We start from the raw sequence: 57671 nt of genomic DNA, 5'->3' as shown, positions 1-57671 counted from the left end.
TGGGAGTAATCATGAAAGCACTTAAAGTCATGGCAACGATTAACGATCAGGGACAACTAACTTTAGATCATCCGCTTTTAACTGATAAAAATAGCCGAGTAGAAGTCATTGTGCTAATCCCTGAAGAAGAAGTTCTGGATGATCAATCTCAAGCAGAAGTCTTAGCAGATTTCCAGCAAGCTTGGCACGAAGCCATGACTGGGCAAACTATCCCAGTGGCTCAACTTTGGGAAGGTCTTGAAAGTGACTGATCAGCCTTTTATTCAAGTTGAAGCTTCGCCAACTTTTAAACGAAATCTACGCACTCTTGCTAAGAAATATCGCAGTATTCGGAATGACATACAACCTGTTATCGAACAACTTGAGCAGGGAGAGTTACCAGGAGATCAAGTACCTGGAGTTGGTTATACAGTCTTCAAGTTGAGAGTCCGAAATAGCGACACTCAAAAAGGCAAAAGTGGTGGCTATCGTTTAATTTACTATGTCAAAACAGCAACAGGAATCATTTTACTGACCGTTTACACAAAATCTGAACAAGTCGATATTGCCGCAGATGACATTCGGAGCATCATTACAGACTATGAGCAACGGACGCTTACCGAGTAAGACAATATCTTAGATAATGGCTGGAACCTGCTAAAACAGGAGTATAACGGGCGATTGAGACTGATGAAGCGACAGCCACAATTTGGATAAACCAGCAACTTGAAGCCTTGGGAGTAGAACTGACATGATTATACAGGCTGAAATCAAGAAAACCTATACACCCGAAGAGTATCTCGATTTTGAGGTGAATTCAGATATTCGACATGAGTATATGAATGGAGAAATCATCCCTATGACTGGCGGCACTCCCGAAAATAATGAAATTGCCAGTATTCTCAATGCCGCCTTAAGAGTCAGTTTGAAAGGGAAACCGTACAGTATTTTTGTAGCGGATCAACGACTTTGGATTCCAGATCGCACACTTTACACCTACCCAGATGTCATGGTTGTCCCCCGCCCACTTGAACGTCAACAGGGACGATCTGATACAATTACTAACCCGGTGATGATTGCTGAAGTGCTTTCAAAATCAACTAAAAGCTACGATAGGGATGAAAAGTTTTCAGCGTATCGTACCATTCCAACATTTCAAGAATATTTATTGATCGATCAATATACTGTTCATGTTGAGCAATACTCCAAAACAGACTCCCACAAATGGATTTTTACTGAATATGACGATCCAGAATCGTATATTTCACTTTCATCAATTCCTTTTGAAATTCGTTTAGCAGATATCTATGAAAGTGTTGAATTTGAGTCATAGTGGAAATTTCTCAACCCGGAGTAGAACAGGCAATTGAGACAGATGAAGCGACAGCTACAAGTTGGATAAACCAGCAACTAAAAGCCTTGGAGGTAGAACTAACATGATTGCTCAACCTGAGACAAAACACTACACCGTTGAAGAGTACCTGGAACTTGAAGTCGCTTCAGAAACACGCAGCGAATATTGCAACGGAGAAATCATTCCAATGACTGGTGGCACACCCAACCACAACGATATTGCAGGAAACTTGTATATTCTTCTTAAATCAGCCCTAAAAGGGAAAGACTACCGGACTTTCTATGTCGATCAACGACTTTGGATTCCCGGTGTAAATCTCTATACTTACCCTGATGTGATGGTTTTGCCCAAACCCTTAGAACTTCAAACTGGACGCAAAGATACTGTGGTGAACCCCTGCTTTATCGCTGAGGTACTGTCTAAGTCCACCCAAAACTATGACCGCGGTGAGAAATTTGTTGCGTATCGTACAATTCCCGCTTTCCGAGAATATTTGCTGATCGATCAATACCGTATACACGTTGAGCATCATGTCAAAACAGCGGCTCATCAGTGGCTATTTTCAGAATACGACGACCCAACTGTCACGCTTTCTTTGAGTACATTTGAGGTGCAAATTCAAATTGCAGCACTTTACGAAAATATCGACTTTTCAACCGTTTGAGTTGAATTGCTAAAACAGCAGTAGAACGGGCTATTGAGACGGATGACGCGACAGCCACAACTTGGATAAACCAGCAACTAAAAGTCTTGGAGGTAAACCTGTTATGACGATTACCGCAATAGACATACCAATGGATCAGATTCAAGAGTTTTGTCAAAAGTGGCAGGTGACAGAATTTGCTCTATTTGGTTCTGTATTGCGCGATGATTTCCGCACAGACAGCGATATTGATATTCTGATTACCTTTTCCCCAACCGCTAAACGAGGTTTAGCTGAAACCATACAAATGCGCGATGAACTGCAAGCAATTTTCAATCGAAAAGTAGACTTAATTGTTAAAGCTGCGATCAAACGTAGTGAAAACTGGCTAAGACGCAAGAATATTTTGGAATCAGCAAAAGTTATTTATGCCACGTGATCAAGAATCTCTGATCGATATTGCAAATGCTATCAGACGTATTTTGCGCTATGCAAATGGAATCAGTAAACCAGAATTAGAAGTCAATGATGAAAAATTGGCGTTGCTGATTAATGGGATGTTTTTTATTTCGCGCAAAGGCGCAAAGGCGCGAAAAATCAATAGTTCAATTTGCTAAAAGGCTTAATTCATCCCGCATTTATGCAACGCCGAAAAATTATCTGCAATTCTCTACCAAATTACAATTATTGGCGAAGCCACCAAACGTCTTTCCCAGCCATTCCGTCAGCAACATCCAGAAATTCCCTGGCGAGAAATGGCAGGAATGCGAGATGTGATTGTCCATGAATACGATCAGCTTGATTTAGATGTGGTGTGGGACGTGATTGAAAATAAATTATCAGAACTGTTGAATTTAATTAATCCTCTGCTTTAAAAACAAATTTTCTATAGTGAATAACTCCTGCTAGAAATTGCTAAAACATGAGGAGAACGGGCGATGGAGACTGCTGAAGCGATCGCAATCTCATAACCATCATCGTAAATGATACAATATGATGCCTCTAGAACTGTATTCTTACAGTTGTCTATTTAAAAAAAATTACTTCTCACACTTTGGAGCAGTTATGACAAAGAAACATCTGTCAGCGTTTGCACATCGCACACTTGTTATCTTTGTCAGTATGTTGATGTCATCTGAGTTCATGATGGCATCAGCAAGGGCGAATAGTATTTACCTTACTCAAAAACCGCAGACTACTCAGCAAAATACCAGTCCCGAAAAGCAAAAAGCCGCAGCCCAAGGACAGCAACTGCTAAAAGAAGCACAAAAATTATATGAACAAGGTACAGCAACATCTCGACAAGCTGCGATCGCAAAATATGAAGAAGCATTAAAAATTTGGCGAAAAATTGGCGATCGTAATTATGAAGCTACCACACTTTTAGCGATCGGTACACTTTACTATACTCAAAATGACAACCAAAAAGCTTTGGGATATTTTCAGCAAGGACTAGTAATTCGTCGGGAACTCAAAGACCGTTTTGGCGAAGCTGTCATGCTCAATTCTGTTGCTAATGCCTATTCTAGCTTGAGTCAGCCACAAAAAGCCCTGGAATTTTACAACCAAGCATTGCCATTATTTCGTGCTGAGAAAAAACCTTTTTATATCGTTAATACCTTAATTGGTATTGGTGGAGTTTATTTTAATTCAGGACAGACAAAAAAAGCCCTAGATGCTTACAATCAAGCGCTGGTAATTCAACGTGAACAAAAAAATTTAGATGGACAAGCCGACATTTTGCAAACTATCGGCATTACCTATACTAATTTGGGAGAACCACAAAAAGCCTTAGCAGCTTTTCAACAGGCGCTAGAAATTCAACGTGCGAGAAAAAATTTGAGTGAACAAGCCGATACACTCAACACTATCGGGTTAGTTTACTTGTCAACTGGTGATGAAAACAAAGCTCTTGAATATCTTAATCAAGCATTGAAACTCCAACAACAAATCCAAGGTAATCTATCTGGAGTCGCTTTAGCATTTAATCTCAGCAAACAAGCTACCACTCTCGCCATCATTGCAGGCAGCTATTCTTATAGAGAACCACAAAAAGCTTTAGAATATTATGACCAAGCGCGATCGCTTTTACAAAAAGCAGGTAATCCCCACGCCGAAGCAGAATTACTGGGACAAGTAGGTTTATTGTACGATACATTGGGTGAAAAACAAAAAGCACTGGAAGCTTTAAATCAAGCATTGGCATTGCAAGGTATAACGAAAAATCGGGCGCGGCAAGCCTTCACTCTTGATAGTATCGCTAGTGTTTATGCTTCAATAGGAGATTACCAAAAAGCAATTAACTTTTACAACCAAGCACTAAATATCGAACGCGAGGTGAAAGATGTTAAAGGAGAAGGCGATACCCTCAAGAATATTGCTGTAGTTTATAGTCTATTAGGTGATCATAAAGCAAGTATTGAAACTTATAATCAAGCTCTAGAAAAATTTAAAAGTACAGGCGATCGCGATAAACTAGCTCAAACTTTAGATAATATTGGGACTGACTATCGCATTTTAGAAGATTATCCCAAAGCCTTAGAATATTACAACCAAGCATTGCAAGTACGCCGTGAACAAAATAATATAATTGGTCAAGTCAGCGCCATCAGCGGTATCGTCCGAGTACACGAAGCTTTAAAAGATTATCCCAAAGCATTGGATGCTGCTAACCAAATTTTGGCATTAGCAAAGCAAACAAAAAATAGCTTTGCCGAAACTAGTGCTTATGCGTTCTTCGGGAGAGTTTATTTAGCTGCTGGTGAATATCAAAAAGCCCTAGACCTTTCCCAAAAAGCCGCTGCTGGTTGGCAGAAATTGGGACAGAGAATTGCCGAAGCCAATGTGGTGGGTAATGTAGGCAGAACTTACAATGCTTTAAAACAACCAGAACAAGCGATCGCCACATACAATCAAGAATTAAAATTGCGGCAGATGATAGGCGATCGCACCGGGGAAGCCGAGACATTGTATTATATAGCTCAGACAGAACGCGATCGGGGCAATCTCAACGCCGCCCGCACCCAAATAGAAAACACAATTAAAATTGTTGAAGATATCCGCACCAACGTTACCAGCCAAGATTTGCGGACAGCCTACTTTGCATCTGTTCAGAAATATTACCAGTTCTACATCGACTTGTTGATGCGGCTACATAAACAGGAACTATCCAAAGGTTATGATGCTTTGGCATTGCAAGTTAGCGAACGTGCCAGGGCGCGGAGTCTCTTAGACTTACTCACAGAAGCCAACGCAGACATCCGCCAAGGCGTAAACCCCAAGCTACTGCAAACAGAACGCAACTTGCAGCAACAACTTGATGCCAGAGAAAAACTCCGCATTCAACTTTTAAGTAGTAATTATACTGAACCCCAAGTTCAAAATTTAAACAAAGACACTGAAGAACTGTTGCAACAGTATCAGCAAGTCCAGGCAGAAATTAGAAATAGCAGTCCACGTTACGCTGCCTTGACCCAACCACAACCCTTATCCTTAAAGCAAATTCAGCAACAGGTATTAGATGATAATACCTTGCTTTTAGAATATTCCTTGGGCGAAGAACGCAGCTATCTCTGGGCTGTCAGCAAAAACAGCATCACTAGTTACGAACTACCCAAACGTGCTGATATTGCCACAGCCGTCCAAAAATTCCGCGATGCTTTAACTGCCCCATCTCAAAGAACTAGTATCACCAAAACCAGCACAGCAGCTAAAGAATTATCACAAATCATACTTGCACCAGTCGCCCAACAATTGGGGAACAAACGCTTAGTCGTCGTCAGTGATGGTGCTTTGCAGTATGTACCCATAACAGCATTAGCAGTACCAAACAGTCAAAACTATCAACCACTAATTACAGCGCACGAAATTATCACTCTTCCCTCAGCCTCAACTATCCCCCTGCTGCGCCAGGAAGTCAAAGGACGAAAAATAGCCCCCAAAACCGTAGCTGTACTTGCAGATCCCGTATTTTCTGCCGAAGATGAACGCCTCAAAGGTCAAGCATCAAATCGGCTATCCATTACCGAAGACTTGGATACCTTTGACCAAAAACAATTAGCACGTTCCGCCAGAGAAGCAGACATTGACTTTGAACGACTGCGTTTTACCCGTGAAGAAGCCAAGCAAATTCTCTCTTTGGTATCAAATAAAGAACGTATGCAAGCCTTCGACTTTACCGCTAGTCGTGATGTAGCCACAAGCCCAGAGTTAAGTCAATACCAAATCATTCATTTTGCTACACACGGCATTCTCAATAGTCAAAATCCAGAATTATCTGGCGTAGTGCTGTCGCTGTTTGATAGCAAAGGAATACCACAAAATGGTTTTTTGCGCCTCCATGATATTTTTAACCTGAATTTGCCAGCAGAGTTAGTAGTTCTCAGTGCTTGCCAAACAGGTTTAGGAGAAGAAGTCAAAGGAGAAGGATTAGTTGGATTAACTAGAGGATTTATGTATGCGGGAAGTCCGCGTGTTGTGGTGAGTTTATGGAGCGTTGATGACCAAGCCACATCAGAATTGATGAAGTTATTTTATGCCAATATGTTACGCAAGAATTTAAAACCTGCGGCAGCGTTAAGGGCAGCACAAATAGAAATGTCTCGTAATGAAAATTATGCTGCACCTTATTATTGGGCTGCATTTACATTACAGGGCGAATGGAAATGATGGAAGGACGTTAAGAGGATGTTTGAAAAGTATTATTGTTAACATCAAAATCTTAAAAACCTAACTCCCCTAGCCCCCATTCCCTTGTAGTAAATGCGGGTTTCAAAGCCTCTCTCCGCTTCGGTGAGAGGTTTGGAGAGGGGTTTTTAGTATCTTTTACGACTTTCCAAACATCCTCTAATAGGGATTATTTAATGTTGCAACCCCAGATAGTGGATCTGGGTATGCTTCTAAATAAAGTTTCAATCCCTAATAGGGATTATTTAATGTTGCAACAACTAAGTCATCTTCTAGAGCCATCAAGTTAATACTTTTCAATCCCTAATAGGGATTATTTAATGTTGCAACCACACCTCCGGTTATCCGTATTTTACTAGGTCGGGTTTTTCAATCCCTAATAGGGATTATTTAATGTTGCAACTCTTCAGCTGTAGACTGTTGGTAAAAAGTCTAAACTTTTCAATCCCTAATAGGGATTATTTAATGTTGCAACAAATAAGCCAAAAGAGTTAGCAGTTGCTTGAAGCTTTTTCAATCCCTAATAGGGATTATTTAATGTTGCAACTAAAATGCTTATGATACCTGCTAATAAATTATTATTTTCAATCCCTAATAGGGATTATTTAATGTTGCAACTGCAACAAGCACTATGATAGCTTTATCTCCCGGAGCGGAGATCCCTAATAGGGATTATTTAATGTTGCAACTGCAACCTTTGAGTGGATCACCTTGCGAATGCGACGACGACGCAGAAGATCCCTAATAGGGATTATTTAATGTTGCAACTGCAACTTTAGAAGCCTTCCTAGTGGCAATTAGAAGGAGATCCCTAATAGGGATTATTTAATGTTGCAACTGCAACGTGACAAAATACAAATTTTGATTTATGCAGGATTTTGATCCCTAATAGGGATTATTTAATGTTGCAACTGCAACTAAATCCGCCGCAGTTTTGGGCATCAATTTATTTCGCATCCCTAATAGGGATTATTTAATGTTGCAACTGCAACCGAAGAATCAGCCAAGGCTTTTGAGAAGGCAGGGGGTGGAGATCCCTAATAGGGATTATTTAATGTTGCAACTGCAACCCGCACTGCGAATCATGAACACTGAGCTAGAGCAGATCCCTAATAGGGATTATTTAATGTTGCAACTGCAACCTCATCATCTTGCACTTTATTTTTAGACTTGCTCGATCCCTAATAGGGATTATTTAATGTTGCAACTGCAACATAAATAAGGTTAACTATCCAGCCATTGTAATCTTATCCCTAATAGGGATTATTTAATGTTGCAACTGCAACATCAAACCCAGTAAGATGAGTGCATTGCGGGATGCTTGGGCATCCCTAATAGGGATTATTTAATGTTGCAACTGCAACATGCCACTGCATGAACCGTTCACAACCTGAATAGGTAGCATATCCCTAATAGGGATTATTTAATGTTGCAACTGCAACTGCGGGAGCCACAAAGCCTTTTATTATGGAGTTTTCAAGGTTCGGTTTCGCGGATGGGCTGATTATAACACCAAATAATGTCAATTGATTAATACAAAATTTCTGAAACCCAGATAGAGTAAGGTGCGCGGAGACTTTTAATTCAATTTGTTCACAAAACCTTTCACTGAAAGGAAAACAGCCATGTTTGATGAAAGCTAATTTTCTACACCTACCCATCCGCGCATTTGGTAAAGATAAACAACAAACTAACTTATTAAATTCTCCAAGGCTACCTGCAAATCTTTCGTCAAGGTACTCGCTGCTTGTCTAGCTGCATGACGGTTATTTTGTGATTTTTGCCAGCGTTCAGTTACAGAAATTGGCTCACCTACAGTAATTTGTACTTGGCGCAAACCTAAGCGCGGTCTTCCGGGTAATGTAGAGTCTTTAATGCGAGTCAACATATCATACATAAGTAATGCTATTTCAGCAAACCTTTCACTGGTAGGTTGTTCTTTCAAATATGTTTCGGTGACAGCGACAAAACTTTCTACTATCCGCATGTGCTGCATTCGCAAGTCTGCTTCTTCCGCAATCCAATCTGCCAGCCCGCGTTTCAAAGGTGGTAATGTATTGATATCTGGAATGTCTTCTCTGTAAATATAATTCCAACCTGCATCTTCTAAACGCCGACAGCGGTCAATAAAGTTTCCTTGTGCTTGAATGCCAAAATATTGTTCAGCAACTTTTAAGCCTGTATCTAATAAACGATGTAGTCGGGGAATGATTGCTTGATTAGGTATTTCTGGTAAATCTTGATGATAAAAGCGGCGATAAAATTCTTCCATCTCGGTAATGAGATGTTCACCCAAACGACAAATGCGTTGATGATAAGTTTCTACTGAATCGTCACTTGTAGACTGAGAAATTGCTTGTACGGCTAAACCGCTATCAGCTTCTAATTTACTTAGCAACCAATCTAGTTTTGCCCAAGGTGGCTGAATGTAACGATACTGAATGGCAACTGGTACTATTAATACTGTTTCAGTGCGATCGCTTTTTTGCAAGTCTTCTACACACCAAAAACCTAATTGCGCTACACCCGGTTCTAAAGGACTAACTATACCACTATGGCCATTAGTACCACCTTCTGGTGCAACTGCGATCGGCATTTTACCATTGGCAAATAAATCTCGCGCTGTTTGAATAGCCAGTCTGTCAACTCGTCTACCACGCCGCACTGGCACACCACCAACACGCGAAAATAACCAACCCAGCCAGTTTCCCGCCCATAAAGTCATCCCTCGCTCATAAATAAAGTAACTATGGAGTGGTTGCTGTAACTTAATACCGTGCTGACGTGCTGCTTTGGGAACAAGGCGCGAAAGCAGATACAGCATACAAAGCGGATCTTCTACCTCTGGGTGGCGAAATGCTATCAAAAAGCGGATTTTGCCTGCTTGGAATTTTTGATAAAGTTCAGCTAATATCTCTGCGTTCTCGGCTTCAATTTTGACCACACCGGCCGTTAACCAAGGTCGAGTCCGAAAACGTAAAATAAATGGCAACAACCACCGCATCATCTGGAGTGCCAGCGGGTTAAACTTTTGTGGGATAAATTTTAATGGTGGTTGAGTAGAGTGTATCGATTTAGGCAAGCTGCTCTCCAGATAATGTTTCTTGCGATTGTACAATATGAATTTTAGGTTGTGCCTTGGGCGACCAATCTTTCAAATGACAAACCTAACTGTAATACCCAAGCCCACAGCCTATCAACCACCTTCAAATGCAGTGAAGAAAGCTTATGTCTAAAAAGCAGTCTCCCAATTTTCCGTTTAATTCCCAAAATCCTCACTCAGATAAATGGCAGGAAAGAACAACACAAGTAGCTTATCGTTTCAACCGCCAGTATCAAAATCAAACTTTTGAACTACCACCAGAAGTACAGTCTATGCCAATATATCAAGAATGGAAGTCTGGGATATTGTCTGGGAGGATTGTTTCGCCTTTTTGGGAAATTGCTCAACCTCAAAAAAATCAACATTGTTTAGATATTGGTTGCGGTGTCAGCTTTTTGATTTATCCTTGGCGTGATTGGCAAGCATTCTTTTATGGGCAAGAAATCAGTAATATAGCGCGAGATACGCTCAATTCTCGTGGTTCTCAACTCAACTCCAAGTTATTCAAAGGTGTAGAGTTAGGTGCGGCGCATCATTTAAATTATTCTTTAAATCAGTTTGATTTGGCGATCGCAACCGGATTTAGCTGTTACTATCCTTTGGAATACTGGAATACTGTTTTAGGAGAAGTCCAACGAATCTTAAAACCTGGGGGACATTTTGTCTTTGACATTCTCAACCCAGAACAACCTCTAGCAGAAGATTGGGCAGTATTAGAAACTTATTTAGGTGCAGAAGTATTTTTAGAACCTCTGGCTGAGTGGGAAAAAATGATCAAAGCTGCTGGTGCTAAAGTTGTTGCAAAGCAATCAGGCGAATTATTTGAGTTATATAAGGTACGGTTTTAAAATAATTTGTGACTATACAAGATAGGTTGAGTCTATCTACATTACTGTTATGGTTAGCAACAGTTAAATTTCTCATCAAAACTTCCATAAGTGTGAAGAAATTCGGTATTTTAAAATCTTACTCTCTGCGCCCACCGAAGTTTGCTCAACGGGGGGAACCCCCGCACCGCAACTTCTCTCTGCGTGAGACAAATTCACACCCGTATCCATCAACACTAATATTTTTTAACAATAAGGTGGGCATCGCCCACCACAAGTTTCTACACCTTAAATTTCTCAGTAATTCGCTTCATAGCTTCTTCGACATTCTCACGGCTGTTAAATGCGGAAATGCGGAAGTAGCCTTCACCCGCCGCACCAAAGCCAGAACCAGGCGTGCCAACAACATTGCAAGTATGCAGCAATTTATCGAAGAAATCCCAACTGGACAGTCCATTGGGAGTTTTTACCCAAACGTAAGGTGCATTTACGCCACCATACACAGCTAGTCCAGCGGCTGTGAGTTTTTCTCGAATAATTGTGGCATTTTCTAAATAAAAACTGACCAATGCCTTAATTTGTGCTTGTCCATCTTCAAAATAAACTGCTTCCGCACCTCTTTGAACAATGTAAGACACACCATTAAACTTGGTAGACTGGCGACGGTTCCAGAGTTTCCACAGTTCCACATCGGAACCGTCTGCGGCTTTGGCTTTCAAGGTTTTGGGTACAACAGTTAAAGCGCAACGAGTTCCGGTAAAGCCTGCATTCTTAGAAAAAGAACGAAATTCAATTGCACAATCTCTCGCACCTTCAATTTCGTAAATAGAATGAGGTAAGCTCGGATCTGTAATATACGCTTCGTAAGCTGCATCAAAGAAAATAATTGAACCATTAGCTTTGGCGTAGTCTACCCAAGCTTTGAGATGTTCTTTGGTAGCAGTTGCACCAGTTGGGTTATTGGGGAAACAGAGATAAATTAAATCGACTTTTTCCCTCGGAATTTCGGCGGTGAAGTTATTTTCTGCGGTAATTGGCAGATATACTAAACCTTCAAATTCACCTTTATCGTTAGCTGCACCTGTATGACCTGCCATTACATTAGTATCTACGTATACAGGATACACAGGGTCTGTCACTGCGATGACGTTGTTATCACCAAAGATGTCGAGAATATTACCTGTGTCGCACTTAGAACCATCGGAAATAAAGATTTCCGAAGCATCTACTTCTGCGCCGCGTGCTTGAAAGTCATGAGCTGCAATTTTCTCCCTTAACCAAGCATAACCTTGTTCTGGCCCGTAACCTTTAAAAGTTGTGCGATCGCCCATTTCTTCCACAGCTTTAATCATCGCTGTGCGGCAAGCTTCTGGTAAAGGTTCGGTAACGTCGCCAATTCCCAAACGAATGATTTTGGCATCAGGGTTAGCTTCAGCAAAGGCATTTACCCGTCGTGCAATTTCCGGGAACAGATAACCAGCTTTCAGCTTCAGGTAGTTGTCGTTAATCGTTGCCATAGTAGATAGTGAAATACGCACTACAACAGCTTACAGCTAATTGCTCTTGACGATAGCAGAGTTACTTCTAGCAAATAGATGCATACTCATACTTTTATACCCACGCATAAATATTTAACAAAAATTTCTGTTTTTAACTACAGAATTTGTAACAAAAAAGCGATCGCTCCTTCTTAAAAAAAACAAGATGCGATCGCTTTACAAAAATTTAGATAACAGACATATACAGCAGCAATTGAAATACAGATTGACAAGCCTAAAATCAAGAGTTTATTTACTTAAATTTTAGACTTACTGCCATCTGTCTTTTAAACATCCTGCTCGCTCAACTCGCGGGTGATGTGGTCAAAAGGTTCATCCACAAAAGCAGCATTCACCACGCCTGCTGCTGCTACTTGTTCCTTGACCATATCCTTCATAATTTGGACACCACGAACTGTTGGCCCAATGGGTACACCTAGAGAATTGTAAGTTTCTCTCAGCCCTTGTAATACACGCTCATCCAACACGTTTGTATTACCAGCAACTAGCGCATAAGTAGCGTAGCGTAGGTAATAATCCATATCGCGCAGACAAGCCGCATAACGACGAGTTGTATAGGCATTTCCACCGGGACGAATCAATTCTGGTAGTTCTTCAAATAATTTAGAACCAGCCTGCTTGACAATTGCAGCAGCATTGGAATTGATAGCAGCCGCAGCTTGTACCCGTGCTGTACCACTTTCAAAATAAGATTTCAGACTGTCGATCGCATTCCGATCAAAATAACGTCCAGCTACGTCATAATTCTTAATTAAACTTGTGACTGCATCGCGCATTCCTTTTTCTCCCAATCGTTGCTATCTATGGTTTGATATTTATTTGGCTGCACTTACGCACCAGTAAATTTTTGTGCTATTTAAAATAAGTTCGGCACAAAAACAATCTATCCGCTACTTAAGGATTCTATGCCAAAGTTGCCCCCGATGAAATGAACTTTCCAGTTTTGTACAGATGACGTGCGAAAGGTTAATATAACCTGTAATCCAGAGAATCTGTAACAAAAACTACATAATTATGTAATCTCAAATCTTTACGATAATCCAGGTGTGTCACAACTTGGTTCGGATCAGTAGGGTTAGGATGCTTTGGCAGATTCTGGTTTTACAATAGGAAATTGGCAGAGAAGGAGTAACAATGACAACCCCACAAGAAGTCTTGAAATTGATCCAAGACCAAAACATTCAGATGATTGATCTGAAATTCATCGATACACCAGGAACATGGCAGCACTTAACTGTGTACCATAATCAAATCGATGAAAGTTCATTCACTGATGGCGTACCTTTCGACGGTTCCAGCATTCGGGGTTGGAAAGGTATCGAAGAATCAGACATGACAATGGTGTTAGATCCCAACACAGCTTGGATCGACCCATTCATGGCAGAGCCAACCCTAAGCATAATCTGTAGCATTAAGGAACCCCGCACAGGGGAATGGTACAGCCGTTGTCCCCGCGTGATTGCCCAAAAAGCTGTTGATTATCTAGTTTCTACTGGTATTGGTGATACCACTTTCTTTGGGCCTGAAGCTGAATTCTTCATTTTTGATGATGTCCGCTTTGATCAAACTGCCAATTCCGGTTACTACTACGTAGACTCTGTAGAAGGTCGTTGGAATTCTGGTAGAGAAGAAGGCCCCAACCTGGGTTACAAACCACGCTTCAAAGAAGGTTACTTCCCAGTTTCGCCAACTGACAGTTTCCAAGACATTCGTACAGAAATGTTGCTGACAATGGCGAAGTGCGGTGTTCCCATTGAAAAGCAACACCACGAAGTTGCAACTGGTGGTCAGTGTGAACTCGGCTTCCGTTTTGGTAAGTTAATTGAAGCGGCTGACTGGCTGATGACTTACAAATATGTCATTAAGAACGTAGCCAAGAAATACGGAAAAACCGTTACCTTCATGCCAAAACCAATTTTTGGCGATAACGGTTCCGGTATGCACTGTCACCAATCTATTTGGAAGGATGGCAAGCCTCTATTTGCAGGTGACAAGTATGCTGGTCTAAGTGAAATGGCATTACATTACATTGGTGGCATTCTTAAACACGCACCAGCACTATTAGCTATCACCAACCCCACCACCAATTCCTACAAGCGTCTAGTACCAGGTTATGAAGCACCTGTTAACTTGGCTTACTCCCAAGGTAACCGTTCTGCTTCTGTACGTATTCCTCTTTCTGGCACTAACCCCAAAGCCAAACGTCTAGAGTTCCGTTGTCCAGATGCGACTTCTAACCCTTACTTGGCATTTGCGGCGATGCTGTGTGCTGGTTTAGATGGAATTAAAAACAAAATCGATCCTGGTGAACCTCTAGATAAAAATATCTATGAACTTTCTCCAGAAGAATTGGCGAAGGTTCCTTCTACTCCAGGTTCTCTCGATAAAGCATTAGCAGCCCTAGAGAATGATCACGCTTTCTTAACCGAAACAGGCGTGTTCACAGAAGACTTCATCCAAAATTGGATTGACTACAAACTGGCTAATGAAGTTGAGCAGTTGCAGTTGCGTCCTCATCCTTATGAGTTTTATCTCTATTACGACTGCTAATTGCAAACCACAGTGATTTTTAAGCCACCCTTCAGGGGTGGCTTTTTTTTATGAGTTAAAACTGTTAACAACTCTTTTCACCTAGCTCATCGCAACGTGACTGCTTCCATAAATCGTGCGTGTGGTTTGGTCTATCTTGCCTTGAATGGGATTCCAATAATGGGACACTTCTTCAGGAAGACCGAGTTCTTGTGCAGAACGCATCAGCATTGATTGTTGACGGTTTTTAACTTGCTGATATTGACGCGCCATTAATGCACGAGATTTTTCTTGAATAGACATACTTCAGTCCCCCTAAGGTTTTAGTTATATATTTTTAGCTGTTAGTCCTTTCATTTATTAATATAGCAAAAATTCTGTAGCTTAAGTTACAGTTTTGATTTTTCATACCAAAATGAAATGAATCTTAATATTTTAGGGGCTGTAATGAGTATTATTGCGTGAGTAATTTTTGGAAAAGTCACGAATTTCTGATATTTTGGCTCAGATTCACCTTTGTAAAAAACAATCATTCCAGTTTCCGGCAAGTAACGAAAAACTGAGATAGTATCAAAAATGACGCTTAATAAAACTTCATACTATGACAGTTACTTACCCACGGAAATTCCAGAATAATTTAGGTGCGAGAGATATCTTAAAACGGGTAGTCAGCGATCGCGAACTGCATCTGATGACCCTCAATCGCTATCGCTACAACGAACAGCGCAGTTGCAAAGACCTAACAGAAGTAATTGAAAAACTCAACGGACAGCCACGAGAACTAATCAAAGATTTATCCCACCACATTGCAGATGAAGCGCGTCATGCTATGTGGCTAACTGATTTATTAATAGAACTGGGATCTGATGTCGGAAATCCGCCTGGAATGCCTTATATTGATGAATTCGAGCGCTTGCTTGACAAAGATAGTTACGAAGCCAGCGATAAATTAGAAGACGGTATCATTGCCGCCTTGGCCGCAATTAACGTTACCGAAAAACGCGGCTGTGAATATTTCTCCGCCCACATTTATGCTTTAAAGCAAGCACCACAAACAGAAGAAAACATCAAAATCCGGGAAACCATAGAAAAAATCTTGCCAGAAGAAGCCGGACACGTTCGCTGGGGAAATCGTTGGTTAGCACAAATAGCCGATAAAAGTCCAGAACATCGGCAAAAAGTAGAGCAAGCCAAGCGTAAATATGCTGCCATTGAACAAGCAGCCTATGAATCAGGCATGGACATTACCCTAGGTGCAGAACTGCGACGAGTTACCAGGTTGGTAGAAGTGGCAAATACGATGCCATTGTGGGAACGTCCCCAATACTTGATGGAACGCTTACCACAAACTTTACTAGCACCCCAGTTGCAGTTTACAAGAATTCAAGCAGCACAAAAAGCTTGGCAGCGTAACCCACAAGAATTTATGGAGAAGTTTGTACCAATGTTCATCAACGGCCTTAAAAAGTCGGAGGACGAGAAAAAGAACACTAGTGTTTAAAAATGTTTAGTAGGGGCAAACAGATATTCGCCCCTACTGGCTACTCAAAGGTCGGCAAATTATTCGGGTCGATACCCTGAGATGCTAAATAAGCCATCAATCTTTCTTTTTGCTGGCGTTCTTGTTCAGCACGTTGACGTTCTTGTTCAATTTGCTCTACAGCCCAAGGTAACAAATTACCATTCGTATCCCACCAGCGCAACCAATAACCAGTTCGAGCTTCTTTAGTACCTTGCCAAGTTCCCAAGAATAAATTCATTGACTCTACCCAAGGACGACCATTTTCGTCAGGTAGCTGGAACTCATAGCGTTGATTTTGCAGTTGATAAAATTCCAATAAACCACTGTTTGGTTCAAAAATTATATAGATGGGAACTTGCAAAATTTGCTCGTAGAAGAACCATCTTCCTGGTGGATAAGTGCGCTTGACAGAATATTCCCCGCCTTCGGTATCAGATAAAAACTCCATCACGATCGCAGGTACTTCACCTTCTAAATTAGGAGTATAACTTTTGCGATCGCTCAAAATTTGATTAACTGCTGGAACATAAACCCAATCAGGTGCTTTCACAATCAATTGTCCATTGATAGTCGCACAAAGACCAAAATTCGAGGCTATTAACATCTGCGGTTGGATGAACCCAATAATTTCCAGGCTTTCACGCAAAGCACCAGCCAAAATGGGCTGATTGGTATTCTCCACAGGTTCATCCTCTAATTGATAATCGTTGGGCAATGCTTCCCAAGTGATTACCATTTCAGTTAGCGATTTAGCTACATCCACTTGAGTTGCCATAACACAGCATCAATATTAGTTTCTTCTTATGTTATCGCTCTGTGTGCAGGTATGATGCGATCGCGCTTAGATATACCTAAATGCAGATTTTTCCGCCAATTAAAAAAATATCTGAATGAGAAGCCCTGAATTTTAAAGTGAAAGGCTTTAACAAAAATCTGAAAAAAGAAAAAAGTATCTGATTAAAGGAATAGGTGATGTTAAAGACAAGTAAGTTTGCTTGGGGTTACCAATGCAAAAAGGCAAGGAAGTTCTAGAAAAAGAGATTAAAGATGCAATACCGAGAGAATATTAAATTTCTTTGAGGATAAAGTGTGATTTGGATGCCAGAAAATCTGGATAACGCTTTAATTGTTATTAGCATTAAACAATTTTTAACCAACAGGAAAAGCATTGTTGAGAGATTCAATTAAATCTCTGCGTCCGCTACCACGATGGGGTGTAGGATTTTCTGGCTCATTTGGTTTAGGTTTGGGTTTGGGCTTTGCCGAAAACAACATTTGTACTCCTGTATTGTTAATAAGTGTATGTGAGCGATTTAACGTTGCTGAACCGTTAAAAACGAAAGAACCCAACAAAAAACTGGAAACTAAAAGAGAAAATGTAACACGCATAGCAGATATTTCTTGTGGAACTCTAATATCTACTGCTACTTAGTTTCTGAATGTGTGTCCGGAAAGTTTGGCAAAAAGTATTCTGTTTGACAGAAAGAAATTAAGTTTAACGTTAGGTCTCCATTCTACAGATAGAACAACAGCATTCGGACACAGCAATGTTTGCAACCATAATTGCTGAGTTTCCACTAAAGGCAGTGGTAATAACCTTCAAAATGCTGTTTATTTAAAACAACGGTTAAGATTTCGGCGAACAGTCAAAAAATCGGAAAAAATTACTGTAACGTTTTTTTATGATATTCAGTGTTTAAGCAACTTTATTAGCGCTTTTGCCAAATACTGATACTGTTCTAAAGTATTGTAAATCTGTGCTGAAATCCTGATGAGTATTCCAGGTGATTCCGTCCAAGGAACTACTTGTACTTGAATGCCAAATTGATCAAACAATTCATCATGTAGCCAGATATGACTAAGATTTTCCCAGCTTACAGGCATAGGTAAAACAGCCATTGAACCAATCATTTCTTCTGGACAAGGTGGCTGTACTTTTAGCGCATCACAAAGTATCTCTCTTGCTTGTAAAACTAGCTGATGGTTCCGCTGCATTAATTCTACCCAACCACCAGGTAACAAAGATTCCATAAAGGCGATCGCTTCTGGTACGCACATATAAGCTGTAGGATCGTCTGTACCTGTCCAGTCAAATTCCAACTGAAAGCGACTTTTATCCGTGCGTGGTGAATTAGCACCATGACTAATTGTTAGAGGATGAATTTCTGATTGTTTATCTCGCCGCACATACAAAAATGCTGCTCCTTTGGGTGCAGAAAGCCATTTATGACAATTTCCGCTATAGTAAGTTGCACCAATCTCCTGCATATTTAAGGGAATCATCCCTGGTGCATGAGCGCCATCTACCAATGTCTCTACACCCCGCACTTGTAACTCCTGCACTAGCTGCTGGATAGGAAAGATTAATCCTGTCTGGCTAGTTATATGATCTAATAGTGCTAAGCGTGTTTTAGATGAAACTTTCTCTAATACTGCTGTAATTAGCTGCTGTGGCGACTCTAATGGAAAAGGAACCTTTGCTACTACTATCTTTGCGCCAGTACGGTTGGCTATAAAGTTTAAAGCATTACGACAAGCGTTATATTCGTGGTTAGTAGTCAGAATTTCGTCATTCGGTGAAAAATCTAGAGAACGCAAAACTGAATTCACACCAGTTGTAGCATTCGGGACAAATACTAAATCTTGGATATCAGCATTAATAAAAGCTGCCAACTTGTTTCTGGCGTTGTCTAACAGTGGTTCCCACTTTCTGCCAAAAAAGTTTACTGGGTCTTGCTCTAGCTGCGATCGCAAATTTTGCTGCAATGCTAATACAGCTTTAGGGCAAGCACCATAAGAACCATGATTCAGAAACACTAAATTTGTATCTAGTGACCATAGCTCCTGATAACATGAAGGTTGAAGTTTGAAATTTAACTCTTCATACTTCATACTTCATCCTTTACACTTTTTTAAACTCCCCAGGCTGGATTCGAACCAGCGACCAATCGATTAACAGTCGATCGCTCTACCGCTGAGCTACTGAGGAACGCTGTCGCTCACAATTCCTAATATTAGCGTAGTCAACAAGAAATGGCAAGTACTTTCGCTAACTTTTTTGGCAAAGCCTAATTTTTTTCATGTTTGCAACCAAAAATCCTTGCTGGAGGCAGGTTAGAGACTTTTGGATGCCAATAGTTACTGTAATCCCATACGCAATGCAGCCAACTTTTGCCGCGCTTTGTCATCAATAGCACTAGCCAAAAATCTACTATTGGATTTTTTGCGGGTTTGATATTTTTGACGTACTCGACAAACTGTAGCTTCCACAGCACTACATAGTTGTTGTGCTGATAACCATTCTGCCCCGTACCCCTGTACAACTAATTGTTGCGCTCTGTCTGAGGTAGCCACAATCATCCGCGAAATTTGAGATGAAGTTATTTGTGAGCGCAAGGAGGCACAAATTTTTTCGATGTAAGTATCTGCTGTTTGCCCAAAATCAGTGTAATGAACTGAGACAAGCTCTGTAATCACTTCCTTATTACTAGAGGCATTATGATATTGAGCATCGAAAACTATTTGAGTTTCATAGCCTTGAAACGCACTGTAACCGATCATGGCTTCGACCAGTTCCCAGCGTGCTGCTTCTAAGCCAGCACTATCACGGGTGTTTTTCAGACAAGGCCAAGCGCCAATTATATTGTAACCGTCCACTAATAGAACGGCTGGGACTGAGGAACGGGGCATGGTTTTTAATCACAATTTTCTAGAGTTAACACAATCCATTCATAACTTTTATAGTAATTGAAGCATTGCCTGTAACACTATGTTACAAATCACCAAATAATGCGAAGAGATTGCAAATTTAAGCCAGAAAAAGCCGCCCCAAATATAAACGCGCCTTATTAAAGGCGCGTCGTAGATGTTAATAATTATTGATGAATTAGCTTCAGGATTTAGGGTAATTCATCATGTACTGTCATCAATCTTTGTTTGAGGCGTTGAGGTTCACCCCAATCAACCAAAGAACCTTTATTTAGTAAGAATGCACCATCACAGTAATCCAACTCATCTAGGCGATGAGTTACCCACAAGGCTGTAATACCACGACTTTTGACTAGGCGGTGGACACCAGCCACTAAATCTAGTTGGCTATCAGGATCGAGTAAAGCTGTTGGTTCATCTAATAATAAGACTTCACAGCAACGGGCGATCGCACCAGCAATAGCCACACGCTGTTTTTGTCCCCCACTCAAAGCATATATGGGACGTAATTGCAATTGCAGCAAATTCACCGCGCCTAATGCTTCCTCAACCCTTGCTCTCACCATAGCAGGTGGCAATTTTTCTTCCACCAGCCCAAAAGCTACATCAGCACCAACAGTTGGCATCACCAGTTGATGATCAGGATTTTGGAACACAAAACCGACGGGGGGTACAACACCAATTTCACCAGACTGCGGCTGCAAAAGCCCCGCCAGAAGTCGGAGTAGAGTTGATTTGCCACTGCCATTAGTACCCAAAAGCATCCAAAATTCACCTTTAGGAACTTCTAGAGAGCAAGAATTAATTGCTGTCTCGCCATTCGGCCAACTGAAATTTAAATCTTTGACTTGAATGCCCACTTCCGCCATTGCTACACCTTACTCACCAGCCAAGGCAAAAAAGCCAGGTGGTCTGCCACTAGCAGTACTGACACCATCTTTCTGAATAATTTGTACACTAGAAATTTCACTAGCACGGACAGCGATTTTTTTCTCTGTCTTACCTTCACACTTGAGTTCCACAATATCAGGATTGCCAGAGCGCATGGCAGCCAAAATCAGTTGATAGACTGCCTCAGCGTCTTCTGTTGTCTTACGTTGTACTGATATGGGGAAAGCAGTGTTTCTTACACTTATGTCAATGGTAAACATTTAGGATTAATCAAACATAGCTGTAGGACTCATTTTAGCGTCCGAGGATTAAGGATTGGGGGCTAAAAGACAAGAACTCAACATTTAAATAAATTAAAGAATTTCGGAACCAAGAAAATATCCTCCAACCCCACTCCCGACTACCTATTCCCAATTCCCTTACTTTCCAAAGATTAAATTTGATTCCGAATCCCCTGGAAAAATTAACGATTTTCACCTAGAATTATTAGAGTCAGTAAAAAATTGTAAACTGGATTGACAAACCAGTTAACTTTCTGCATAGAAGAGGCTGCTAAAAAAACAGCCAAAAAGCAGAACAGTACTTATAAGAAAATCTTTGGAGATTCACTCTCATGACCATCGCAGTTGGACGCGCCCCAAGTAGAAGAGGGTGGTTTGACGTATTAGACGACTGGTTAAAGCGCGATCGCTTCGTATTCGTAGGTTGGTCAGGAATACTACTATTCCCCTGCGCCTTCCTCGCACTCGGCGGTTGGTTAACCGGCACAACCTTCGTCACATCCTGGTATACCCACGGATTAGCATCATCCTACCTCGAAGGCTGTAACTTCCTGACAGTAGCAGTATCCACACCAGCAGACAGCATGGGACACTCCTTGCTGTTGTTGTGGGGGCCAGAAGCGCAAGGCGACTTCACCCGTTGGTGTCAACTGGGTGGATTATGGCCATTCGTCGCCCTGCACGGAGCCTTCGGCTTAATCGGCTTCATGCTGCGGCAATTTGAAATTGCGCGGTTAGTAGGCATCCGTCCCTACAACGCATTAGCATTTTCCGCCCCCATCGCGGTATTCGTCAGCGTCTTCTTGATGTACCCCTTGGGACAATCTTCTTGGTTCTTCGCACCCAGCTTTGGTGTAGCCGCAATTTTCCGCTTCTTGTTATTCTTGCAAGGGTTCCACAACTGGACACTCAACCCCTTCCACATGATGGGAGTTGCAGGTGTACTCGGTGGAGCGCTGTTGTGTGCGATTCACGGTGCAACCGTAGAAAACACCTTGTTTGAAGACGGTGAAGCCGCCAACACCTTCCGCGCCTTCAACCCCACCCAATCCGAAGAAACTTACTCAATGGTGACAGCAAACCGCTTCTGGTCACAGATTTTCGGGATTGCTTTCTCCAACAAACGCTGGTTGCACTTCTTTATGTTGTTTGTACCAGTCACAGGTTTGTGGATGAGTGCGGTAGGGATTGTCGGTCTAGCACTTAACTTGCGGGCCTATGACTTCGTGTCCCAAGAATTGCGGGCAGCCGAAGACCCAGAATTTGAAACTTTCTATACCAAAAACATTTTGCTGAACGAGGGTATCCGCGCTTGGATGGCTCCTCAAGATCAGCCCCACGAACAATTTGTATTCCCAGAAGAAGTGTTGCCTCGTGGTAACGCTCTCTAAGTTTGATAAATTTCTCATGGGATGATTCATAATTCCCTGATTTTTCGTTCATCCTCCGCTCTTGGGCGGGGGATTTTTTATTTAGAGTATATCTTTCTAAATTTAATGTGTTATATTGATTCAAGGTTAAAGCCCAGAGCAATTGCTCTGCCTTTTTGAAACTAAGACCGCTTAGGCAACAAGGAGGTGATGCCCATGATAGAAAGTAGTAAAAGCATGGGTCATCAGGTTGCAGTTAGCCGGCTGTGCGCCGGGGCTGTTCTCTAAAAGTTAGCCTTAGTTACATTGAGAAACTAAGTTAGCTCAACTAACTAGGCAAAACTGGGAGTTCCTCTCGGCAGTCTGGTTGCAACCTGAAGACCCGCTAGACCGCTCTGACATTAGGTCAACTGATCTAAATCAGAGCGGATAGTTTTTTGTAGGGAATTTTAATTAAAGTTCAGTCTCCATTTCCAATGGCTTATCAAAAGTAAAGCTTGGTTATCTGAAGCTAGTACATTTCGGCGGAAATAAAGCACTCATCATAAATTGCTAAAAAGCCGACTACATAAGATTTGTTATTTCATATTTCAGCATTTTTGTACTAGATATTTAAAATTGTGCTGGCAAAAATATAAATTAGGATTTTGTGGTATGGCACAACTACTGAGTGAAGCAGAAATTCAAGAACGTGCAAATGGTCTGTCGGGCTGGACTGTAGAAGGTAACAAGTTGCAGACCATGCGTAAATTTAAAGATTTTGTTGCCGCAATTGAATTCGTTAATAAATTAGTGCAACCTGCTGAATCAGCCGGACATCATCCAGACATAGAAATTTCTTATAACAAAGTCAAGGTGATGCTCACAACTCATGATGCAGGTGGGTTAACCCAAAAAGACTTTGATCTAGCAACAGTAATTTCTCAAATCGCTTAAAATGCTTTGCCCAGTTAAAACTGGGAGATGGGAATTTGTGTAGGGGTAGTGAAAGGCAAATTATAAATACACTCAACCCTACTCTCCCTTGGGATAGACAGAGATTTTATTGTGACAGTTTAGCAGGCGATCGCACACAGCTTGTCATTGGCTGCTAATGCTTTATAATAATAAGCTATAAAGGTATGTTTTTGTATAAGTTAATTACATCAATTTTTAACACTAAGTTAATCAGATGTTAGCTTTGCAAAAACTAAAATTGTAATAGTGGCACCATGCCTCATTAACGAAATTCAAAAAAATATCGTATTTTTGAGATTAAGTGCTACAAAACAATTATCTATACAAGGTGTGAGGAGAAAAGGAAAAATGTCTAATCTCTTGTGGAAATCACTCGTGGTTAGCCCGGCAGTTTTAGGAGCAACATTACTCGTTTCAGCAACAGCAATTGCAGCTCCTAATGCAAGCACAGAAGTTTCAACAACTGAACAACCAGTTGCAGTAGAAGTTGCTCAGCCAGATATCGTGGCACAAGCTGCTCCTACCAACAACGACAGCAAAGTTTTAGACCAAGTTAACCGTTACAGCAACGAAGGCAAAACCAGCAATTCTCTGTCTCAAGTAACTTCGGTTTCCCAGTTTTCTGATGTACAACCCACCGACTGGGCATTCCAAGCATTACAGTCCTTGGTAGAGCGTTACGGTTGTATTGCTGGTTATCCCAATGGTACTTATCGTGGTAATCGCGCTCTTACCCGTTATGAATTTGCGGCTGGTTTGAACGCTTGTTTGGATCGCGTCAACGAACTAATCGCTACAGCAACAGCTGACTTAGTAACCAAACAAGATTTAGCAACTTTACAGCGGTTACAAGAAGAATTTTCCGCTGAACTAGCAACCCTGCGTGGTCGTGTAGATGCTTTAGAAGCACGGACTGCTGAATTAGAAGCGAATCAATTCTCTACCACCACCAAATTGGTTGGTGAAGCAATTTTCGCTGTTAGCGATGTATTTGGCGATCGCAGTGGTAATAACAATAACACTGTCTTCCAAGACAGAGTACGTCTAGGCTTGCAAACCAGCTTCACTGGTAGAGACGTATTGACCACTCGTTTGACAGCAAGCAACTCAAGTGCTTTTAATTTAACAGACCGCAATAATGCTTCTATCGGTAGCTCAGAAGCTACCCAAACCTTTAATGTAGGCGGTAACGATGCACGTAACAACGGCGTTGAAATAGACCGCTTAACATACGAAGCTCCTCTTGGCCCAGTTCAAGTTTATTTAGCTGCTGCTGGTGGTAAACACAGCCACTACGCTGCTGTTAACAACCCTTACTTCTTTGATAAAACTGACGGTGGTAACGGTGCATTGTCCACCTTCTCCTCCGAAAACCCAATCTACCGCATTGGTGGTGGCGCAGGTATTGCATTCAACATACCTTTTGGCCAAGGTGGCAGCATTATCAAGCCCAGTTCTATTACAGTAGGTTACTTAGCATCTGAAGCTGATAATCCTACTTCTGGTAACGGACTGTTCAACGGTAACTATTCAGCTTTAGGACAATTGAACTTTGGTATCGGCGATCGCGTAGCTGTCGCTGCTACCTACGTTCACAGTTATAATGGCGCAGGTAGTGCGTTATTTGATAATGGAGAAGGTCTGACACTAACTGGTGGAACAACCGGCGCAGGTGTTGTAGGTACTAGTTACGCCAATAATCTGCCAAACGCATCCTCAACTAATTCCTATGGTTTGTCAGCAGCATTCAGACCTAGCGACAAACTATCCATCAGTGGTTTCATTTCTTACAGTGATGTCACAGGCTTTGGTGCAGGTGATGATAGAGAAGTTTGGAGCTATGGTGCTGGTATAGCACTACCTGACTTTGGTAAAAAAGGTAACGTTCTAGGTATTTTTGGAGGCGTTCAACCTTATTCTATTGGTCGAGCCTCAGTCTCAGGTGGTAACAACGATCTGCCATTCCAAGTCGAAGGCTTCTACAAATATCGCGTCTCTGATAACGTTTCCATCACTCCTGGTGTAATCTGGTTGTCTTCTCCTGGCCAGAACGACAATAATGACGACGCGTTCATCGGTACTCTCAGAACAACCTTCACATTCTAAAAAGTTGAAAATCTTGAGATAGCTTTCAAATATATTTCACCCCGCCTGGAGGCGGGGTTTTTTGTTGGCGACTTATCAAGTTTTAGCTTTCTTCACTATCAAAATTAGCCAAGATATCTCGAATTTCATTTACACCAAGATCTTCTTGGTCAGATTTGGCATAAATGGTGAGTAACAAAATACTTGTAGGTGACTCAAGTTGATAAATTAAGCGATATCCAGCACTTTTACCTTAATTAAGTTTCCTTCAGAGTCAATTTTGCCAGTAATTTCGATCGCTTTCATTGCTATCCACCTCATTTGTTGGTGATCCTAACACGGGCAAATCCAAGCAGGGTAAGGGAATCGAAGTGTATTCCAGCTTGTGCTATGGAATAGGCAGCGATCGCAACAATCTTTCCACAATAGTTCTAGCATTGCGTCCTCCTCTGGGAATGAGGCGATGGCAGAGAACGTAAGGCACAAGAAATTTTACATCATCGGGAATTGCATAATCACGGCCAGAAATAAACGCTAACGCTTGAGTAGCTTTCTGTAGAGCTACAGTTCCGCGCGGACTGACACCCAAAGTAATTTCTTCATCTTGTCGCGTTGCTCGTACCAGTTCCAAAATATATTCTTGTAAAGAGGCTTCTACTCTTACCTGAGAACAGAGTTGACGTAATTTTTGTAATTCTGCCAAGCTAATACAAGGCTGCAATTGGTCAACACTCATCCCTTGTTGGAGATTTTGCAACATTTGTAATTCTTCTTGCGCCGAAGGATAACCCAAACTCAAGGACAGCATAAATCTATCCATTTGAGCTTCTGGTAATGGGAAAGTACCTTGATACTCAATCGGGTTCTGGGTAGCAATCACAAAAAATGGCTGGGGAACTGAACGGGAAACACCATCGATTGTTACCTGATTTTCTTCCATTACTTCCAGTAAAGCTGACTGGGTACGGGGTGTAGCGCGGTTAATTTCATCAGCTAAAAGTACGTTGGCAAAAACTGGCCCAGGAAGAAAGGTAAATTCACCAGTTTTTGGGTTCCAAATATTAGTACCAGTAATATCTGTGGGGAGCAAATCTGGAGTGCATTGCAGCCGTAGAAACTTGCCATCCAGGGAACGTGCCAGAGATTTAGCCAGCAGCGTCTTACCAACTCCAGGAACATCTTCTAATAATGCATGACCACCACTTAATAAGGCTACTAATACCAAGCGAATTGCCTCGGTTTTACCGACAATGGTATGAGCTAGATTTTGGGTTAAAGCTTCAATTTGTTCTCTCATGCACCACAGAATGATTGAGAAATTGGCAATTAGGAACTGGAATGGAGAATAACCTATGCCTTATTCCCCACTCCCTGATGTTCAGTATTCCCAATCCACCATTGGAAGTTAGCATTCTCTACTCAAAATGTTTTGAGCAATGGTGCAGTCTTGTTGAATTTGAGTTTTCAGGGCTTCTAAAGACGCAAATTTCTGCTCTGGGCGTAAAAATTCGATTAGCTGTACAGCCAATTGTTTGCCATATAAATCCCCAGACCAATCAAACAGATGTACTTCTACAGATGAATTCGTACCATTGACTGTGGGGCGATTACCGATATTCATTACTCCCAAAATCAATTGTGGAATAGTTGTATCTGCTGTGTCGCTCAAAATGTACGCTTTGATGGCGTAAACACCTTGGCATGGTAAAAATTTATCGCTGGGTATTTGGAGGTTAGCAGTAGGAAAACCAATGGTTCTACCTAGTTGTTGACCTTGAATCACAATACCGAAAAGAGTGTAAGGTCGTCCTAGACATAAATTGGCGTTTTTAACATCGCCACTTTCAAGACATTGGCGAATCAGTGAAGTGCTAATAGGAGGAAGGCTGACAAATCCACTGTCTGAAAGATTATTTGTATGAGTTTGTAATGGAACGATAGTAACAGGAATATTGTGCTTGGCTGCAAGTAATTGCAAATGTTTTGCAGTACCTTGACGCTGTTTGCCAAAACAAAAATCTTGTCCAATACTAATTCGCCGACATTGCAATTGTTGAACGAGAATTTTATCAACAAACTCTTCAGGAGACAAAGCTGATAATTCCTTATCAAAGGGTAATAGTACTAGCTGTTCAACTCCAAGCGATCGCAATTGTTGAACTTTTTCATCCAGTGGTGTCAACCAAGTACGGGGTGTTCCTGTAAAAAATTCCTGTGGATGAGGACGAAAAGTAACAACTGTTGAGTATGTATGTTCTTGTGCTTGGGTTTGTGGAGTGACCGAGTTCTGGGGTAAATTCTCCCCATTTGCCCAATTTCCTATTTCCCCATCTTTGTTCGGTGCTGAATGTAGAATCGGCTGAATTACCCTTTGATGGCCAAGATGTACGCCATCAAATTTGCCCAGCGCAACAGTAGTTGGCGTTAGAAGCGATGCGGTTGAAGAAGCAACCCACACAGAACATCCATTTTGAGACAAATTTAGCACGTAGATTCTGGAATTTGAGGTTTATTTAGCCATTAGTCGCAAGCAACCTGATGGGACACTGATGAGCAGATGACAAACTGTGTGAAGGTGTCAGGGTATGGGGGAGTAAGGGTTGTGAACAACTTAATAGCCCTGAAACGCCCATACCTTTGATTTTTCGTTTTTATGCGTAAATACTATATGTATTATTTGTGACTTTCATGAACACACACCTTTGTCCTCCTGTTTTTACAGTGTCCTCGTGAGGTACACTCTCGCGCTGATAGCTCTTGATCACCAATCTAATCTAAAATCTACAATCGCTTGACAGGTAACTTTCACCCAGACAATTTACTAACAGGAAAAGATTCTGATAACGGGACGGACGTAGGTACATGAAGCACCATTCTTTCCCGTGCCATAATCGCACCAGGAAATTGCTTGGCAGCTTCTTCGCCTACAGCGTCCAAAAAATCATCATTATGGGCAGGATCGTGGTGGAAGATTACCAGCGTCTTGACGTTAGCCGCCTTGGCAATTTTCACCGCTTCTTGCCAGGTGGAATGTCCCCAGCCAATTTTCGGCGATTTTGGCGAATAGTATTCCTCATCAGTATAAGTACAATCGTAGATGAGGATATCAGCATTGCGAGACAGCCAAAGAACATTTTCATCCAGCCTGTCAGGAAAATGTTCCGTATCGGTGATATAAACAGCAGCACCACCACGCCAGTTAACTCGATAGCCTACTGCTTCGCCTGGATGATTGAGCGATGCCGTTTCTATGGTAATGTCATTAATGTGAATTGGTTGCCCTGGTTTGACATCGTAGAAATGCAAATTGGCTTGCATAATCTGCAACGGCACAGGGAAATTCGGGTGAAGCATCTGGTCATTGAGGCGTTGCTCTATAGTTGAACCATCAGGAGCGATCGCACCATAAATATGAAAATTATTTCCTCTGACAAAACCTGGGACAAAAAAGGGAAACCCCTGCATGTGATCCCAGTGGGAATGAGTAAATAACAGATGAGCTTCTAGTGGCATTTGACGCAATAAAGATTGCCCCAACACATGCAGCCCTGTACCACCATCGAAAATTAAGCGTTTACCGCCCGCTTGCATCTCAACGCAAGGGGTATTACCGCCATAGCGGACAGTGTGTGGCCCTGGACTGGGGATGCTGCCACGAACACCCCAAAATTGTACGGTAAATTGGTTCTCTATCCTAGACATGGGTGTTGCTTGCTGGACTGAGCGGGCGATTAAGAACAAAAATGTTACTTATTTGGTTAAGTCTATGTTGTTTTACCACATTTGGTAGAGAATGTTTTGCTTGGTAAAACAGCATACCCTGTTTGGAGCAGATTTTGTAAATGTAGAAGAAAGACCGCAAAAGTGTTACCTTAATTTTTCCCAAATTATATGTATCAGTAATATCAAAGCGCTCCTACTTTATAACCTAAATTTTCCTGTAATGCATTTAACTGGTAGAAAAAAGGCAGAAGGCAGAAGTTAAGAGGCAGGGGGCAACCAGTGAAAACACTCATAATGATTTTTTCAAGTTAGTGGATGAACTCTATTATGTAGTTGCCTTGAGCTTGAGTGTATATAAGATGACTTATTCTAAAGTAATTTTCCAGTGGGATAATTTATCTAGTCCTGTTGCATAAGTGAGATTGTATTGTAACGGCGTAATACTAATATAGTTTTTACGGATTACATGCACGTCAATCGGTACATTTTGGGGTAAATTTAGACCGATTGGCGGTTCTATGTCTTCCAAAACTTCTCCAGTTAACCAGTAGTAAGTTTTGCCACGCGGATCAACACGCTTGTCAAACACATCAACATAGCGCCGGACTCCTTGTCTAGTAAAAGTGACTCCAGCAATTTCTTCCCACTTAACCGCAGGCACATTAACATTCAGCAACATTAAATCTGGCAGGGGTTTGGCTGCTAGTTGCTCAACTAAAATTTTGGCAAACTTAGCAGCAGGTTGAAAGTCTTTGTAGATATGACTAGTAAGGCTAAAAGCAATGCTGGGAATGCCTTCGATTACCCCTTCCATAGCCGCCGAAACTGTGCCGGAATAGAGAATTTCGGTTCCCAAATTAGCACCTTGGTTAATACCAGAAAGAACTAAGTCCGGGGGAGATTCTAATAAAGCCCACAGTGCGAGTTTCACACAATCTGAAGGTGTGCCATCACAAGCCCAAGCTTTGACAGTGGGATGAAAAACTGATTCGACAATTTCTGCGCGAATTGGCTGGTGCAAGGTAAGTCCATGTCCGGTTGCCGATCGCTCTCGATCTGGACAAACTACAGTTACATCATGGCCGGCTTCTGCCAAGCAGTTAGCTAGGGTACGAATACCCAAAGCAAAAATACCGTCATCATTACTAATGAGTAATCTCATAGGTCAAGATTCAATAGTCAAGAGTCCATAGTCAACACTTAAAGGTCACTTGTCAATGTTTGACATCACAAATCCAAAAGAATAAACTCCTCCCAGACGCGATCGCCTCTAAACTGGTAAAAAGAAATCAATATTATTTGATGTTCAGGCTTGTTGCTATTGACCATTGACCATTCATTGACCATTGACTATTTAACTAATGACTAGCAATTTAGAGACTCAACTTTTAGCATTACAGCAGGAAGGAGAAAAAGCGATCGCTGCTGCTGATACCCTAGAACGTCTAGAAGAACTCAGAGTGAATTATCTGGGTAAAAAAGGGCAATTGGGGGCGCTGTTACGCAGCATGGGGCAGATGAGTGCAGAGGAACGTCCTAAAATTGGAGCGATCGCCAATACAGTTAAAGAGTCCCTGCAAACTAGTCTAGACAAGCAACGTGCTGCTTTAGAAGCCGCGCAAATTCAGGCACAGCTAGAAGCAGAAACCCTGGATGTCACTATGCCAGGAATTTTCCGCCCCCAAGGTCGGATTCATCCCCTGAACGGCATTATCGACCGGGCGTTTGATATTTTTGTCGGTATGGGTTACACCGTAGCTCAAGGGCCAGAAATGGAAACCGACTATTACAATTTTGAAGCCCTGAATACACCACCTGACCATCCTGCCCGTGATATGCAGGATACCTTTTACCTGCCAGACGGTAATTTACTGCGGACTCACACCTCCTCAGTCCAAATCCGTTACATGGAAAAAGAAGATCCACCAATTAGGGTTATAGCTCCAGGGCGAGTTTATCGGCGCGATAATGTAGACGCAACTCACTCAGCAGTTTTCCATCAGATAGAACTTTTAGCTATTGATGAGGGACTAACTTTTACAGACCTCAAAGGCACAGTTAAGATGTTTCTGCAAGCCATGTTTGGCGACTTGCCGATTCGTTTCCGTGCTAGTTACTTCCCGTTTACCGAACCTTCAGCTGAAGTAGATTTACAGTGGAACGGTCGTTGGTTGGAAGTGATGGGCTGCGGGATGGTTGATCCAAATGTCCTTAAAGCTGTAGGTTACGATCCAGAAATTTACACTGGGTTTGCTGCTGGTTTTGGTGTAGAACGCTTTGCAATGGTGTTACACCAAATCGATGACATCCGCCGTCTGTACGCCAGCGATTTGCGATTTTTACGGCAGTTTTAAAATAGTCAATAGTCCATAGTCAATAGTCCAAATAAAGTGGCTATTGACTTTTGATTATTTGATCTACAACATTTTAAAAATTAAACTATTTTTTCTAATTTAGCGATTACTCAATTACTACCAATGGAATACGAATCATAAATGCTGGATAATAATTTGAGAAGTGCGCTTCTCAAAGCCTAGCTTTTTTCAACGCAAAGGTACGCTGAGGTGAGCGCAAAGGTGCGCGGATGTTTTATCAACAACAATTATCGCAATGTCCACAACGCCAGTTAGCTGCTTCTTGAGTGAAACCAAAGGCATTTAATAAAAACTGCCAACGGCATTGTTTAGTTGTTAAATATTGCTGCATTTGTTTGACAGCTTGTAATTGTGTTGATGGCTGTTTCTGCACATTTGAATTAATACTGTAATTGAAAGGATCTAGCCAGTTTAGTTGTCCGCTGCTGTGGAGTAAGGCGATCGCTACAGCTGCATCGGGAAACTGGCGCGTTACTGTATTAATATCGCCTTGTTTGGGGAGTTTTTTGACTAATTGTTGTGCTGTTTGTAGTTGCGATCGCATTTTATCAGCAAAAAACTGTTGTCTTTGCTTATCTCCTGAATCTAGCCATCCTGTGGGTTCACTTACCAATGTCAGTGCTTCGGCTGGTTTGCCATCTCGGCCAGCGCGGCCAATTTCTTGCACATATTCAGATAATAAATGTGGCGCGTGATAGTGGATAACCCAACGCACATCAGGCTTGTTTATTCCCATTCCAAAGGCGCAGGTACAAACCACAAAGGGAATTTTGCCGCCTAACCAGCTTGCTTCAACTGCGCGGCGTTCGGCTGCACCTAACCCAGCGTGATAACTGGCTGTAGCGTAACCTATATCGGCTAACCATGCTGCTAAATCTTCACTATCTCGCCGGGTGCGAACATAAATTAAGCCAGCTTGTTGCGATCGCTTTTGAATAAACTGGAGTAGTTGTTGTTTTCTGCTTCGTGGTGTCCAAGCTATCCTGACGCTGGGATGCAGATTAGCACGGTAGGGATTAAGACGAAAAATTTCAGGCTTTTGTAATTGTAAAACTGTTTGAATAATATTTTGAGCTAATGGATCTGCGGTAGCAGTAAAAGCAGCGATACTAATTTTTGTTCCTGGTGGTTTTGATTTGAGTAATGCAGGTCTTACCGCTCCTAATCTGCGGTAAGCTGGACGAAATGTTTCCCCCCATTGCACTAAACAATGTGCCTCATCCAAAATTAAGGCATTAATTTGCAATTGTGGCTGAGATAATCTTTCCCAAACTGGCGGACTTAATAAAGTTTCTGGTGATAAATAAAGTAATCGCAGTGTTTGTCTTTCTAGTGCTTGCAACGTTGTACGGCGTTGAGACGAAGGCAATTCACTATGCAAAAGTGCTGCGCTAAGGCGGCGTTGACGTAGTTCTTCTACTTGGTTTTCCATGAGTGCTACCAAGGGAGAAACTACTAATGTTAATCCTGTTTGTAATAGTGCTGGTAGTTGAAAACAAATCGATTTACCTCCACCTGTCGGCATAATAATCAGTGCATCTTTCTGTGCTAATAAACTGCTGATTATTTCTCCCTGCGGTGAACGAAAATCTTCGTAACCCCAGATTTTTTGGAAGGCTGCACGAACATCCTGCCAAGATGTTGTTACGGGTTGATTCATAATTAGAAATAGTAGATGCGCCCTGGTTTTTACATCTTGAATATGCCCTAATTGTGAATATAACTGCTGTTATTTAGCATCAGCTTCAGTAATTCCATCAATATTTTATGGCGCAAGCATTTAAAGTCTGTTTGAGTTATCCGAAATGTGCTTGGTTAACTGTTGAAATATGCACTAAGAAAAAGCAGTTATTATTTCCCGTTTCTTTCACACTTAGCAAAATTTATTATGATTGAAAAAATTACAGGAGAGCTTATAATACTCGAAGCTTTGGAAAATCTCTATACTGGCTGTCTAACATGTGAAGAAGCTTTAGAACTGATATGTAGTATTTTTAGGGAAAATCTTACCCAGTTTTCAGCTATAGAGAATATACATAATGCAGGTAAAATTGCTAATCTCATTTCTGCAAAGCTTTTTCCATCTCGGATATTGGGCAGAGTTGTATTTCAATGGATTCAGCAAGGACGCTATCAAGAATTTACTGATGATCCTGATTTTGAATATTCCATTTTAAGAGGATGTGCAGTTTTACTTTTGTTTATAATGAAGGAAAAACCTTATCAAACATTGGGTATTTCAGCCGAAAGATTATTTAAATACATTGAAAATATAGGTGCATTCCCAGACGATTTTATTGAATAAATCGCATTCTTACATCAATATTGGATCACAATAATTTCTTGTCTCGCGCAAAGGCGCAAAGCCGCCAAGATTTAAAATTAACTTGTTTATTAGGTATAATTTGATTTATACAAGAGGTTTAATGTTCTCAGATATCGCTGATATTTTCTATGGCAAATATTTCTACTGATAATTCGCCTTGGGCAACTTTTGTTACTGAACCTGTCATAGCAATATTAAAGTCATCGTTGATTTGAATTAAAATTTCTCCACCTGGCATTTGTACTGTAATTGTAGAATCACATAAACCAAGTTTATGGGCAACAGCCGCAGCTGCACTGCTACTACTACCTGAAGCTAAAGTGTAACCAGCACCTCTTTCCCAAATTTCGATTTTGATGGTGTTGCGATTAATAATTTGCATGAATTGAACATTAGTGCGATTTGGGAAGAAGGGATGAGTTTCTAATATTGGGCCATAGTTTTTGGCGATCGCAGAATCAACTTCAGCTAAAGGAATAACACAGTGGGGATTACCAATCGTCGCTGCACAGAAGGTAAAAGTTTTATCGTCAAGATTGATTTGTTCTTGGATTACTTCTCGGCGATCGCCTACTACTGGGATATCATTACTCCAAAAGCTAACTTTCCCCATTTCTATCTGCACTATTTTTCCCGCATCTTTGATAACCGATTGCACTACTCCGCCTAGAGTTTCTATTGAGAATGGTGTTTCGTTAACTAAACCTTCATCCCAAAGGTAGCGAGAAAAAATCCGCAGTCCATTACCGCTTTTTTCGGCTTCACTTCCGTCTGGATTAAAGATGCGTAATCTAAACTGTGCTTTTTCTGATGCTAACGGCCCCAACAAGATACCATCAGAGCCAATACCGAAATTGCGATGGCAAATTATTTTGATTTGTTCAGTGGTTAAGGGAGACAATAAATCTTGGGGATTGATCACTAAATAGTCGTTGCCGAGAGCATGGTATTTGGAGAATTTCATTTCAAATTATCCATTCGATTCCACTGCTTGGGCTAACTGATGCACAAAGGTTTGATGTTCTGTAGAATTTAACCCTGCTTGTAAGACAGTTAACACTTGTTGCATATCACCCGCCAGCAACGCAGAAGCATCTAACCACAGTCCGGGAAAGACTTGGCTTTGAAATATACCTGCTTCATCCGGTTGCAGATTTATATACTCTCCTGCTTCGAGGCGGAACCAATCAAGACGCTGCTCAAACACTTGCCACACAATGTATTCTTTTATGCCATTGCGCCGATAAGCACGTTTTTTGTCACCCAAATCAACTGTGGCACTACTAGCGGCAATTTCTGCAATTAGTTCTGGTGCGCCCTCTACGTAACCATCCTGGCTAAAGTGTGATTGCCCACCTGCTTGTGCATCAATTAATAACACTACGTCGGGTTGGGGTTCATTATCTAAGTCAAGGCGAACAGTTGGGTTATCGCCAAGACGCACTCCTGGAGTCATGGCTTGATAAACTCCTAACCAAGTCATAACTCTAGCATGGGGTTCGGCATGGGGTTCAAAACGCAGAGGTGAAGCCATATAGACAGTTCCTTCAATTAATTCGGCTTTTTTTAATTTGGGCATGGCGTTGTAGCGCTTTTCAAATTCAAAGCGGGTTAGGCGATCGCCGTTTTCTAATGGAGGAACTGTCAAACGTGGAACCGAGGAGCGAGGCATGACTATAGCAGTAAAAGTTTACTTTTATCCTACAACAAGGTAAGGGTGTAGAGGTTTTGCTCACTTACACCCTACACCCCTATACCTTTGCTTAATTCACCTTTTATGCAGTTACTTCTTCTTGCTTTTCTTTGGTTTGCAAGGATGCGTAAAGGCGGTTTAACGCATTAACATATGCTTGCGCGGACGCAACTATGATGTCTGTGTTCGCTGCATGACCAGAAAATACTCTCGATTCATGGCGTAGACGAATCGTAACTTCCCCAATTGCATCAATTCCTGCGGTTACTGACTGCACAGAGAATTCAATTAGCTGGTTGGGTACATTCACTACACGGTTAATTGCTTTATAAACTGCATCTACTGGCCCAGTACCAATTGCTGCATCGGTTAATTCTTCACCGTTTGGGGTGCGGAGGGTGACTGTAGCTGTAGGACGGGCGTTGCTACCGCAGGAAACTTGTACTAATTCTACACGGAACAAATCGGGAGCTTGTTGAATTTCATCATTAACAATTGCTTCCAAGTCCCAATCAGAAATTTCTTTCTTTTTATCAGCAACTTCTTTAAACCTAACGAATGCTTTGTTTAGTTCTGTTTCTGATAGTTCAAAGCCCAATTCTTTCAAGCGAGTGCGGAAAGCGTTTCTGCCAGAATGTTTGCCCAATACGATTTGATTGTCTGTTAAACCAATCAATTGGGCATCCATAATTTCGTAGGTAAGTTTATTTTTTAATACCCCATCTTGATGGATTCCCGATTCATGAGCAAAGGCATTTGCACCGACAATTGCTTTATTTGGTTGTACTAACATTCCTGTCAAACTAGAAACTTGACGGGAAGTTTTATAAATTTGTCGCGTGTCAATATTAGTTAATGGTTCTTCAGAGTCAGATGGTCTGCCTAAGAAGGGATTGAAATATTGACGGCGGACGTGTAATGCCATCACTAATTCTTCTAAAGCAGCATTTCCGGCGCGTTCACCAATACCATTGATGGTGCATTCTAATTGCCGTGCGCCATTTTTTACTGCTTCTAAAAAGTTAGCTACTGCTAACCCTAAATCGTTATGACCGTGAACGGAAATAATGGCTTGATCAATGTTGGGGACATTTTCTTTAATGCCTTTAATTAACGCGCCAAATTCGCTAGGAGTTGTGTAACCAACGGTATCAGGAATATTAACTGTAGTTGCGCCAGCTGCGATCGCTCGTTCTAATACTTGATACAAAAACTCAGGTTCAGAACGTCCCGCATCTTCAGGAGAAAACTCGACATCATCTGTAAAACTTTTAGCATAAGCGACCATTTCTTCCGCGATCGCAATTACTTCTGACCTGGTTTTTTTCAATTTGTATTGCAGGTGAATATCCGATGTAGCAATAAATGTATGAATTCTGCCCTTGGCTGCCCCTTTAATTGCTTCTGCTGCTGTTTTAATATCGTCGTGTCTTGCTCTGGCTAAACTACAAATAATTGGACCATCTTCTGTCCCGACAGTTTGAGCAATTTTGCTGACTGCTTCAAAATCTCCCGGACTTGCAAAAGCAAAACCTGCTTCAATTACATCTACGCCTAAGCGGGCTAGTTGCTTGGCAATTGCCAGCTTTTCATCTATATTTAGCGTTGCGCCCGGACATTGTTCGCCATCTCGGAGTGTAGTATCAAAAATGATAATTCGCTCTGGTTTATTCATCTTTTTGGTTTTTTGTTTAGTTGTAGTTCTTTTATTTTAAATATTTGTAACCTTAGTTGTTTTGCTCTGATTTTTGTAAATAATTATTGCTAAGGTACTTGACCGTCTACTTTTTCTATTTGGTCTCTAATATCATTCAAATCAATATATCTGTCCGTAGCATTACGCAATTCCCTGGCGATCATTCCTTCTGTAGATACTACTGTAATATGTGTATTTTTAGATCTTAATAGTTCAATAGCTCTTTCAAAATCACCATCACCACTAAATAAAACTACCCGGTCATACTGGTCTACAGTATTAAACATATCTACTACAATTTCTATATCTAAATTAGCTTTTTGTGAATAGCGACCGGAGGTATCATCATAATATTCTTTGAGAATTTTCGTTCGGACTGTATATCCTAAACTGATCAGAGCATCTCGGAAACCTCGTTGATCTTGTGGGTCTTTTAAGCCAGTGTACCAGAATGCATTAATTAAAGTTGTTTCGGATTGCTCGTGTTTAAAATATTCTAAAACTCGTCGAGGGTCAAAAAACCAACCATTTTTTTGCTGAGCATAGAACATATTATTTCCGTCTACAAAAATAGACAGACGATTCATAGGGGAACCCATAAAAATTTACACCTAAAATATAGCAATGAATTTAGATTGAACAATAGATTATAGCAACTCTTAAATGATAAATTTGCTAATATCTCGGAACTACTTCTTCATGTATAGCCTTTATCTTACCTCTTTCAAAGCATAAATTTGACGCAATTATAAACCCAAGCTGCTGGGTGTTCGATAGTTTAACCTCTAACACTATATAAATATGTCCTATGATCAAAATCTACCAATAAAGTTGACTGAGTAACAGCATTCTTAGTTATATAACTGTCAATTTTACTCCTAAAGAGGTAAGGCATAGGTCTGAAAGGAGGATATTGTCTGATGCCCATATATCAATACAGTTGAGTTAAGGAAAGTTATCTGAATACGGCAAATGTGGAAAGTAGAGGAAGTAGTGAAGTAAAGGAGAGATTTCAAGTATATTAATCCACATATAGGTTTTACTGTTAACAAAATGGTAGACTTTTTGGCAAATGCGACCTGGATACAAGACGCTGAAGTCTCTTCAAAGAAAGCTTCCTGGATAATAATATTTCTAGGAGGCTCACATTTTGTATAGAGACATGAAAATCTCGCTGCAACCCAATGCAGAGTGGTAATATCCTGACAACGGTAGATTTTGACAGCAGGAGTGGAAACTAAGAAATAAACTCAAAATTTCCTCTTTCCTCCACCTCTATACCCTTACACTCGCAAACAGAGTTTCCACGACATATCGTCAAAAATCTCAGTCTGTCAGATGGAAATCTCTATAGTTTAAGTCTAGAGAAGGAACAATCACGGCTAAAACTCACCGAGCAAATAAGTCAGCCTCTGTCAGGGTTGAGAGCCTTCTAAGTTTATGTTCGTTCAGCAAACTGCTCAGACTCAGAGAAGATAAATTACAAATGTATAAGATTTTCATTTAACTTTTATTTCAATATGTTTCTAGTAGCAAAGGAACTCAATAAATAAAGTTGTACGTAAACCAATTATTAGCACGATATGGCAGAAGAACCTACATCTACCTTCAACAAACAATATGTCTCTACTGCCAATGTAGCTTCAGGCAAACCCACAAAAGTAACTCTGACAGCATCAGCACAGCAATCTAAGCTTGTGGCTCGCTTGAGCCATTTTTTAGCTGCTGCTTCCACAGTGGGAGCGACATTGCTAACTGCTTCTGGTTCGAGCTGGGTTAATTTGATGGAGAGTCAGACAGTTTCTGCGTTTTTTCAGCTGCGAGGAGCAATCGCCCCACCAGCAGATATCGTGATTTTGGCAATCGATGATCAGTCAATCTCAGTTCCCGAACAGTACTATAAATCAGACCCACAACAGTATGCCTACCTAGAACCACTGAAATCGTTTCCGTTCAAACGTGCTGCATACGCACAGATTATTGAAAAGTTAATGCAAGCAGGAGCGAAGTCTGTAGCTTTAGACGTAGTTTTTGACACACCCAGTAGTTATGGTAGTGCGGACGATCGCCAACTGCAAGCTGTATTAAAAAAATATGGCAGTAAAGTTACTTTAGCTGCACTATACGAGAATTTTGAAAGCCATCAAGGTACGTTTACGCAACTGACGCTACCACAAGACATATTTCAAGTAGGTTCAGTTTCAACAGGTTCAGTGAATTTCCCGCTGGAAGCCGACGGTAAAGTTCACAAATTAGCCAGTGAGTTTCCCAAGCTGTTAGCGACTGATGATATGCTCACAGAAAAAGTACCTTCTTTTGATGAAGCAGTTTTAAATGCAGCGCAAATCAAATATCCCCAACCAAAAGGCGATCACATTTATTTTTGGGGGCCATCTGGGACATTTGAGCGGATTCCCTTGTGGTACGTTTTAGATCCACCAAACTGGAATAACTATTTGCAGCAAGGCAGAGTTTTTCAAGACAAAATAGTTCTTATTGGCTCAACAGACAAGTTGAATAATGATTATCATCCTGTAGCCGTTGTTAATCCGCCTGAGAGAATGGCTGGGGTAGAAATTCACGCCAATGCGATCGCTACTTTAATGCAGAATAAAGCGATCGCTCCAGCAATATCTAGTCCTGCTTTGCAAGGATTGTTTGTATTAGTTTTAGTTGGCGGTACAGTCTATTTTGTCAGCAAAACTAAAAACAATATCAAAAGATTTTTGGCAAGTTTTGTCATAACCAGTATTTGGGGAGGAATTAGCTATGTGTGTTTCATACATGGTCAGTTAATTTTTCCAACTGCTATACCAATGATAGCGATCGCTTTCAATGGACTGTCTTACTTGGGAACAGAAATTGCCAGAGAAAAGTTAAGAACGCGCCAAATAGTAACTGTTTTTCAAAAATATAAAACATCTCCAGTTGTTCAAGAAATTATCAGCCAACAAGATGACCTGCAAGAATTACTCAAGCAGCGCGATTTAGCCGTATCAGGTAAAGTACTCGCCGGACGTTACAAAATAGTCAAAGTTCTTGGTTCCGGTGGATTTAGCGAAACTTACATTGCTGAAGATATGCACCGTCCTGGTTATCCACGCTGCGTTGTCAAGCAACTAAAACCAGCCAATACCCAATTCAAGGCTTTAGAGCTTGCTAGACGATTATTTAACTCAGAAGCAGAAACTCTAGAGAAATTGGGAACTCATAACCAAATTCCGCAATTACTGGCTTATTTTGAACAAGAAAATGAGTTTTATTTAGTTCAGGAATATGTAGTTGGTCATTCCTTGATTAAAGAATTACCTTCAGGTCAAGGTTTAAGAGAAACAGCAGTTATTGCAATTATCCGAGAACTCTTACAAATCTTAGTTTTTGTTCATGAAAACGGTGTGATTCACCGAGATATTAAACCCAGCAATATTATCCGTCGCCACGCAGATAACAAGCTGGTATTGATTGACTTTGGTGCTGTAAAAGAAGTCTCCGTACCACAAATAGAAAATTCCGAACAAACCCCGTTCACAATTGGAATTGGGACGAGGGGTTATGCACCTAGCGAACAATGTTTTGGTCGTCCACAATACAGTAGTGATATCTATGCGATCGGTATGATTGGCATTCGAGCTTTAACTGGAATTGCACCCCATGAAATCGATAGAAATGAAAATGAAGAGTGGGAATGGAGAGATAAGGCAGTTGTTAGTGATGCCTTCGCTGAGATATTGAGCAAAATGGTATTGGATGATTTTAAACAGCGATATCAATCAGCATCAGAGGTATTAGCAGTACTTAATGATTTAGCAATTTCTCAAGATACCAACACCTTGCCGCAACATGACTCATCAATGAATACATTATCTTTTGATGATTCAGACGTGCCAACTACACCTTGGCCAGGAAATTCAGCAGAGACTTTATAGTGCTTGAAAGTTAGTGGTCATAGCACTTCTAAGCAGCAATTATATTGTGGAAAAACTTGAACCGATTCAGCCACTTATCCCAATGATCAATTAGCATTGTGCGATTAAATTGAAAAATTTGAGCTTCTCTATCTGGCAAGGCTACGACAATCAGACCGTGATTTATCTTGGATTGAAAGAGGCGATCGCTATAATATCGATTTACTGCACCAGTATAAGCAGCTAACTGTAAAGGCTTATCATAAAGCCTATGAATATTAAGTTTTGGTTCCTCGGCTGTCGTCCATTCAATTGTGTGCGGAATATTTTGGTAACGTGCTACTAAATCAACTTTTCCGGCGTAACATTCAACATAGTTAGGTACAACTTGCTCAACTAATTGAATATCGTCAATTTCTTTTAGCACAGATTGAACACTATCCCAGTAAGGCTGAATAAAACTGTTAATCGATTTGGGTGAGTAGCCTTGCATATATTCTTTAACCAACTTGTGCAAAGCATTTCCTCGACTGCGACTGTTTGCAGCAATTTGATTTGCTTGTGCTTCGCCAACTTTTTTACGCCATTGAGATAGTGCTTTTAGGGATTCTGGTGACTGTGTGGCTTTTAAAATCGTGGTGACAGCAGGAAGAAGAATACCGTTATCACCTTGATAGTAGCATTGTCCATTGATGTAGATGGATTTCATAAGTTGTGACTTGTGAATTACTCCATCAACTAGCTTCGAGTATTAGTGTATAAAATTAAGTAAGAGTAATGTTTTTAAAATGCGTGATTTAAGGTATTAGTTAGGTATTAATTTGCATTTTAGATATTTAGACAGGTAAAACTTTAGAATATGGCTAGGAAATCGCTGCGAGTATCTCCAGAAAATATAGAAAAGGTAAAAAGAGCTTTTCAACGTACTGGGTTGACACAAAACGAATTTGCTAGTGATGTGAATATAAACACTCGTCAACCAATTGGCAAATTCCTCTCAGGTAAGACTGTTGATCATCAACTTTTTAAAGAAATTTGCTTCAAGCTGGATTTAGATTGGCAAGAAGTAGCCGATCTGCATAGAGATAGCAACTTTGAATTTAAGTTGCAAAAACCTGAATCGACAGTATTTTCTGAATCAGAAAAAAGACATAATGTTGACTTACTCATACAGGAAATACGACAAAAAATATACTCTTTAGTTCAAGAACGCTGTGGCACGATGAGAGTTCTTGATATGTGCCAGCCAATTCAATTAGATACAATTTATACAGATGTAAATATTCTAGAAAAGATCACAGGACGTAGACGTTTAAAAATTTCTCAACTATTGGATGGATTTGATTTAGAATCACATGATTTTAATCGATTGGGACTGAGTAAAAAAATTGAAGAGCGTGTTTCTGGACTAATAGCGGTTGAGCGTTATTCTAAATTGATGATTTTAGGTAAACCAGGAGCAGGAAAAACCACTTTTTTAAAGTATTTAGCTATTCAGTCTATTTATGGTCAATATCATACTGATCGAGTACCCATTTTTGTAACTCTCAAGGAATTTGCTGAAACTCAAGAACAGCAAGATTTAATTTCTTTTATAAATTATTTGTTCAATAATTACAATGTAGATATTGAACAATTAAAAAATGTATTAGAGTCTGGTAAAGCATTCATTCTTCTTGATGGGTTAGATGAAGTTATAGAAGAGGATAGCCATCGAGTTTTAAAGCAAATTCAGGATTTATTTAAACAATATAATAAGAACATTTTTGTGATAACCTGCCGTATTGCAGCCAAAGAATATACTCTAGAAAATTTTACCGAAGTTGAATTAGCTGACTTTGATGATGAACAAATCAAAATTTTCGTAGAAAAGTGGTTTCATAATAAGAATCAAGATTTTACAAAAATTTTTATTGAACAGCTAAAACACAATAAAGCTATTAAAGAACTCGCTACTAACCCTTTACTGCTTACAATGCTGTGTTTGGAATTTGAAGATTCAGGTGATTTTCCTGATGACCGTTCAGAATTATATAAAAGAGCTACACATACTCTTTTAAGGAAATGGGATTCTACACGTATGATTCGGCGCGATAATGTTTACAAAAAGCTGACTGTTCAGCGAAAAGAAGACTTACTTAGTCAAATTGCTATGACTACTTTTGAACGCAGAGATTACTTTTTTAAACAGAGAGATATTGAGAGATATATTGCTGATTATATTAGGAATTTACCTGACGCTCAACCTGATCCAGAAGCACTACAAATAGATAGTGAGCAAGTTATGAAATCTATTGAAGCGCAGCATGGGCTTTTAGTAGAAAGAGCAAGAGGAATTTACTCTTTTTCCCATTTGACATTTCATGAGTATTTCACAGCTAGGAAAATAGTAGCTAGTTGTAATCCATATTCACTAAATGATGAGATTTTAAAAAAATTAGTTACTCACATAAATGATTATAGATGGTTAGAGGTCTTATTAATGACCATAGAAATGGTACCCGATGCAAATTGTTTATTCCTTTTAGCTAAAAGATATGTTGATAATATTTTAGCCAATGATGAAAAATTCCAGACTTTTTTATATTCAATCAATAAGCTCAGTCTTTCTGTGGATGTTCCCTATAAATCAGCAGCTATTCGTGCATTCTACTTTACCCAAACAATTCCTTCACTCGGCATTAGTGCTGACTTCACTTTGGCTTGTGACATAGATAATTCATTAGATAAGGATATTGATAATTATTTTAATTATCTTGTTGAACAAATTGTCAAATATTTTAGGATTGAGATAGAACCAGATTTTTCCAGTTTAAGAGTGCGTCTTGCACTTCTTCGCAATCCAGTGTTTATGGTTAATATTGTTAATGATTCAGATATTGGTTGTAATATCAATATTCTTTTTGATAATGCCATTAACTATAAATTGAAAGAAGAATTACATAAACTTAAAAATCAATTACCTAAGATGAGTGATATCAATAGCTACGAAGATATCTTTACTCAATGGGTTCAAAACACAGGAAAAACTTGGCTTCAAAAGTTCAAAGGATTAATAAAATATTATTATATGTCATATAAAAACTGGCAATTTAGTAAAGAACAAAAAGAACTATTAAGTCAATATTATGGTGCAAATATGGCGTTAATAGATTGCTTGAAAAGTAATTGTTACCTAAATACTGAAGTGCGATCGCATATTGAAGATACCCTATTATTACCCATCGCTGAAATTGAGAAAAGAAAACTTAGCGAATAAGTACATATTCATAATTGGAGCAAAATACTCATTAACCAACTGCGAAATCAGTAAACTGACGCATATAAGGTGAGTGAAAACCTAAAACAATATCTTGCTTTGGCACACCCATTTCTACTAAATCAGCAGCAATATCATCTTCTGTACCATTCCATTGAAGCCAAATTTTTTCATTTTTAATATCTAAATGTATGACAGGGCCATAAACGCGCCTGCCTTTATCCCAACCAACATAGATAAGCTGATAATGGTCGTGTATGGTATCAAAGATAGTTTGCAATTCTAAATCATCATTTTTATGATTTGATGTTCGACGTTTGGCATAGTCTGTTAATACACGTTGAACATATTCTCGATATTTTTCTAGCTTTGCCATTTGACAATCTCCCCTTTAGTTGGCTCGAAGATGAGTAGATTGATTTGACTACGATGAATTACTGACTGGATAAATCTTGTAGTAAAAAATTCTTCATAAGTTATGGACGGAACTGCTAAATATAAAATACGCTCAGGCTCATATTCTTCTAAAGCATAGCGATAGTTAATAAATTGTCCTATTGCTAAATGGAAATCTGACAAAGTAGAAGGACTTAAAAAACTTTTAACTTCAACAGCAATTTTTTGACTGTCTCTATTGGCTATAATCAATTTTTCCGCAGCTATGTCAATAAACATATTAGTAAGCCGTTCAACTGGAATAGTTAACGGCTCATCTGTAATTCTCCAGCCATCTTTTTGAAGAGCTATTTTAACTGCATCGTGAAATCTATCTTTGGCTGACATCCCACGCTACTTGTAGCTTTTATGGGTATTTTAGCAAATACCTATAATGATAATATTCAATTCCACAAAAACGATAAAGGCGGGTGCGGGGGTCGAACCCGCTAGTCCCCGGAGATGGTGGAGACATTATCCGATAACCCTACATTCTTCGTCCCCGAAAGGCAAGTTGCGAATAAGGGATAACCCGCCATGAAGTGTGAAGTGTGAAATTTCAGACTACCCTTCGGGAAGCAACCCAAAGGGTGTCTACACACTTCAGCCTTTAGACTTTTTACAATTCGCCTGTTGCTAACAGTTGGATGATGCGAGGTGTTCCAGGGTCAAATCCTGCTAAATCCCAAGATAGTGGATCTTTGGGATCTACCAAAGTAATGCGGTATGGTGTCAGGGTGACGTATACAGCCTTGACATCTGGATTCACTTTTTTACGGTACTCTTTTAAGGCTTGGCTAGGATGCTTGTAACCAGCCCAGCTTTCTGAGTCAGTCCAAAAGCAGACTAAATCAGCTTTGCACTTATTTTGAATCATCCAGTCGTAAGCTACGGACGCATCTGTACCACCGAAGTTTTGATTGCTGGCTTTACGCACCGCCGAACTAAAACTGTCTTTGGCGGTAATATTTAACTCTCGGAACTCGGTAGCAAAACCGCGAATCATGTAGTTTTTCTCGGCTTTGGCTGTGACGAGTGCCATTGTGGTGGCAATTTCACAGCAACTTAGTCCCATGTCTGCAACTAAGCTACCCATCGAACTGGAAACGTCCACAGCGTGCATGAAAATTTTGCCTGTGGGTTCTACGACATCAAAAGACAATTCAACGGCTTTTTCTAAGATGTCTACGATGCGAGGAACTGGGTTCCAAGTTTTCTTACTGCGTCCAAGTCTTCCTCCAGACTCGTAAGTTTTGAGTGCTTTCAAAGCATCAATTGGGTGAATGCGACCTTTACGCAGATGTTCTTTGTTGTTGAGAACTCCTTCGACGCGCAGCAAGTTGGCACTTTCATCAGCACGTAATACACCCAGTTCTGTGAGTGAACCGAGGTTTCGTAACATTGCACCGATGGGCATTTCTTGAAATAGCAACTGCCAAGCTTGTTTATCCATATTACCCACAGGGGCAGCCATTTCGTGGGTTAAGCGTCCTTGCAAAATAGCTTCGTGGGTTTGTCCTGGGTTGCACTTCAGCCATTCATACCACCAAATCTGCGCCAAAGCTTGCGAGGGTATTTCTGTTGGTAATTCTGACCAACCTCTGACAACCCATTCAAATAATTGACGATGATTTTCTGTAGGCGGTTTGACGTGGAATAAACGCAAAGCATCGCGGTGGGTGAAGCCTTGGCGTTGTTGATATTTCAAGAGTTGATAAGCTAAACCTTTGACATCTTCCCGTGATAGCCAGGTTTTACCTGCTTCTCGCACAACTTTACCAAAGCCTCGCAGAGATTTGGTGTAGTTCAGCCATTCGTAAAAGTGACTACCTGTGCGAACAACTTGAGGGAAGATTTCACCAAAAGCCTTTTTTGCTTCTGGTTGTTCACTCATTGAGAGCAACACTAAAGCGAAGATAGGTGCGCTGTTATTGATAGCGCGTCCATCGCTGGCATAGAGAATTTCTTCCGCGACACGGCTAGGATTTTCGGCAACAGCTTGGTTAACAACTGCTACAAAATCTTCAGTTAATTCTTGTTTCCCAGCATAGTAGATACTTTGGGCTGTCCCAACTAACAGACAGCGCCGCAGCATCTTCCATAAGCCAGCATCAAACATCCAGCCACCGGAACGTCCTTGAATCATCTCGGTTTCCCGTCCGGGGATAGGCTGAGTTTGTGGCGTGCTGGTTTTATTTCTGGTGAAGAAGTTGTAGTTCATGGTTTCATCTCCCAGCCCTTGCGGGCAAAAATGAAAGGTGGCAGGGCAGGACTCGAACCTGCGACATCCCGCGTGGAAGGCGATAACCCTCATTCTTCGGCCTTTGCAGGCAAGGGGTGAATAAGGATGTTTAGGCGCTCTACCGACTGAGCTACCTGCCACATGAAGAATTTTGGATTTTAGATTTTAGATTAAATCTAAAATTAGGTTTTGGCTGGTGGAACAGGATTTGAACCTGCAACCTATGAATTAACAATAACCCTCGATTCTTCGGCCTTTTCAGACAAGTTTGTGAAATAAGGATGTTCATTGCTCTACCAAATTGAGCTACCCACCAGATGATATTGTTTGTTTTGGGTGGCGGAGCAGGATTTTTACCTGCACCTCCAGAAGTTTTTCTCAAGGATGTTTTAAGTTATTTGCGATAACCCTCGATATGTCGGCCTTTACAGGCAAGGTGGGCGCTCTGGGATTTGAGCTATCCGCTACGGTTTTGGGCTAACTCCTTTGGGAAAATCAGCTTGTAGCATTAATGTAGTATGTGTGATTTTGAATGTCAATAGGTTGAGGTTGGAGAAGATAAGTTTTTTAAACGCAAAGGGGCGCGGAGGTTTACTCTGTGGTGCAATATTTCTTAATGTTTATGTAAAATTTTTGTCTCGGCTGAGGGTGTTTTCGTCTGACAAAAATTTTTTGCCTGTTTTTGCCGGAAATCTCGCTTTGTTGAGTTTTAAATGATTCAGATTGACGATCGCACTGCGGTATTTTTCTGTGATTTTGCCAAACGATACAAAAACACGTCCCAATTTTTGCCAATATAATATATTATTTCCCAAAAAATTCGCTTGGCAAAAATCGGCATGAGTGAAAAAACAATGGAAAGTGGCGGGAAGGGTTTTCTCGTTCTACTTTTGCCAATCTCGTTTTTAATAATTTTCCTGGTTTCTACCTGGAGATTTTTGCTGGCGCTAGTTGTTTTGATTATTGGTTTCAATATCTGGCAGCAATATCAATGGCAACAATGGTGTCAGCGAGTTAACCCGGTTTTCCATCAGTTAGTTCGGGAAAACCAGGGAAAACTTACACCAATGGACTTGGCAATTCGGGGTGGTTTTCCTGGCCCAACGGCAAAACGCTACCTGGATGGCAAAGCTTCAGAGTTTGGTGCAAGTATTGTCAATCCTGGTACTGGTAGTGAAGTTTATTACTTTATTACAGCCAGTATTCTAGGTAATATTCTTGACAGTAGCGAGCCTGTCAAAACACTGTCTGCTCAACCTGTAACTACGGCTGCGCGATCACTTTTAGCACCGCCAGCACCTGAGCCAGTAGTAGCAGAATCAGAACCAGAAGTTGAATTAGCGCCGCCAGCAACTCGTGATGAAGTTAAACCAAATTTAGCAAAACAGTTAGTTTTTGGCTCTCTGATTCAATCTGAATTGGCAAAACGGTTGAATGTTTATTCCAGCACTGTATATAAACGGCGCAATGATCCAGACTTTCCGGAATGGAGTCGCAGCCGCGACCCCGACGGTATAGCTTGGACTTTCTCGGAAACAACTAAGGAGTTCTTTCCTGTAGAAGATTCATGAAGTGTGAAGTGTGAAGTATGAAGGATGAAATGTAAATTTTATTCTTTGGCCTAGCCTGTCGTAAGTCACTATGCATAGTAATGCAAAGCATTACAATCTATGCTTTTCAAACTTCATACTTGAGCCTTCATACTTTGAAACCAACCGCTTCGGTGATGGAATTTAATTTGTTTTGCTCTAACTTGGATAGCAAACCAGTTAGGATTCGACGCACCATCATTGGGCCTTCATAAATCCAGCCCGTATAGACCTGAATTAGGCTGGCTCCCGCAGTAATTTTTTCCCAAGCATCTTCTGCGGAAAATATGCCACCTACCCCAATAATGGGAATTTGCCCTTGGGTTTGCTGCCAAATAAACTTAATAATTTCTGTGGAGCGATCGCACAATGGCGCACCACTAATTCCGCCAGCTTCTTCTTGTGGTGGTTTACCAGTTTGGTCAATTACTTTGGTTTTCAGTCCATCACGGCGGATTGTGGTGTTCGTGGCAATAATTCCTGCTAGTTGGTAGGTTTTAGCCAGTCCAATAATGTCGGCGATCGCTTCCCATTCCAAATCTGGTGCTATCTTGACAAATATCGGTTTATGTGTTTTGTTTTCTTGTTGTAGTACGTCCAAGATAGAACTGAGCATGGCGGCATCTTGGAGCGATCGCAAGCCTGGAGTATTGGGCGAAGATACATTCACGACAAAGTAATCACCCAACTCTTTGAGTAAGCGGAAACTGTTGAGATAATCTTCGGCGGCGGCTTCTAAAGGTGTAACTTTTGATTTGCCCAAATTTATGCCGATGGGTATGGTATGAGTAAATTCCTTTTGTGCTGCTAACCTAGAAGCCATTGCTGCTGCACCACTATTATTAAAACCCATGCGGTTAAGAACAGCTTGATCTAAGGGCAAGCGAAATAATCGGGGTTGGGGATTGCCTGGTTGGGAGTGAAAAGTCACAGTTCCCAACTCGGCGAAGCCGAAACCAAAGTTCGACCAAATTTTTGCGCCTACCCCATCTTTATCAAAGCCAGCTGCCAAACCAAGAGGGTTAGGGAAATTTAGCCCAAACAAATTTTGTTCCAGACGGCGATCGCATAGACACAAAGACCGCTGTAAGCTTTGATTAACCAAGTCAGCAGAAACATTATTTGTCTGTGATAACCAGTTAAGACTGCGAATAGCCTGCTTATGTAACCACTCTGCATCTGTTTTCAGAACGTTGAACAGTAGTGGACGAAGTGCAACTTGATAAATATCCATGTGAATAAGGGAATGGGAAGTAGGGAGTTTGGAATAGAGAATTACGAAATGATATAACTTTAATCTTGCCTAGCCGCATATAACTTATACCAATTTCAAAAGTGATTGCGACAGATGAAATGGTTCCAATCCAAAATCTAAAATTTAAAATCCAAAATGGTATTAGGCTGCTTTTCTGGGCATCTTATATATAAAAAGCGATGTTAACCAATAATCAAATGGGGCAGCCACAAAAACCGATAGCCGCCGAACAACCAATCATTGCTTTGGGACGTGTCCTCCAAACTATCAGAGAAGAGGATAATGTTGATGTTCTGATTGATACTACTATTTCTTATATTAAAGAGCAGTTTGACTACAATCTGGTTTGGATTGCTTTATATGACCGTCTAAAACATACATTAATTGGTAAGGGCGGCATTGCACCTGATGGTGACACAAAATTTTTACGCAAACAAGTTGCACTTAGCCCTGGCGACCTTTTAGAACAAGTAGTGATTGAACAGCGCCCCTTGGGTGTTGCAGATTTGCGGCTAGAACCTCGCGCCGCAGAATGGCAAGAAATTGGTAAAAAATTTAGTATTCAGGGAACGATTGTTTTACCTATTCGCTATAGAGACCGATTTTTAGGTTTGTTATTATTTGGCTCGGAACGTTGGGGTTACTTGTTACCGGGAGAGGCAAAAGCTCGTTTGTTGATGGTGTTAGGTGAACTAGGGGCTGTACTTTATCAACAAGAATTAAATTTGCAGCAACAGCAAACTAAGCATCTGGATGAGCCGTTATTAAATTTACTAGAAAATTTACGTACTCTCAATAATTTAGACCAAAAGCTGAAAGCAGTTGTACAGACAACACATCAATTTGTCTCTCCTAGCCGGACAAATATTTACTGGTTTGAGCGACAAGGACGTTATTTTTGGTGTCGGATGAGCAATCAGCTGGCTAATATCGGTCGGCAAAACAACCAACAGCAAATAGCTGCGGGGATGACAGTACAGGATTTAAGCGACTTTTATTATGCTTTATCAGTCAATCAAATTGTCTTGATTGGTGATGAGCGCAGTTCCTTGAAAAGTCATTTTACTGCCAAGGTATTGCAACGCTTACAGGCGCGATCGCTGTTAGCAGCACCTATCATCTGGCAAAAGGAACTATTAGGTTTTCTGGCGGTGGAAGCTAATGAACCGCGCATCTGGACGCAAGCAGACAAAAATTTTGTTCAAAGTGCGGCGGGGTTAATTTCTTTAGTTGCGCCTACCGAAACGATGGAAACTACTATCAAGCAAATTCAAGATGATGCCCAATTATCCAGCCAAGTTGCCCAAGCGATTTATAACGATGAAGACCTACACGCAACTTTAAGTAACTGTGCAACTAAAGTTTTAACGCGTGTTGCAGCTACTCGGTTTTTACTATTACAGTACAATCCTGATCTGCATAGTTATCAAATTATTTTTCAAAGCCAACCCCAAAATCGCCGACCTTTAACATTTACCTTCAATGCTCTTAAAGATATGGATGAGCAGATGTTGAAGTCGGCAAAAACTGCCGTCGAGGTGCAGAACGTCGAAGAAGATTTACGGTTTTTTAACTGGCGACCTTTGTTATTAGAACATGGAATGCGATCGCTGTTGGTTTGTAACTGTACTCAAGGTCATATAGCAAACGCACTTTTAGTAATTGCTCACGAAACTAATCGTAGTTGGGCAAACCTAGAAAAAAAATTGTTATGGGCTGTTAGTCAACAAATTGGCGTAATTGTGCGACAGTGGCAATTACAAACTGAGAACGAACAACAGCAGCAAATTCTGCATAGTATTCAGCAATGCTTACGCATCCTCGAAAAAACCCAAAATAGCACAACTGATTCCGGGACAAAACATCTAGAACGCACAGCACTAACACAAATTGCCACTGTGCTTAATTCTCCTTTGACAGTGCTGTTATCGTGGTTCCCAGGAGACAATTTTGCAGAAATTATTCCAGGAGTAATTCACGATCATCGGTTTGGGGTTGTGGCAGATCAACCAATTCCAATCCAGACTGAGGTTTTAATTCAGTGGGCATTATCCAAAGATGATTATGTGTGTGTGTATGCAGATGATTTACCACCAGAAACCAGAAAATGGTTAAATGGTCAAGGCATTGGGCAAGTTTTAGCGATCGCACTTCGCACCAATGCTGATTATGCACCCACAGGCATACTATTAGTTGCAGATCGTCGAGAACGACATTGGACAAAACAAAGCCTTGATGCTACAGAAACACTTGTAACTCAATTAGCTTGGTCGCGTCGTCAACAGCAAATCACCAAACTTCTAGAGTCCACAAACCAAGAATTACAACAACTCAATTGGTACAAACATCGTCGCTTAGAAGAAATTCAAAGAACAGCAACACAATTATTAAGTCAGATACATGATTTGGGTATTCCTGCCAATGAATTAACGCAGACACGCTATAAACTATTACTGCGGCAATTAGACCATACCACAGCTGCCATGACCTCCCTAGTGAAACTTGAGCAATGGCAACTGCATCAAAGTTCTGAAACCATGCCTATCGCCACTTTACTGAAGCGATCGCTCGAACGAGTTGATAATTTACTTAAGCAACGCAAACTTTGGGCAGGTGTGCATGGTTTAGGACAATCAGCTACAGATGCAGATTCCAATAACAGTGGAATATTCCTCAAAGGATTGCAACCTTCGAGTTATCCGTCATCCTTAGCGATCGCTGGCGATATCGTCAAATTTGAACTAGTGCTGTATGAAATATTGGTTGTAGCCTGTAACCGTTCTCAAAGTGGCGGCAGAATAGACATCTGGTGTCGCCGCTTAGAAGAAGGGTTGTTGGAACTATCAATTACAGATAATGGCATTATTGAACCGCACTTACTAGCAGCACTGCAACATCAAACACCGAAAGATGTACTAGCAGTTTCCCAACTTAAACAACCACCAGCTTTACATCTGCTAATTTGCCAACAGCTAATGCAACAATTGGGAGGAGAGTTACATTTTTATCAGTTACCAGATAATCGGGTTGTTAGTCGCTTGCTGTTACCTTTAGCTAATCAAAATGGCTGACGATGATTCGCACTCTGGGCGTAGTTTTGCGTAAATTAAGTTAAAAGCTAAAAATATCAATTGCGAATAATAGCAAGGAAATGACTCCAAAAGTTAAAAGTAAAATTTCTGACCATTTATTTATTACGAAGCCAGGAGAAAAAGGCACAGGTTTAGGACTGGCGATCGCTTGGCAAATTGTGGCAGAAACTCACGGTAGAAAATTGAATTGTAACTCTTTTTTAAGTTAAGGTACTGGATTTATTATTAAAATTCCGGTGTAAATTTTTTCTCATATTTATGAACAACTTGATATATCTGGGAATACTAAATCCAGACATTTGAAGGATTTAGCAATATGATCAGCACTCTGGTGAATATTCCTGGATATCGCATCACTGAAGAACTTTACAATGGTTCCAGAACGTTGGTATATCGAGGATATCGAGAGACTGATTCCTTACCGATAGTAATTAAACTCCTCAAAAATCCTTATCCCAGTTTTAGCGAACTATTATCGTTTAGTAATCAGTACACCATTGCGAAAAATCTCAACTCACCATTGATTGTCCAAACTTATAGCCTTGAACCGTATCTCAATGGATATGCGTTGGTAATGGAAGACTTTGGAGGAATTTCTCTGAAGGAATGGACAATGAAAAATAGTCAGTGGGGAGTAGGGGTAAAAGTAGAATTTTTGATAGATTTTTTACAAATAGCGATCGCATTATGCGACGCAATCAATCTTCTCTACCACGAACGTATTATTCATAAAGATATTAAACCCACCAATATATTAATTAATCCCGAAACTAAACAAATTAAATTAATTGACTTTAGCATTGCATCTTTGTTACCGCGAGAAACCCAAACTCTAGTTAATCCCAAAGTGTTAGAAGGGACACTTGCTTACATTTCTCCCGAACAAACAGGGAGAATGAATCGCGCCATAGACTATCGCACAGACTTCTATTCACTTGGTATTACTTTTTACGATCTACTGACAGGAGTTTTACCCTTTCAAGTTAATGAACCTATAGAGTTAGTGCATTCTCATCTTGCCAAAACAGCACCATTAATACATGAAATTCATCCAGAAATTCCTGAAGTAATTTCAAATATTGTCATGAAATTGATGGCAAAAAATGCTGAAGATAGATATCAGAGTGCTGTAGGATTGAAGTTAGATTTAGAGCATTGTTTACATCAGCTAAAAGATACTGGGAAGATTGAGAATTTTGAAATTGCCCAGAGGGATGTGTGCGATCGCTTTATCATCCCTGATAAACTTTATGGAAGAGAAACCGAAGTAGCAACTCTACTGCAAGCATTTGAGCCCGTCAGCCTTGGTGCAACAGAAATGATGTTGGTAGCAGGTTTTTCCGGGATTGGTAAAACTGCCGTTGTCAACGAAGTTTATAAACCCATTGTGCGGCAACATGGCTATTTTATCAAAGGCAAATTTGACCAATTTCAACGTAATATTCCCTTCAGTGCTTTCATAAAAGCATTCCGAGATTTAATGTGTCAATTGTTGACAGAAAGTGATGCACAAATTCAGCACTGGAAAAATCAAATATTAAAAGCTGTTGGAGAAAATGGCCAGGTTGTTATTGAAGTCCTCCCCGAATTAGAAAAAATTATCGGGGAACAACCCCCAGCCGTAGAATTATCAGGAACGGCTGCGCAAAATCGCTTTAATTTATTGTTTCAAAAATTTACTCAAATTTTTACCAAAGCAGAACATCCTTTAGTAATATTTTTAGATGATTTGCAATGGGCAGATTCAGCATCCTTAAAATTAATCCAGTTATTAATAACCGATACAAGTCATCTTTTATTAATAGGTGCATACCGTGATAACGAAGTCAATCCAGCACATCCACTGATGTTGACTTTGAGTGAACTACAAAAAAAACAAGCAACGATTAATACAATTATTTTAAGACCATTGAGTCAATTACAAATAAATAAATTAGTTGCAGATACGCTGAAATGCTCCGAAAATTTGGCATGGAATCTTTCGGTATTGATTTATCAGAAAACCCAAGGAAATCCCTTTTTTGCAACTCAGTTTCTCAAAGCATTGTATCAAGATGGATTAATTGAATTTATCCCCCCTGAGCAAGGGAAAGCTATGGGTGGGTGGCAATGTGACATTGCAAAAGTGACGACTCTTGCTGTTACAGATGACGTTGTGGCTTTTATGATTTTTCAGTTGCAAAAACTACCGCTATCAACCCAACAGGTTTTGCAGTTAGCCGCTTGTATTGGGAATCAATTTGATTTAGCGACTTTGGCAATTGTTTCGGAACAATCACAAATTGAAACAGCCGCTGCTTTGTGGAAAGCATTACAAGAAAGTTTAGTTTTACCAATTAGTGATGTTTATAAGTTTTATCAACAAAAGTCATTACCTAATCATCATTTATCATTTGTAGATGAATTAGAACAAATAACTAATAACCAAGAAAAAATCACAGTTACATACAAATTTATCCACGATCGCGTACAGCAAGCCGCCTATTCTCTGATTCCCGATGACCAGAAAACAGCAATCCATCTGCAAATTGGGCAAATGCTCCTCAATAGTACTTCAGAGATAGAACAGGAAGAAAAACTATTTGATATTGTCAATCACTTAAACATCGGATCGGCATTAATTACTCAGCCAGCAGAACAAGAGCAAATCGCGCGGTTAAACTTACTAGCGGCTAAAAAAGCTAAAGTTGCAACCGCATATCAAGCGGCTGTGAGATATGCAGCCCAAGGAATCACCCTCCTCAACAGCGATTGCTGGCAAAGTCAATATGAATTGGCACTGGAACTACATGAATTAGCAGCAGAAAATGCCTTTTTGTCCAGAGATTTTGCTCACATCGACAACTGGATGGAAACAGTATTGCATCAGACAAAGACACTTCCTGAGCGAGTAAAAATCTATGAAATTAAGATTCAAGCTTACATATCGCAGCACCAGTTGTTAGATGCGATCGCTTTGGGAAAACAAGTACTAAGTCAACTTGGCCTTCAGTTTCCCGATGAACCAACTCAGCAAGATATCCAACAGGAATTTCAGTATACTGCTGACCAGTTTAACAGTAGAGCGATCGCCCAGTTGTTGAATTTACCTCCAATGACAGCAACCGCAAGCTTGGCCACGCTCAGAATTGTTGCTTGTATTGCGGCGGTCGTTTACATTACAACTCCTACTTTATACCCGTTATTGATTCTGTCCCAAGTAAATGCCTCAATTCAACACGGCAATGCACCATTATCTGCGTTCTTTTATGCCAGCTATGGTCTATTGTTAAATGGCGTATTAGAAGATATGGAATCAGCCAATCGTGCTGGCACATTAGCCTTAGGAGTATTAGAAAAATTCAACGCCAAGGAAGTTGAATCTAGAACCCGCTTGCTTGTCGGAGCGCTCATTTTGCCTGGAACTACTCACCTGCGAGCATCACTGCCAATTTTACGGGAAGCTCATCAAATTGGATTAGATACCGGCGATTTCGAGTTTGGCGGTTACAGCGGATTTCATACTTGTCACTATTCCTACTTCAGCGCTCAGGAACTGGGGACTCTAGAGCCAGAAATTCAAGCATATAGCAACGTGCTGGGCAATCTCAAGCAAGCGATGATGTTTAACTATTGCCAAATGTTCCGACAAGTAGTTTTAAATCTTTTGGGTAAAGTTAAACATCCTGGTGTGTTGGTAGGAGATATTGGCGACGAAGAGCAATTTCTCTCTCAGTTACTGGCAAACAATGACCAGATGGGGCTTCAGTTCTTCTATCTGCATAAATTGATTTTGGCCTACCTGTTCGGCGCTCCAGCTCAAAATTTATTAGAAATTGCCGCTGATGGTAGACAGTATTTAGGAGCCGCCGCTGGCTTTATTACAGTACCCATATTTTATTTCTATGATTCTCTGGCAGTTTTAGCAGTAGCCAGCGATCGCCTGTCACAGGTAACGGAAAATCAAGCAAAACTACACAAGTGCGCAACCCACGCACCAATGAACTATTTACACAAGTGGCATTTGGTAGAAGCAGAACGATGCCGAGTATTAGGAAACAAGATAGAGGCAATTGATCACTATGATCGCGCCATCTCGTTGGCTCATACCAACGAATACATCCAAGAAGAAGCTCTGGCTAACGAACTGGCGGCTAAGTTTTACCTTGACTGGGATAAACAACGCATTGCCCAAGAATACATGACAAACGCCTACTATGCCTATGCTCGTTGGGGTGCGAAAGCCAAAGTCGCTGACTTAGAAACTCGTTATGCCCAATTACTTGCTCCCATATTACAGCAAACCCGTTCTGCTCTCTCAACTAATGAAACTATCGTCGCATTAGGCAGTATTACATCCACCAGTTCCACCACTTCTAGCAGCGGTGTCTCAGATACCCTAGATTTAAAAGCGATTCTCAAAGCTTCTCAAACTATTTCCGGTGAAATCGAACTGGAAAAATTGCTTTCATCGCTGCTTTCTATCGCCATCGAAAATGCTGGAGCCGATAAATGCGTGTTAATGCTGTTGCGAGACCATCACCTGCTGATCCAAGGAGCGATGACTGTAGGGACACAGCCAGTTGTGTTGCAGCGCCTTGTGGTTGA

At 40.7% G+C, this 57671-nt stretch carries 47 protein-coding genes and 3 tRNA genes (1 of these 50 only partly in view); 22 read left to right on the top strand and 28 right to left on the bottom strand.

The genetic code is table 11. The features are described 5' to 3' along the window. The first annotated feature begins 11 nt into the window (after positions 1 to 11). The 8 genes from ACMX3D_RS27970 to ACMX3D_RS27935 all read left to right on the top strand — a co-directional run bounded on the left by ACMX3D_RS27970 (position 12) and on the right by ACMX3D_RS27935 (position 6644). The gene (locus ACMX3D_RS27970; RefSeq protein WP_482749027.1) at positions 12 to 251 is read left to right on the top strand and encodes a type II toxin-antitoxin system RelN family antitoxin; all 240 of its coding nucleotides are present in this window, start codon (positions 12 to 14) and stop codon (positions 249 to 251) included. Then, complete coding sequence (locus tag ACMX3D_RS27965) at positions 244 to 606, top strand: type II toxin-antitoxin system RelE/ParE family toxin (RefSeq protein WP_482749026.1); 363 nt, start codon at positions 244 to 246, stop codon at positions 604 to 606. The genes ACMX3D_RS27970 and ACMX3D_RS27965 overlap by 8 nt, the downstream gene beginning before the upstream one ends. A gap of 124 nt (positions 607 to 730) precedes the next feature. After that, entirely contained in the window at positions 731 to 1312 is a 582-nt protein-coding gene (locus ACMX3D_RS27960; RefSeq protein ID WP_482749025.1) for a Uma2 family endonuclease, read from the top strand. A 103-nt stretch (positions 1313 to 1415) separates the two neighbouring features. Next, positions 1416 to 1997, top strand: coding sequence for a Uma2 family endonuclease (locus ACMX3D_RS27955; protein WP_482749024.1), 582 nt, complete (start codon positions 1416 to 1418; stop codon positions 1995 to 1997). 103 nt (positions 1998 to 2100) lie between these two features. Next, complete coding sequence (locus ACMX3D_RS27950) at positions 2101 to 2415, top strand: nucleotidyltransferase family protein (RefSeq protein ID WP_482749023.1); 315 nt, start codon at positions 2101 to 2103, stop codon at positions 2413 to 2415. Beyond that, on the top strand, positions 2405 to 2593 hold the full coding sequence (locus ACMX3D_RS27945; RefSeq protein ID WP_482749022.1) for a hypothetical protein: 189 nt from the start codon (positions 2405 to 2407) through the stop codon (positions 2591 to 2593). Before ACMX3D_RS27950 ends, ACMX3D_RS27945 begins: the two co-directional genes overlap by 11 nt. Positions 2594 to 2605: 12 nt before the next feature. Further along, positions 2606 to 2851: a HepT-like ribonuclease domain-containing protein gene (locus ACMX3D_RS27940; protein ID WP_482752445.1), complete on the top strand. Its 246-nt coding sequence runs from the start codon at positions 2606 to 2608 to the stop codon at positions 2849 to 2851. A 190-nt stretch (positions 2852 to 3041) separates the two neighbouring features. Next, positions 3042 to 6644 (top strand): CHAT domain-containing protein, encoded by a 3603-nt coding sequence (locus tag ACMX3D_RS27935; RefSeq protein WP_482749021.1) that lies wholly within the window; start codon positions 3042 to 3044, stop codon positions 6642 to 6644. A 1708-nt stretch (positions 6645 to 8352) separates the two neighbouring features. On the opposite strand, the gene ACMX3D_RS27930 is transcribed toward ACMX3D_RS27935, so the two are convergent. Continuing rightward, entirely contained in the window at positions 8353 to 9744 is a 1392-nt protein-coding gene (locus ACMX3D_RS27930; RefSeq protein ID WP_482749020.1) for a lysophospholipid acyltransferase family protein, read from the bottom strand. A 146-nt stretch (positions 9745 to 9890) separates the two neighbouring features. Here ACMX3D_RS27930 and ACMX3D_RS27925 point away from each other — a divergent pair, with 146 nt between their 5' ends. Continuing rightward, positions 9891 to 10613, top strand: a complete 723-nt coding sequence (locus tag ACMX3D_RS27925; protein ID WP_482749019.1) for a class I SAM-dependent methyltransferase — start codon at positions 9891 to 9893, stop codon at positions 10611 to 10613. Positions 10614 to 10873: 260 nt separating this feature from the next. Here the strand turns inward: ACMX3D_RS27925 and ACMX3D_RS27920 are convergent, their stop codons facing one another. Both ACMX3D_RS27920 and apcB read right to left on the bottom strand, forming a co-directional pair. After that, positions 10874 to 12109 carry an LL-diaminopimelate aminotransferase gene (locus ACMX3D_RS27920; RefSeq protein WP_482749018.1) on the bottom strand — a complete coding sequence of 412 codons (1236 nt, stop codon included), beginning with the start codon at positions 12107 to 12109 and terminating at the stop codon, positions 10874 to 10876. A 308-nt stretch (positions 12110 to 12417) separates the two neighbouring features. Then, positions 12418 to 12927, bottom strand: coding sequence for an allophycocyanin subunit beta (gene apcB, locus ACMX3D_RS27915; RefSeq protein WP_482749017.1), 510 nt, complete (start codon positions 12925 to 12927; stop codon positions 12418 to 12420). Positions 12928 to 13285: 358 nt separating this feature from the next. Between apcB and glnA the strand changes: the two genes are divergently transcribed. Beyond that, positions 13286 to 14701 (top strand): type I glutamate--ammonia ligase, encoded by a 1416-nt coding sequence (gene glnA, locus ACMX3D_RS27910; protein WP_482749016.1) that lies wholly within the window; start codon positions 13286 to 13288, stop codon positions 14699 to 14701. Between the two features lie 81 nt (positions 14702 to 14782). Here the strand turns inward: glnA and gifA are convergent, their stop codons facing one another. Then, positions 14783 to 14983 (bottom strand): glutamine synthetase inactivation factor IF7A, encoded by a 201-nt coding sequence (gene gifA / locus ACMX3D_RS27905; protein ID WP_482749015.1) that lies wholly within the window; start codon positions 14981 to 14983, stop codon positions 14783 to 14785. A 298-nt stretch (positions 14984 to 15281) separates the two neighbouring features. Here gifA and ACMX3D_RS27900 point away from each other — a divergent pair, with 298 nt between their 5' ends. Beyond that, complete coding sequence (locus ACMX3D_RS27900) at positions 15282 to 16181, top strand: ferritin-like domain-containing protein (protein WP_482749014.1); 900 nt, start codon at positions 15282 to 15284, stop codon at positions 16179 to 16181. 40 nt (positions 16182 to 16221) lie between these two features. Here ACMX3D_RS27900 and ACMX3D_RS27895 read toward each other — a convergent pair whose 3' ends face one another. From ACMX3D_RS27895 to ACMX3D_RS27865, 7 genes are all read right to left on the bottom strand, one after another. Then, positions 16222 to 16977, bottom strand: coding sequence for a Uma2 family endonuclease (locus ACMX3D_RS27895; RefSeq protein WP_482749013.1), 756 nt, complete (start codon positions 16975 to 16977; stop codon positions 16222 to 16224). Positions 16978 to 17351: 374 nt separating this feature from the next. After that, positions 17352 to 17591: a heterocyst-inhibiting protein PatX gene (gene patX / locus ACMX3D_RS27890; RefSeq protein ID WP_482749012.1), complete on the bottom strand. Its 240-nt coding sequence runs from the start codon at positions 17589 to 17591 to the stop codon at positions 17352 to 17354. 300 nt (positions 17592 to 17891) lie between these two features. Continuing rightward, positions 17892 to 19094: an aminotransferase class V-fold PLP-dependent enzyme gene (locus ACMX3D_RS27885; protein ID WP_482749011.1), complete on the bottom strand. Its 1203-nt coding sequence runs from the start codon at positions 19092 to 19094 to the stop codon at positions 17892 to 17894. Positions 19095 to 19119: 25 nt separating this feature from the next. Then, positions 19120 to 19191 (bottom strand) — tRNA-Asn (locus ACMX3D_RS27880). A gap of 149 nt (positions 19192 to 19340) precedes the next feature. Next, entirely contained in the window at positions 19341 to 19892 is a 552-nt protein-coding gene (locus ACMX3D_RS27875) for an NYN domain-containing protein (RefSeq protein ID WP_482749010.1), read from the bottom strand. A 209-nt stretch (positions 19893 to 20101) separates the two neighbouring features. Further along, entirely contained in the window at positions 20102 to 20779 is a 678-nt protein-coding gene (locus ACMX3D_RS27870; RefSeq protein WP_482749009.1) for an energy-coupling factor ABC transporter ATP-binding protein, read from the bottom strand. Positions 20780 to 20788: 9 nt separating this feature from the next. Continuing rightward, positions 20789 to 21061 carry a UPF0367 protein family gene (locus ACMX3D_RS27865; protein ID WP_482749008.1) on the bottom strand — a complete coding sequence of 91 codons (273 nt, stop codon included), beginning with the start codon at positions 21059 to 21061 and terminating at the stop codon, positions 20789 to 20791. Between the two features lie 353 nt (positions 21062 to 21414). Here ACMX3D_RS27865 and psbD point away from each other — a divergent pair, with 353 nt between their 5' ends. The 3 genes from psbD to ACMX3D_RS27850 all read left to right on the top strand — a co-directional run bounded on the left by psbD (position 21415) and on the right by ACMX3D_RS27850 (position 25515). After that, the gene (psbD, locus tag ACMX3D_RS27860) at positions 21415 to 22473 is read left to right on the top strand and encodes a photosystem II D2 protein (photosystem q(a) protein) (protein ID WP_482747788.1); all 1059 of its coding nucleotides are present in this window, start codon (positions 21415 to 21417) and stop codon (positions 22471 to 22473) included. Between the two features lie 633 nt (positions 22474 to 23106). After that, on the top strand, positions 23107 to 23388 hold the full coding sequence (locus ACMX3D_RS27855; protein ID WP_482749007.1) for a 4a-hydroxytetrahydrobiopterin dehydratase: 282 nt from the start codon (positions 23107 to 23109) through the stop codon (positions 23386 to 23388). Between the two features lie 369 nt (positions 23389 to 23757). Next, positions 23758 to 25515 carry an iron uptake porin gene (locus tag ACMX3D_RS27850; RefSeq protein ID WP_482749006.1) on the top strand — a complete coding sequence of 586 codons (1758 nt, stop codon included), beginning with the start codon at positions 23758 to 23760 and terminating at the stop codon, positions 25513 to 25515. A gap of 367 nt (positions 25516 to 25882) precedes the next feature. Here the strand turns inward: ACMX3D_RS27850 and ACMX3D_RS27845 are convergent, their stop codons facing one another. The 4 genes from ACMX3D_RS27845 to surE all read right to left on the bottom strand — a co-directional run bounded on the left by ACMX3D_RS27845 (position 25883) and on the right by surE (position 30379). Continuing rightward, entirely contained in the window at positions 25883 to 26791 is a 909-nt protein-coding gene (locus ACMX3D_RS27845; RefSeq protein ID WP_482749005.1) for an AAA family ATPase, read from the bottom strand. Positions 26792 to 26899: 108 nt separating this feature from the next. Continuing rightward, positions 26900 to 27982, bottom strand: a complete 1083-nt coding sequence (locus tag ACMX3D_RS27840) for a bifunctional riboflavin kinase/FAD synthetase (protein ID WP_482749004.1) — start codon at positions 27980 to 27982, stop codon at positions 26900 to 26902. Between the two features lie 317 nt (positions 27983 to 28299). Then, positions 28300 to 29196 (bottom strand): MBL fold metallo-hydrolase, encoded by an 897-nt coding sequence (locus ACMX3D_RS27835; protein WP_482749003.1) that lies wholly within the window; start codon positions 29194 to 29196, stop codon positions 28300 to 28302. Positions 29197 to 29581: 385 nt separating this feature from the next. Further along, positions 29582 to 30379, bottom strand: coding sequence for a 5'/3'-nucleotidase SurE (surE, locus tag ACMX3D_RS27830; protein ID WP_482749002.1), 798 nt, complete (start codon positions 30377 to 30379; stop codon positions 29582 to 29584). Positions 30380 to 30578: 199 nt separating this feature from the next. Between surE and pheS the strand changes: the two genes are divergently transcribed. Next, complete coding sequence (gene pheS, locus ACMX3D_RS27825; RefSeq protein WP_482749001.1) at positions 30579 to 31571, top strand: phenylalanine--tRNA ligase subunit alpha; 993 nt, start codon at positions 30579 to 30581, stop codon at positions 31569 to 31571. Positions 31572 to 31809: 238 nt separating this feature from the next. Here the strand turns inward: pheS and ACMX3D_RS27820 are convergent, their stop codons facing one another. Next, complete coding sequence (locus ACMX3D_RS27820; protein ID WP_482749000.1) at positions 31810 to 33252, bottom strand: RecQ family ATP-dependent DNA helicase; 1443 nt, start codon at positions 33250 to 33252, stop codon at positions 31810 to 31812. A gap of 228 nt (positions 33253 to 33480) precedes the next feature. Here ACMX3D_RS27820 and ACMX3D_RS27815 point away from each other — a divergent pair, with 228 nt between their 5' ends. Continuing rightward, the gene (locus ACMX3D_RS27815) at positions 33481 to 33897 is read left to right on the top strand and encodes a hypothetical protein (RefSeq protein ID WP_482748999.1); all 417 of its coding nucleotides are present in this window, start codon (positions 33481 to 33483) and stop codon (positions 33895 to 33897) included. A gap of 127 nt (positions 33898 to 34024) precedes the next feature. On the opposite strand, the gene dapF is transcribed toward ACMX3D_RS27815, so the two are convergent. The 4 genes from dapF to labA form a co-directional block, all read right to left on the bottom strand. Then, the gene (dapF, locus tag ACMX3D_RS27810; RefSeq protein ID WP_482748998.1) at positions 34025 to 34882 is read right to left on the bottom strand and encodes a diaminopimelate epimerase; all 858 of its coding nucleotides are present in this window, start codon (positions 34880 to 34882) and stop codon (positions 34025 to 34027) included. Between the two features lie 6 nt (positions 34883 to 34888). Beyond that, positions 34889 to 35590 (bottom strand): Uma2 family endonuclease, encoded by a 702-nt coding sequence (locus ACMX3D_RS27805; protein ID WP_482748997.1) that lies wholly within the window; start codon positions 35588 to 35590, stop codon positions 34889 to 34891. Between the two features lie 103 nt (positions 35591 to 35693). Beyond that, a complete protein-coding gene (locus tag ACMX3D_RS27800) occupies positions 35694 to 37286 on the bottom strand; it encodes a 2-isopropylmalate synthase (protein WP_482748996.1) in 1593 nt (530 codons plus the stop codon). An 89-nt stretch (positions 37287 to 37375) separates the two neighbouring features. Then, entirely contained in the window at positions 37376 to 37906 is a 531-nt protein-coding gene (labA, locus tag ACMX3D_RS27795; RefSeq protein WP_015114631.1) for a low amplitude/bright protein LabA, read from the bottom strand. A gap of 984 nt (positions 37907 to 38890) precedes the next feature. On the opposite strand from labA, the gene ACMX3D_RS27790 reads away from it, so the two are divergent. Continuing rightward, on the top strand, positions 38891 to 41233 hold the full coding sequence (locus ACMX3D_RS27790) for a CHASE2 domain-containing protein (protein ID WP_482748995.1): 2343 nt from the start codon (positions 38891 to 38893) through the stop codon (positions 41231 to 41233). Positions 41234 to 41261: 28 nt separating this feature from the next. Here ACMX3D_RS27790 and ACMX3D_RS27785 read toward each other — a convergent pair whose 3' ends face one another. Next, positions 41262 to 41921, bottom strand: a complete 660-nt coding sequence (locus tag ACMX3D_RS27785; protein WP_482748994.1) for an exonuclease — start codon at positions 41919 to 41921, stop codon at positions 41262 to 41264. 150 nt (positions 41922 to 42071) lie between these two features. On the opposite strand from ACMX3D_RS27785, the gene ACMX3D_RS27780 reads away from it, so the two are divergent. Then, positions 42072 to 44471 (top strand): NACHT domain-containing protein, encoded by a 2400-nt coding sequence (locus ACMX3D_RS27780; protein ID WP_482748993.1) that lies wholly within the window; start codon positions 42072 to 42074, stop codon positions 44469 to 44471. A gap of 31 nt (positions 44472 to 44502) precedes the next feature. Here ACMX3D_RS27780 and ACMX3D_RS27775 read toward each other — a convergent pair whose 3' ends face one another. The 6 genes from ACMX3D_RS27775 to ACMX3D_RS27750 all read right to left on the bottom strand — a co-directional run bounded on the left by ACMX3D_RS27775 (position 44503) and on the right by ACMX3D_RS27750 (position 47963). Beyond that, positions 44503 to 44847: an element excision factor XisI family protein gene (locus tag ACMX3D_RS27775; RefSeq protein ID WP_482748992.1), complete on the bottom strand. Its 345-nt coding sequence runs from the start codon at positions 44845 to 44847 to the stop codon at positions 44503 to 44505. Then, positions 44835 to 45254 (bottom strand): XisH family protein, encoded by a 420-nt coding sequence (locus ACMX3D_RS27770; protein WP_482748991.1) that lies wholly within the window; start codon positions 45252 to 45254, stop codon positions 44835 to 44837. The genes ACMX3D_RS27775 and ACMX3D_RS27770 overlap by 13 nt, the downstream gene beginning before the upstream one ends. 271 nt (positions 45255 to 45525) lie before the next feature. Further along, positions 45526 to 47127, bottom strand: coding sequence for a TROVE domain-containing protein (locus ACMX3D_RS27765; RefSeq protein ID WP_482748990.1), 1602 nt, complete (start codon positions 47125 to 47127; stop codon positions 45526 to 45528). A 37-nt stretch (positions 47128 to 47164) separates the two neighbouring features. Further along, positions 47165 to 47288, bottom strand: a tRNA-OTHER gene (locus ACMX3D_RS27760). Positions 47289 to 47338: 50 nt separating this feature from the next. Beyond that, a tRNA-OTHER gene (locus tag ACMX3D_RS27755) sits at positions 47339 to 47464 on the bottom strand. Between the two features lie 304 nt (positions 47465 to 47768). Beyond that, positions 47769 to 47963, bottom strand: a complete 195-nt coding sequence (locus tag ACMX3D_RS27750; RefSeq protein WP_482748989.1) for a hypothetical protein — start codon at positions 47961 to 47963, stop codon at positions 47769 to 47771. A gap of 24 nt (positions 47964 to 47987) precedes the next feature. Between ACMX3D_RS27750 and ACMX3D_RS27745 the strand changes: the two genes are divergently transcribed. Beyond that, positions 47988 to 48719, top strand: coding sequence for a hypothetical protein (locus tag ACMX3D_RS27745; protein WP_482748988.1), 732 nt, complete (start codon positions 47988 to 47990; stop codon positions 48717 to 48719). Between the two features lie 127 nt (positions 48720 to 48846). Here ACMX3D_RS27745 and ACMX3D_RS27740 read toward each other — a convergent pair whose 3' ends face one another. Continuing rightward, a complete protein-coding gene (locus ACMX3D_RS27740) occupies positions 48847 to 49971 on the bottom strand; it encodes a quinone-dependent dihydroorotate dehydrogenase (RefSeq protein ID WP_482748987.1) in 1125 nt (374 codons plus the stop codon). A gap of 218 nt (positions 49972 to 50189) precedes the next feature. Between ACMX3D_RS27740 and ACMX3D_RS27735 the strand changes: the two genes are divergently transcribed. From ACMX3D_RS27735 to ACMX3D_RS27725, 3 genes are all read left to right on the top strand, one after another. Continuing rightward, on the top strand, positions 50190 to 53063 hold the full coding sequence (locus ACMX3D_RS27735) for a GAF domain-containing protein (RefSeq protein WP_482752444.1): 2874 nt from the start codon (positions 50190 to 50192) through the stop codon (positions 53061 to 53063). 80 nt (positions 53064 to 53143) lie between these two features. Further along, positions 53144 to 53293 carry a hypothetical protein gene (locus ACMX3D_RS27730; RefSeq protein WP_482748986.1) on the top strand — a complete coding sequence of 50 codons (150 nt, stop codon included), beginning with the start codon at positions 53144 to 53146 and terminating at the stop codon, positions 53291 to 53293. Positions 53294 to 53400: 107 nt separating this feature from the next. Then, positions 53401 to 57671: the 5' portion of a trifunctional serine/threonine-protein kinase/ATP-binding protein/sensor histidine kinase gene (locus ACMX3D_RS27725; RefSeq protein WP_482748985.1), read on the top strand. It continues 1636 nt past the right edge of the window; the window shows 4271 of its 5907 coding nt (coding positions 1–4271); it begins with the start codon at positions 53401 to 53403; its stop codon lies beyond the right edge, outside the window.

The sequence above is a fragment of the Anabaena sp. TISTR 8404 genome, from assembly GCF_056847745.1.
Note: the sequence above shows the minus strand (reverse complement) of the source record. Positions and strands in the feature narration are given on the sequence as shown.

Bases quoted from the DNA above. Each gene is read 5' to 3' on its own strand.
- ACMX3D_RS27970 (WP_482749027.1), top strand. From the start codon at position 12: ATGAAAGCACTTAAAGTCATGGCAACGATTAACGATCAGGGACAACTA.
- ACMX3D_RS27960 (WP_482749025.1), top strand. From the start codon at position 731: ATGATTATACAGGCTGAAATCAAGAAAACCTATACACCCGAAGAGTAT.
- ACMX3D_RS27955 (WP_482749024.1), top strand. From the start codon at position 1,416: ATGATTGCTCAACCTGAGACAAAACACTACACCGTTGAAGAGTACCTG.
- ACMX3D_RS27950 (WP_482749023.1), top strand. From the start codon at position 2,101: ATGACGATTACCGCAATAGACATACCAATGGATCAGATTCAAGAGTTT.
- ACMX3D_RS27945 (WP_482749022.1), top strand. From the start codon at position 2,405: ATGCCACGTGATCAAGAATCTCTGATCGATATTGCAAATGCTATCAGA.
- ACMX3D_RS27935 (WP_482749021.1), top strand. From the start codon at position 3,042: ATGACAAAGAAACATCTGTCAGCGTTTGCACATCGCACACTTGTTATC.
- ACMX3D_RS27925 (WP_482749019.1), top strand. From the start codon at position 9,891: ATGTCTAAAAAGCAGTCTCCCAATTTTCCGTTTAATTCCCAAAATCCT.
- ACMX3D_RS27920 (WP_482749018.1), bottom strand. From the start codon at position 12,109: ATGGCAACGATTAACGACAACTACCTGAAGCTGAAAGCTGGTTATCTG.
- apcB (WP_482749017.1), bottom strand. From the start codon at position 12,927: ATGCGCGATGCAGTCACAAGTTTAATTAAGAATTATGACGTAGCTGGA.
- glnA (WP_482749016.1), top strand. From the start codon at position 13,286: ATGACAACCCCACAAGAAGTCTTGAAATTGATCCAAGACCAAAACATT.
- gifA (WP_482749015.1), bottom strand. From the start codon at position 14,983: ATGTCTATTCAAGAAAAATCTCGTGCATTAATGGCGCGTCAATATCAG.
- ACMX3D_RS27900 (WP_482749014.1), top strand. From the start codon at position 15,282: ATGACAGTTACTTACCCACGGAAATTCCAGAATAATTTAGGTGCGAGA.
- ACMX3D_RS27895 (WP_482749013.1), bottom strand. From the start codon at position 16,977: ATGGCAACTCAAGTGGATGTAGCTAAATCGCTAACTGAAATGGTAATC.
- patX (WP_482749012.1), bottom strand. From the start codon at position 17,591: ATGCGTGTTACATTTTCTCTTTTAGTTTCCAGTTTTTTGTTGGGTTCT.
- ACMX3D_RS27885 (WP_482749011.1), bottom strand. From the start codon at position 19,094: ATGAAGTATGAAGAGTTAAATTTCAAACTTCAACCTTCATGTTATCAG.
- ACMX3D_RS27875 (WP_482749010.1), bottom strand. From the start codon at position 19,892: ATGCCCCGTTCCTCAGTCCCAGCCGTTCTATTAGTGGACGGTTACAAT.
- ACMX3D_RS27870 (WP_482749009.1), bottom strand. From the start codon at position 20,779: ATGGCGGAAGTGGGCATTCAAGTCAAAGATTTAAATTTCAGTTGGCCG.
- ACMX3D_RS27865 (WP_482749008.1), bottom strand. From the start codon at position 21,061: ATGTTTACCATTGACATAAGTGTAAGAAACACTGCTTTCCCCATATCA.
- psbD (WP_482747788.1), top strand. From the start codon at position 21,415: ATGACCATCGCAGTTGGACGCGCCCCAAGTAGAAGAGGGTGGTTTGAC.
- ACMX3D_RS27855 (WP_482749007.1), top strand. From the start codon at position 23,107: ATGGCACAACTACTGAGTGAAGCAGAAATTCAAGAACGTGCAAATGGT.
- ACMX3D_RS27850 (WP_482749006.1), top strand. From the start codon at position 23,758: ATGTCTAATCTCTTGTGGAAATCACTCGTGGTTAGCCCGGCAGTTTTA.
- ACMX3D_RS27845 (WP_482749005.1), bottom strand. From the start codon at position 26,791: ATGAGAGAACAAATTGAAGCTTTAACCCAAAATCTAGCTCATACCATT.
- ACMX3D_RS27835 (WP_482749003.1), bottom strand. From the start codon at position 29,196: ATGTCTAGGATAGAGAACCAATTTACCGTACAATTTTGGGGTGTTCGT.
- surE (WP_482749002.1), bottom strand. From the start codon at position 30,379: ATGAGATTACTCATTAGTAATGATGACGGTATTTTTGCTTTGGGTATT.
- pheS (WP_482749001.1), top strand. From the start codon at position 30,579: ATGACTAGCAATTTAGAGACTCAACTTTTAGCATTACAGCAGGAAGGA.
- ACMX3D_RS27820 (WP_482749000.1), bottom strand. From the start codon at position 33,252: ATGAATCAACCCGTAACAACATCTTGGCAGGATGTTCGTGCAGCCTTC.
- ACMX3D_RS27815 (WP_482748999.1), top strand. From the start codon at position 33,481: ATGATTGAAAAAATTACAGGAGAGCTTATAATACTCGAAGCTTTGGAA.
- dapF (WP_482748998.1), bottom strand. From the start codon at position 34,882: ATGAAATTCTCCAAATACCATGCTCTCGGCAACGACTATTTAGTGATC.
- ACMX3D_RS27805 (WP_482748997.1), bottom strand. From the start codon at position 35,590: ATGCCTCGCTCCTCGGTTCCACGTTTGACAGTTCCTCCATTAGAAAAC.
- ACMX3D_RS27800 (WP_482748996.1), bottom strand. From the start codon at position 37,286: ATGAATAAACCAGAGCGAATTATCATTTTTGATACTACACTCCGAGAT.
- labA (WP_015114631.1), bottom strand. From the start codon at position 37,906: ATGGGTTCCCCTATGAATCGTCTGTCTATTTTTGTAGACGGAAATAAT.
- ACMX3D_RS27790 (WP_482748995.1), top strand. From the start codon at position 38,891: ATGGCAGAAGAACCTACATCTACCTTCAACAAACAATATGTCTCTACT.
- ACMX3D_RS27785 (WP_482748994.1), bottom strand. From the start codon at position 41,921: ATGAAATCCATCTACATCAATGGACAATGCTACTATCAAGGTGATAAC.
- ACMX3D_RS27780 (WP_482748993.1), top strand. From the start codon at position 42,072: ATGGCTAGGAAATCGCTGCGAGTATCTCCAGAAAATATAGAAAAGGTA.
- ACMX3D_RS27775 (WP_482748992.1), bottom strand. From the start codon at position 44,847: ATGGCAAAGCTAGAAAAATATCGAGAATATGTTCAACGTGTATTAACA.
- ACMX3D_RS27770 (WP_482748991.1), bottom strand. From the start codon at position 45,254: ATGTCAGCCAAAGATAGATTTCACGATGCAGTTAAAATAGCTCTTCAA.
- ACMX3D_RS27765 (WP_482748990.1), bottom strand. From the start codon at position 47,127: ATGAACTACAACTTCTTCACCAGAAATAAAACCAGCACGCCACAAACT.
- ACMX3D_RS27745 (WP_482748988.1), top strand. From the start codon at position 47,988: ATGAGTGAAAAAACAATGGAAAGTGGCGGGAAGGGTTTTCTCGTTCTA.
- ACMX3D_RS27740 (WP_482748987.1), bottom strand. From the start codon at position 49,971: ATGGATATTTATCAAGTTGCACTTCGTCCACTACTGTTCAACGTTCTG.
- ACMX3D_RS27735 (WP_482752444.1), top strand. From the start codon at position 50,190: ATGGGGCAGCCACAAAAACCGATAGCCGCCGAACAACCAATCATTGCT.
- ACMX3D_RS27730 (WP_482748986.1), top strand. From the start codon at position 53,144: ATGACTCCAAAAGTTAAAAGTAAAATTTCTGACCATTTATTTATTACG.